The 45,464-nt window shown below is 72.9% G+C and carries 44 protein-coding genes and 1 pseudogene; 29 read left to right on the top strand and 16 right to left on the bottom strand.

Annotated elements, in window-relative coordinates; all coding sequences use genetic code 11:
• Window positions 1–156 precede the first annotated feature (156 nt).
• Window positions 157–1,113, bottom strand: coding sequence for an LLM class F420-dependent oxidoreductase (locus ACZ4SW_RS24210; protein ID WP_468249153.1), 957 nt, complete (start codon window positions 1,111–1,113; stop codon window positions 157–159).
• A gap of 190 nt (window positions 1,114–1,303) precedes the next feature.
• Between ACZ4SW_RS24210 and ACZ4SW_RS24205 the strand changes: the two genes are divergently transcribed.
• The 13 genes from ACZ4SW_RS24205 to ACZ4SW_RS24145 all read left to right on the top strand — a co-directional run bounded on the left by ACZ4SW_RS24205 (window position 1,304) and on the right by ACZ4SW_RS24145 (window position 10,914).
• Window positions 1,304–2,641 (top strand): NAD(P)/FAD-dependent oxidoreductase, encoded by a 1,338-nt coding sequence (locus ACZ4SW_RS24205; RefSeq protein ID WP_468249148.1) that lies wholly within the window; start codon window positions 1,304–1,306, stop codon window positions 2,639–2,641.
• A complete protein-coding gene (locus ACZ4SW_RS24200) occupies window positions 2,638–4,485 on the top strand; it encodes a transketolase (RefSeq protein WP_468249143.1) in 1,848 nt (615 codons plus the stop codon). The genes ACZ4SW_RS24205 and ACZ4SW_RS24200 overlap by 4 nt, the downstream gene beginning before the upstream one ends.
• A gap of 14 nt (window positions 4,486–4,499) precedes the next feature.
• Window positions 4,500–5,420 carry a non-homologous end-joining DNA ligase gene (ligD, locus tag ACZ4SW_RS24195; RefSeq protein WP_468249138.1) on the top strand — a complete coding sequence of 307 codons (921 nt, stop codon included), beginning with the start codon at window positions 4,500–4,502 and terminating at the stop codon, window positions 5,418–5,420.
• 61 nt (window positions 5,421–5,481) lie between these two features.
• Window positions 5,482–5,817: a gas vesicle protein GvpO gene (locus ACZ4SW_RS24190; protein ID WP_468249133.1), complete on the top strand. Its 336-nt coding sequence runs from the start codon at window positions 5,482–5,484 to the stop codon at window positions 5,815–5,817.
• A gap of 45 nt (window positions 5,818–5,862) precedes the next feature.
• Window positions 5,863–6,288, top strand: a complete 426-nt coding sequence (locus tag ACZ4SW_RS24185; RefSeq protein WP_200417989.1) for a gas vesicle structural protein GvpA — start codon at window positions 5,863–5,865, stop codon at window positions 6,286–6,288.
• Window positions 6,285–7,055 carry a GvpL/GvpF family gas vesicle protein gene (locus ACZ4SW_RS24180; RefSeq protein ID WP_468249128.1) on the top strand — a complete coding sequence of 257 codons (771 nt, stop codon included), beginning with the start codon at window positions 6,285–6,287 and terminating at the stop codon, window positions 7,053–7,055. Before ACZ4SW_RS24185 ends, ACZ4SW_RS24180 begins: the two co-directional genes overlap by 4 nt.
• A 33-nt stretch (window positions 7,056–7,088) precedes the next feature.
• The gene (locus ACZ4SW_RS24175) at window positions 7,089–7,346 is read left to right on the top strand and encodes a gas vesicle protein GvpG (protein WP_468249124.1); all 258 of its coding nucleotides are present in this window, start codon (window positions 7,089–7,091) and stop codon (window positions 7,344–7,346) included.
• 1 nt (window position 7,347) lies between these two features.
• The gene (locus ACZ4SW_RS24170; RefSeq protein ID WP_468249119.1) at window positions 7,348–8,046 is read left to right on the top strand and encodes a DNA primase; all 699 of its coding nucleotides are present in this window, start codon (window positions 7,348–7,350) and stop codon (window positions 8,044–8,046) included.
• A complete protein-coding gene (locus ACZ4SW_RS24165; RefSeq protein WP_468249115.1) occupies window positions 8,043–9,320 on the top strand; it encodes an SRPBCC family protein in 1,278 nt (425 codons plus the stop codon). Before ACZ4SW_RS24170 ends, ACZ4SW_RS24165 begins: the two co-directional genes overlap by 4 nt.
• Window positions 9,317–9,643: a gas vesicle protein gene (locus ACZ4SW_RS24160; RefSeq protein WP_468249110.1), complete on the top strand. Its 327-nt coding sequence runs from the start codon at window positions 9,317–9,319 to the stop codon at window positions 9,641–9,643. The genes ACZ4SW_RS24165 and ACZ4SW_RS24160 overlap by 4 nt, the downstream gene beginning before the upstream one ends.
• The gene (locus ACZ4SW_RS24155) at window positions 9,640–10,428 is read left to right on the top strand and encodes a GvpL/GvpF family gas vesicle protein (protein ID WP_468249104.1); all 789 of its coding nucleotides are present in this window, start codon (window positions 9,640–9,642) and stop codon (window positions 10,426–10,428) included. The genes ACZ4SW_RS24160 and ACZ4SW_RS24155 overlap by 4 nt, the downstream gene beginning before the upstream one ends.
• The gene (locus tag ACZ4SW_RS24150) at window positions 10,425–10,619 is read left to right on the top strand and encodes a gas vesicle protein (RefSeq protein WP_468249099.1); all 195 of its coding nucleotides are present in this window, start codon (window positions 10,425–10,427) and stop codon (window positions 10,617–10,619) included. Before ACZ4SW_RS24155 ends, ACZ4SW_RS24150 begins: the two co-directional genes overlap by 4 nt.
• A gap of 1 nt (window position 10,620) precedes the next feature.
• Window positions 10,621–10,914, top strand: coding sequence for a gas vesicle protein K (locus ACZ4SW_RS24145; RefSeq protein ID WP_468249095.1), 294 nt, complete (start codon window positions 10,621–10,623; stop codon window positions 10,912–10,914).
• Window positions 10,915–10,973: 59 nt separating this feature from the next.
• Here the strand turns inward: ACZ4SW_RS24145 and ACZ4SW_RS24140 are convergent, their stop codons facing one another.
• From ACZ4SW_RS24140 to ACZ4SW_RS24130, 3 genes are all read right to left on the bottom strand, one after another.
• Complete coding sequence (locus ACZ4SW_RS24140) at window positions 10,974–11,144, bottom strand: hydrophobic protein (RefSeq protein WP_468249091.1); 171 nt, start codon at window positions 11,142–11,144, stop codon at window positions 10,974–10,976.
• A gap of 41 nt (window positions 11,145–11,185) precedes the next feature.
• A complete protein-coding gene (locus ACZ4SW_RS24135; protein WP_468249086.1) occupies window positions 11,186–12,001 on the bottom strand; it encodes a class I SAM-dependent methyltransferase in 816 nt (271 codons plus the stop codon).
• A gap of 138 nt (window positions 12,002–12,139) precedes the next feature.
• A complete protein-coding gene (locus ACZ4SW_RS24130) occupies window positions 12,140–13,660 on the bottom strand; it encodes a phosphatase PAP2 family protein (protein ID WP_468249080.1) in 1,521 nt (506 codons plus the stop codon).
• Window positions 13,661–14,597: 937 nt separating this feature from the next.
• Between ACZ4SW_RS24130 and ACZ4SW_RS24125 the strand changes: the two genes are divergently transcribed.
• Window positions 14,598–16,217: an ABC-F family ATP-binding cassette domain-containing protein gene (locus tag ACZ4SW_RS24125; protein WP_468249075.1), complete on the top strand. Its 1,620-nt coding sequence runs from the start codon at window positions 14,598–14,600 to the stop codon at window positions 16,215–16,217.
• A gap of 54 nt (window positions 16,218–16,271) precedes the next feature.
• On the opposite strand, the gene ACZ4SW_RS24120 is transcribed toward ACZ4SW_RS24125, so the two are convergent.
• The gene (locus tag ACZ4SW_RS24120; RefSeq protein ID WP_468249071.1) at window positions 16,272–17,378 is read right to left on the bottom strand and encodes a baeRF2 domain-containing protein; all 1,107 of its coding nucleotides are present in this window, start codon (window positions 17,376–17,378) and stop codon (window positions 16,272–16,274) included.
• Here ACZ4SW_RS24120 and ACZ4SW_RS24115 point away from each other — a divergent pair.
• A pseudogene (locus ACZ4SW_RS24115) lies at window positions 17,358–17,724 on the top strand (DUF6158 family protein). The gene ACZ4SW_RS24120 and the pseudogene ACZ4SW_RS24115 overlap by 21 nt on opposite strands.
• An 88-nt stretch (window positions 17,725–17,812) precedes the next feature.
• Here ACZ4SW_RS24115 and ACZ4SW_RS24110 read toward each other — a convergent pair.
• From ACZ4SW_RS24110 to ACZ4SW_RS24090, 5 genes are all read right to left on the bottom strand, one after another.
• A complete protein-coding gene (locus tag ACZ4SW_RS24110) occupies window positions 17,813–18,352 on the bottom strand; it encodes a type 1 glutamine amidotransferase domain-containing protein (protein WP_468249685.1) in 540 nt (179 codons plus the stop codon).
• A 5-nt stretch (window positions 18,353–18,357) separates the two neighbouring features.
• A complete protein-coding gene (locus tag ACZ4SW_RS24105) occupies window positions 18,358–19,056 on the bottom strand; it encodes a diguanylate cyclase (protein ID WP_468249067.1) in 699 nt (232 codons plus the stop codon).
• 22 nt (window positions 19,057–19,078) lie between these two features.
• Window positions 19,079–19,519: a CBS domain-containing protein gene (locus tag ACZ4SW_RS24100; RefSeq protein ID WP_468249063.1), complete on the bottom strand. Its 441-nt coding sequence runs from the start codon at window positions 19,517–19,519 to the stop codon at window positions 19,079–19,081.
• An 88-nt stretch (window positions 19,520–19,607) separates the two neighbouring features.
• Window positions 19,608–20,000, bottom strand: coding sequence for a DUF2795 domain-containing protein (locus tag ACZ4SW_RS24095; protein WP_468249059.1), 393 nt, complete (start codon window positions 19,998–20,000; stop codon window positions 19,608–19,610).
• Window positions 20,001–20,113: 113 nt separating this feature from the next.
• Complete coding sequence (locus ACZ4SW_RS24090; RefSeq protein ID WP_468249056.1) at window positions 20,114–21,913, bottom strand: thiamine pyrophosphate-requiring protein; 1,800 nt, start codon at window positions 21,911–21,913, stop codon at window positions 20,114–20,116.
• Between the two features lie 691 nt (window positions 21,914–22,604).
• Here ACZ4SW_RS24090 and ACZ4SW_RS24085 point away from each other — a divergent pair.
• The gene (locus ACZ4SW_RS24085; RefSeq protein WP_468249051.1) at window positions 22,605–23,399 is read left to right on the top strand and encodes an RNA polymerase sigma factor SigF; all 795 of its coding nucleotides are present in this window, start codon (window positions 22,605–22,607) and stop codon (window positions 23,397–23,399) included.
• Here ACZ4SW_RS24085 and ACZ4SW_RS24080 read toward each other — a convergent pair.
• Window positions 23,396–24,508 (bottom strand): GAF domain-containing protein, encoded by a 1,113-nt coding sequence (locus tag ACZ4SW_RS24080; RefSeq protein ID WP_468249046.1) that lies wholly within the window; start codon window positions 24,506–24,508, stop codon window positions 23,396–23,398. The two genes, ACZ4SW_RS24085 and ACZ4SW_RS24080, sit on opposite strands and share 4 nt — an antisense overlap.
• 120 nt (window positions 24,509–24,628) lie before the next feature.
• On the opposite strand from ACZ4SW_RS24080, the gene ACZ4SW_RS24075 reads away from it, so the two are divergent.
• From ACZ4SW_RS24075 to ACZ4SW_RS24060, 4 genes are all read left to right on the top strand, one after another.
• Window positions 24,629–25,375, top strand: a complete 747-nt coding sequence (locus ACZ4SW_RS24075) for an ANTAR domain-containing response regulator (RefSeq protein ID WP_468249041.1) — start codon at window positions 24,629–24,631, stop codon at window positions 25,373–25,375.
• A gap of 154 nt (window positions 25,376–25,529) precedes the next feature.
• Window positions 25,530–27,008, top strand: a complete 1,479-nt coding sequence (locus ACZ4SW_RS24070) for a hypothetical protein (protein ID WP_468249035.1) — start codon at window positions 25,530–25,532, stop codon at window positions 27,006–27,008.
• Between the two features lie 220 nt (window positions 27,009–27,228).
• Window positions 27,229–28,473: an aminotransferase class I/II-fold pyridoxal phosphate-dependent enzyme gene (locus ACZ4SW_RS24065; protein ID WP_468249032.1), complete on the top strand. Its 1,245-nt coding sequence runs from the start codon at window positions 27,229–27,231 to the stop codon at window positions 28,471–28,473.
• Complete coding sequence (locus ACZ4SW_RS24060) at window positions 28,470–29,552, top strand: MBL fold metallo-hydrolase (protein ID WP_468249027.1); 1,083 nt, start codon at window positions 28,470–28,472, stop codon at window positions 29,550–29,552. The genes ACZ4SW_RS24065 and ACZ4SW_RS24060 overlap by 4 nt, the downstream gene beginning before the upstream one ends.
• A 17-nt stretch (window positions 29,553–29,569) precedes the next feature.
• Here ACZ4SW_RS24060 and ACZ4SW_RS24055 read toward each other — a convergent pair whose 3' ends face one another.
• Complete coding sequence (locus tag ACZ4SW_RS24055) at window positions 29,570–30,193, bottom strand: DedA family protein (RefSeq protein ID WP_468249023.1); 624 nt, start codon at window positions 30,191–30,193, stop codon at window positions 29,570–29,572.
• Window positions 30,193–30,966, bottom strand: a complete 774-nt coding sequence (locus ACZ4SW_RS24050) for an MBL fold metallo-hydrolase (protein ID WP_468249015.1) — start codon at window positions 30,964–30,966, stop codon at window positions 30,193–30,195. Before ACZ4SW_RS24050 ends, ACZ4SW_RS24055 begins: the two co-directional genes overlap by 1 nt.
• An 84-nt stretch (window positions 30,967–31,050) precedes the next feature.
• Between ACZ4SW_RS24050 and ACZ4SW_RS24045 the strand changes: the two genes are divergently transcribed.
• The 5 genes from ACZ4SW_RS24045 to ACZ4SW_RS24025 all read left to right on the top strand — a co-directional run bounded on the left by ACZ4SW_RS24045 (window position 31,051) and on the right by ACZ4SW_RS24025 (window position 39,272).
• A complete protein-coding gene (locus tag ACZ4SW_RS24045) occupies window positions 31,051–31,503 on the top strand; it encodes a hypothetical protein (RefSeq protein ID WP_468249008.1) in 453 nt (150 codons plus the stop codon).
• Between the two features lie 90 nt (window positions 31,504–31,593).
• Window positions 31,594–33,681 (top strand): alkaline phosphatase family protein, encoded by a 2,088-nt coding sequence (locus ACZ4SW_RS24040; RefSeq protein ID WP_468249003.1) that lies wholly within the window; start codon window positions 31,594–31,596, stop codon window positions 33,679–33,681.
• A gap of 111 nt (window positions 33,682–33,792) precedes the next feature.
• Window positions 33,793–34,218 (top strand): OsmC family protein, encoded by a 426-nt coding sequence (locus ACZ4SW_RS24035; protein WP_468248995.1) that lies wholly within the window; start codon window positions 33,793–33,795, stop codon window positions 34,216–34,218.
• Window positions 34,219–34,384: 166 nt separating this feature from the next.
• Entirely contained in the window at window positions 34,385–36,247 is a 1,863-nt protein-coding gene (gene dnaK, locus ACZ4SW_RS24030; protein WP_468248988.1) for a molecular chaperone DnaK, read from the top strand.
• A gap of 301 nt (window positions 36,248–36,548) precedes the next feature.
• On the top strand, window positions 36,549–39,272 hold the full coding sequence (locus ACZ4SW_RS24025) for a SpoIIE family protein phosphatase (RefSeq protein WP_468248981.1): 2,724 nt from the start codon (window positions 36,549–36,551) through the stop codon (window positions 39,270–39,272).
• A gap of 28 nt (window positions 39,273–39,300) precedes the next feature.
• Here ACZ4SW_RS24025 and ACZ4SW_RS24020 read toward each other — a convergent pair whose 3' ends face one another.
• Together ACZ4SW_RS24020 and ACZ4SW_RS24015 are read right to left on the bottom strand one after the other, a co-directional pair.
• The gene (locus tag ACZ4SW_RS24020) at window positions 39,301–40,164 is read right to left on the bottom strand and encodes a helix-turn-helix domain-containing protein (RefSeq protein WP_468248974.1); all 864 of its coding nucleotides are present in this window, start codon (window positions 40,162–40,164) and stop codon (window positions 39,301–39,303) included.
• Between the two features lie 96 nt (window positions 40,165–40,260).
• The gene (locus tag ACZ4SW_RS24015) at window positions 40,261–41,103 is read right to left on the bottom strand and encodes a helix-turn-helix domain-containing protein (protein WP_468248968.1); all 843 of its coding nucleotides are present in this window, start codon (window positions 41,101–41,103) and stop codon (window positions 40,261–40,263) included.
• A 28-nt stretch (window positions 41,104–41,131) separates the two neighbouring features.
• Here ACZ4SW_RS24015 and ACZ4SW_RS24010 point away from each other — a divergent pair, with 28 nt between their 5' ends.
• The 4 genes from ACZ4SW_RS24010 (at window position 41,132) to ACZ4SW_RS23995 (ending at window position 43,815) form a co-directional block, all read left to right on the top strand.
• On the top strand, window positions 41,132–42,196 hold the full coding sequence (locus ACZ4SW_RS24010) for an ADP-ribosylglycohydrolase family protein (RefSeq protein ID WP_468248962.1): 1,065 nt from the start codon (window positions 41,132–41,134) through the stop codon (window positions 42,194–42,196).
• A gap of 112 nt (window positions 42,197–42,308) precedes the next feature.
• Window positions 42,309–42,614, top strand: a complete 306-nt coding sequence (locus ACZ4SW_RS24005) for a 4a-hydroxytetrahydrobiopterin dehydratase (protein WP_468248955.1) — start codon at window positions 42,309–42,311, stop codon at window positions 42,612–42,614.
• Between the two features lie 13 nt (window positions 42,615–42,627).
• Window positions 42,628–43,440: a class I SAM-dependent methyltransferase gene (locus ACZ4SW_RS24000; RefSeq protein WP_468248948.1), complete on the top strand. Its 813-nt coding sequence runs from the start codon at window positions 42,628–42,630 to the stop codon at window positions 43,438–43,440.
• A gap of 126 nt (window positions 43,441–43,566) precedes the next feature.
• On the top strand, window positions 43,567–43,815 hold the full coding sequence (locus ACZ4SW_RS23995) for a hypothetical protein (RefSeq protein ID WP_468248941.1): 249 nt from the start codon (window positions 43,567–43,569) through the stop codon (window positions 43,813–43,815).
• A 135-nt stretch (window positions 43,816–43,950) separates the two neighbouring features.
• Here ACZ4SW_RS23995 and ACZ4SW_RS23990 read toward each other — a convergent pair whose 3' ends face one another.
• Window positions 43,951–45,258 carry a vanadium-dependent haloperoxidase gene (locus ACZ4SW_RS23990; RefSeq protein WP_468248934.1) on the bottom strand — a complete coding sequence of 436 codons (1,308 nt, stop codon included), beginning with the start codon at window positions 45,256–45,258 and terminating at the stop codon, window positions 43,951–43,953.
• Between the last annotated feature and the right edge of the window lie 206 nt (window positions 45,259–45,464).

Raw genomic sequence — 45,464 nt, 5'->3', positions numbered from 1 at the left:
GGCGGTGGTGTGGGGGGGGGGTTCTTTTTCCCGGCGGCGGTTTTCTTAGGGGGGGGAGGGGGGGGGGGGGAGGGGGGGGGGGGGGGGTTTGTTCCTCCCCCCCCCCCCCCCCCACCGTCCATCCCTGTCCATTCCTCCGCGTCCACCCACGGCGTTCTATCGCGGCAACTGCGGCAGCACCTTCGTACGGTAGAAGTCGAAGAAGCCGCGCTGGTCGGGGCCGATCTGGTTGACGTAGACCACGTCGAAGCCCGCGTCCACGAACGCGGAGAGCGCGGACACGTGTTCGTCCACATCGTCGCCGCACACCCTGTTCTCCCGCACCATGTCCTCCGAGACCAGCGGCATGAGCTGCTCGAAGTGCTTGGGCGTCGGCAGCACCTGGCCCATCTCGCCGGGGAGGAGCTCGTTGGACCACAGCTTGCGGACCGTCCGCACGCACTCCTCCCGGTCCGTGCCGTAGCAGACCTTCGTGCCGCCGCTGACCGGCTTGGTGCCGCCCCCGCCCTTGCGGAACTGCGTCACCATCGACTCCTCGGGCATCATCGTGATGTAGCCGTCGCCGATGCGTGCCGCCAGCGCCGTCGCCGCGGGCCCGAAACCGGAGATGTCGATGGGGACCGGCTCGTCGGGGATCGTGTAGAGGCGGGCGTTCTCCACCTTGTAGTGGGTGCCGTAGTGGGTCACCTGCTCTCCGGTGAACAGCCGGCGCATGATCTGGATCGCCTCTTCGAGCATCTCCAGGCGCACCGTCGTGGGGGGCCACGCATCGCCGAGGATGTGCTCGTTCAGCGCCTCGCCCGTGCCCACACCCAGCCGGAACCGCCCGCCGGTCAGCACCGCGCTGGTCGCGGCCGCCTGCGCCACCACCGCCGGGTGGATCCGCACGGTCGGGCAGGTCACCGCGGTCTCGATGGGCAGCGACACCGCCTCGGAGAGCGCACCGATCACCGACCACACGAACGGACTCTGGCCCTGTGCGTCGTTCCACGGGTGGTAGTGGTCCGAGATCCACAGCCGCTGGAATCCGGCCTGCTCGGCCATCCTCGCCTGTTCGATCAGATCCGCCGGGCCGAATTCCTCGCACGAGAGGAAGTAGCCGTACTCGGTCATGGGGGTGAACCTCCGGGGAGGGGGTACCGCGTCGGTCACCGGCCGGGTAACCGTGCGGCACATGTGCGAAACGCCCGCACGGCGGCGTTTGGGTGCCTTGACCCGGGGGACGCGGAAGGTCTCGCACGGGTGGTGCATCCGTGCGTCCGCCAGGCAGACGACGTAGGCGCGAGAACGCCGGAGGCGCATCGTGAGTCGACCCCGCATCCTGATCGTCGGTGCCGGATTCGCCGGGTACCAGACGGCCCGCACCCTGTCCCGGCTGACCCGGCACCGGGCCGACATCACTCTGCTCAACCCGACGGACTACTTTCTGTACCTGCCCCTGCTGCCACAGGTGGCCACGGGCATCCTGGAACCGCGACGGGTCGCCGTCTCGCTCTCCGGCACCCTGCGCCACGTCCGCCTGGTGCTCGGCGAGGCCGACGGCGTCGACCTCGACGCGCGCACCGTGCACTACACCGACCCGGAGGGCAACGGCGGCACCCTCGGCTACGACCGGCTCGTCCTCGCCGTCGGCAGCGTCAACAAGCTGTTGCCGATCCCCGGCGTCTCCGAGCACGCCCACGGCTTCCGGGGCATGCCCGAGGCGCTGTACCTGCGCGACCACGTGACCCGCCAGATCGAGCTGGCCGCCACGTCCGACGACCCCAAGACCTGCGCCGCGCGCTGCACCTTCGTGGTGGTCGGCGCGGGATACACCGGAACCGAAGTCGCCGCCCAGGGCAAGCGGTACACCGACGCGCTGGTGCGCAAGCAGCCGCTGCGCCAGGGCATCAAGCCGCGCTGGATGCTGCTGGACGTCGCACCGCGCGTGCTGCCGGAGATGGACGAGCGGCTCTCCCGCACCGCCGACCGGGTCCTCAGGCGCCGCGGCGTCGACGTGCGGATGGGAACCTCCGTGAAGGAGGCCACGCACGACGGAGTCCTGCTGACCGACGGGGAGTTCGTCGACACCCGCACGCTGGTGTGGTGCGTCGGCGTACGCCCCGACCCGTTCGTGGAGGGCCTCGGCAAGCCCCTGGAGCGCGGCCGGCTGCTCGTCGACCCCTATCTGCAGGTGCCCGGTCACCCCGAGGTGTTCGCCTGCGGCGACGCGGCCGCCGTACCCGACCTGGAGAAACCCGGTCAGTACACGCCGATGACCGCACAGCACGCCTGGCGGCACGGCAAGGTGTGCGCCCGGAACGTGGCCGCCTCCCTCGGGATCGGCTCCCGGCGCGCCTACCGCCACCATGACCTGGGCTTCGTCGTGGACCTCGGCGGGCCGCAGGCCGCCGCCGCCCCGTTCAACATCCCGCTGTCGGGGCCGCTCGCCTCGGCCGTCACGCACGGCTACCACCTCGCCGCGATGCCCGGCAACCGCATCCGGGTCGCCGCCGACTGGCTCCTGGACGCCCTGCTGCCACGCCAGGCCGTCCAGCTCGGTCTGGTGCGCTCGTGGTCCGTGCCGCTGGAGTCGTCCTCGCCCGAGCTGGCCCGCGTGCCGGGCGGCAACAACACGTCCGGCAAGGAGGAACAGACATGAACACCCGTCATCTGCACGAGCTCGCCCAGCAGCTCCGCGTCGACAGCGTCCGTGCCTCCGCCGCGGCCGGGTCCGGGCACCCCACCTCCTCGATGTCCGCGGCGGACCTGATGGCCGTCCTGCTGGCCCACCACCTGCGCTACGACTTCGAACGGCCCGCCCACGCCGGGAACGACCGGCTGATCCTCTCCAAGGGGCATGCCTCACCCCTCCTCTACGCCGCCTACAAGGCCGCCGGCGCGATCAACGAGACCGAGCTGCTCACCTTCCGCAAGCTGGGCAGCCGTCTGGAGGGGCACCCCACGCCGCGCCGGCTGCCCTGGGTGGAGACCGCCACCGGTTCGCTCGGCCAGGGCCTGCCCGTGGGGGTCGGCATCGCGCTCGCCGGGCAGCGCCTCGACCGCACGGGCTACCGGGTGTGGGTGCTGTGCGGCGACAGCGAACTCGCCGAGGGCTCCGTGTGGGAGGCCGCCGAGCACGCCGGACACGAGCACCTCGACAACCTGATCACCATCGTCGACGTCAACCGGCTCGGCCAGCGCGGACCCACCCGCCACGGCCACGACCTGGACGCCTACGCACGCCGCTTCAAGGCCTTCGACTGGCACACCGTCGAGGTCGACGGCCACGACGTCGAGGCGATCGACCGGGCCTTCGCCGAGGCCGAGTCCACCACCGGGCAGCCTACCGCGATCCTCGCCCGCACGCTCAAGGGCAAGGGCGTCACCGCCGTCCAGGACCGCGAGGGCCAGCACGGCAAGCCGCTGCCGGACGCCGACGAGGCGATCGCGGAACTCGGCGGCCTCCGCGACCTCCACGTCGAGGTCCAGGCGCCCCCGGCCGCCCGCATGCTGCACGCCGTGCAGGGCGGCCACCTCGAGCTGCCGCGCTACGACATCGGGGACGAGGTCGCCACCCGCGACGCCTACGGCCAGGCGCTCGCCGCGCTCGGCAACGCCCGCGGCGACGTCGTCGCCCTCGACGGCGAGGTCGGCGACTCCACCCGGTCCGAGTACTTCGGCAAGGAACACCCCGAGCGCTACTTCGAGTGCTACATCGCCGAACAGCTCATGGTCGGCGCCGCCGTCGGCATGGCCGCGCGCGGCTGGGTGCCGTACGCCTCCACGTTCGCCGCGTTCCTCACCCGCGCCCACGACTTCGTGCGCATGGCGTCGATCAGCGGCTCCGGCATCAACCTCGTCGGCTCGCACGCCGGCTGCGCCATCGGCCAGGACGGCCCCTCGCAGATGGGCCTCGAGGACCTCGCGATGTTCCGCTCGGTGCACGACTCGACGGTGCTGTACCCGTGCGACGCCAACCAGACCGCCCGGCTGGTCGCCGCCATGGCCGGCCGTGAGGGCATCCGCTATCTGCGCACCTCGCGCGGGAAGACCCCGGTCGTCTACGGCCCCACCGAGGAGTTCCCGATCGGCGGCAGCAAGGTGCTGCGCGCCTCTGCCGAGGACCGTCTCACCGTCGTCGCCGCCGGGGTCACCGTCCACGAGGCGCTGAAGGCCGCCGACACCCTCGCCGAACAGGGCATCCGGGTACGGGTCATCGACCTGTACTCGGTCAAGCCCGTCGACCGGGAGACACTGCGCGAGGCCGCCGACCGCACCGGCTGCCTGCTCACCGTGGAGGACCACCGGGAGGAGGGCGGCCTCGGCGACGCGGTCCTGGACGCCTTCCTCGACGGGCGGCCCGTACCGCGCCTGGTGCGCCTCGCCGTCCGCACCATGCCGGGCTCGGCGACCCCCGAGGAGCAACTGCACGCCGCGGGCATCGACGCCGAGTCGATCGCCGCCTCGGCACGGCTGCTGGTGGAACACGCCGTGGTGCCGTGACCGGAGGGAGCGACATGAGCAGCACACGGACCGTGCGGGCCGGCCGCCGCACGGTCGAGGTCCACCGGCCGGACAAGGTGCTCTTCCCCGGCGAGGGGGGCGGCAAGGAGTACACCAAGGCCGACCTGGTGGCGTACTACCGCTCCGTCGCCCCCTTCATGCTGCCGCATCTGCGCGGCCGTCCCCTCATGCTGGAACGGCACCCGGACGGCGTGGACGGGCCCCGCTTCATGCAGAAGAACACCCCGGAGCACTACCCGGAGTGGATCCACCGCGTCGAAGTGCCCAAGGAGGGCGGCACCGTCTGCCACACCGTCTGCGACGACACCGCCACCCTCCTCCACCTCGCCGACCAGGCCTGCCTCACCCTGCACCGCTGGCTCTCGCGCGCCGACCGGCTCCAGTCGCCCGACCGCATCGTGTTCGACCTCGACCCGGCGGACGACGACTTCGGCCAGGTACGCGAGGCGGCCCGGCTGGTGGGGGAGCTGCTGGACCAACTGCGGCTGCCGTCCGGGCTGATGACCACCGGCTCGCGGGGCCTGCACGTCGTCGTCCCGGTCGGCGGCGACCACGACTTCGACGAGGCACGGGCCTTCGCGAGGGACATCGCGGACGTCCTCGCCGCCGCCCACCCCCGGCTGCTCACCACCGCCGCCCGCAAGAAGGACCGCGGCGACCGCCTCTACCTCGACGTGCAGCGCAACGCGTACGCCCAGACCGCGGTCGCCCCCTTCACCGTACGGGCCCGGCCGGGCGCCCCGGTCGCCACGCCCCTGTCCTGGGACCAACTGGACGACCCGGACCTGGACGCCCGCCGCTGGACCATCGCCGACGCGGTGGACCAGGCCCGCACCGACCCCTGGGCGCACCTGCCGTCACGGGGCCGTTCCCTCGCCCCCGCCCGGCGGCGGCTCGACGACCTGCGCGGCTGAGGGCCCGGACATCCGAAGGTTTGGCCAATGCCTTTGGGGCCACCCGGTGTTCGAGGTGGCAATGTCGAACACACCACGTACACAGAAACAGAACTCTCCCGAAGACGGCGACCGGGCGGACGGCCGGCCGAGCCCCATGGAGGTGCTGCGCCACGCGCGCGCCCAGTTCACGGAGCTCACCGGACTGACCCCCGAGTCCGTGTCGTCCTTCGAACCCACCGAGGACGGCTGGACGCTCGAGATCGAGGTCCTGGAACTCGCCCGGGTGCCCGACACCATGAGCCTGCTCGCGACCTACCAGGTGGGCGTGTCCGCCGACGGCGAGCTGACCGGGTACCGGCGCGTTCGCCGCTACGAACGCGGGAGGGCCGATCCACGCAGGGGCGGCGGCAGTTAGCCCGCCGCACGCACCGACACACACAGACAAGGAGGACCGGTCGGCATGACCGTTGTCCCGGCACAACAGACTTCCGGAGGCGGCTCCAGCGGCCTGTACGACGTCCTGGAACTCGTCCTCGACCGAGGGCTCGTCATCGACGCGTTCGTCCGTGTCTCCCTCGTCGGCATCGAGATCCTGAAGATCGACGTACGGGTCGTCGTCGCCAGCGTCGACACCTATCTGCGCTTCGCCGAGGCGTGCAACCGGCTCGACCTGGAGGCCGGCCCGCGCAAGGACCCCGGACTGCCCGACCTGGTCGGGGAGATGACCGAGTCCGGCGCGCGCGGCAAGTCCAAGGGGGCGCTGTCCGGCGCCGCCGAGACCATCTCCGACGCCTTCCGGCAGGCCCGCGGGGAGGCCCAGGCCGAACCGAGCCGGCGCACCCGCAAGTCGACGGCCTCGCGCGAGAAGAAGGAGGAGCAGGAGTGAGCACGTACGTCTACGGCATCGCCGCGGCCGACCACCCCTCGCTCCCCGACGGCATGGGCGGGGTCGGCGAACCGGCCCGCACCGTGCGCATCCTGAAGCGCGGCCAACTGGCGGCGATCGTCAGCGACGCGCCCGAAGGGCTGCGCCCCAAGCGCCGTGACCTGCTCGCCCACCAGAACGTCCTGAGCGAGGCGGCAGCGGGCGGTCCCGTCCTGCCCATGCGGTTCGGCAGCCTCGCATCGGACGACGACGCCGTCACCGGCGTCCTCGAAGAGCGCGCCGACCACTACCGGGAACGGCTCGGCACTCTCGACGGCAAGGTCGAGTACAACATCAAGGCCAGCCACAACGAGGAAGCCGTCCTGCACCACGTGATGGCCGAGAACCCCGAGATCCGCTCCCTGGCGGAGGCCAACCGCAAAGCGGGCGGCGGCAGTTACGAGGAGAAGCTCAAGCTCGGCGAGATGGTGGCGGCCGCGGTGCAGAGCCGTGAGACCGAGGACGCCAGGGAGGTCCGGCGCACGCTGGAGCCCGCCGCCGATGCCGTCAGCGTGGGCCCGGAGTCCACCGGCTGGCTCGCCAACGTCTCGTTCCTGGTGGCGCGTGACGCGGCCGACACCTTCCTGGCCGCCGTCGAACAGCTCCGCACGGCCCACCCCCACCTCGACGTGCGCGTCAACGGGCCGCTGCCGCCGTACAGCTTCGTCGAGCCGGGGCCCGCCGAGCCGGCGGGGACCACCGCGGGCATCGACGCCGGCGCTCATTAGCGGGGCCTTCGGCCCGAGCGGAAGGAGGACACCGTGGGACTGATCGGTGAGGTGCTGATGCTGCCGTTCGCCCCCGTGCGCGGCAGCGCCTGGGCCATCAGACAGGTGCTCCGTGAGGCGGAACGGATCTACTACGACCCCGCCGCCGTGAGGGCCGAACTCGCCCGCCTCGAGGAGCGACTGGGGGCGGGCGAGATCACTGAGGAGGAGTTCGACCGGCGCGAGGACGAACTGCTCGACCGGCTGGAGATCGCGCTGCGCTCCGGCGACACCACAGGCAACGGGACGTGACATGAACCGAACCGCACTGGGCCTCGCCGTAGGGGCCGGATACTTTCTGGGACGCACCAAGAAGCTGAAAATGGCGCTCGCGGTCGGCTCCCTGGTGGCGGGCAAGAAGCTCAACCTCAGCCCGCGGACGCTCGCGAACGCGGTGAACCAGCAGCTCATGAACGCTCCGCAGTTCAAGGAGATCGGCGACCAGTTGCGCCGGGAACTGCGAGGCGTCGGCAAGGCCGCCACCGGGGCCATGGTCGAGCGGCAGATGAACGCGCTCGCCGACCGGCTGCACGACCGTACCGCCCGGATGCGCGAGGAGCTGCCCGAGGGCGGCTCCGGCGAGGACCGGGACGAGGACGACGACCGCGCGGCGCGGGACGACGACCGCGATGAGCGGGAGGACGGCAACCGCACCGAACGGGACGGAGGCGACCGCCCGCCGCGCGGCGAGAGCGACCGCGAGAGCCGGCGGGAGGAGCCGTCCGGCAGGAAGGCGGCCAAGAAGGCCCCGGCGAAGAAGACCGCGGCGAAGAAGGCCGCAGCGAAGAAGACCGCAGCGAAGAAGGCCCCGGCGAAGAAGGCCGCGGCGAAGAAGACGGCCCCCGCGAAGAAGGCGGTGGGCGGCTCGGCCGGCGCGGCCCGCAGGACGGCCGCGAAGAAGACCGCCGGCGCCCGCGGCGCGGGTTCCTCGAAGGGCGGTGACGACCGATGACCGACACCCTCGGATCGGCCACCTCCGCGGCCGGCAAGGCCACGGATGCGGCCACGGACAACCCCTTGACGCACCTCGCCCGCGGCGAGGCCGCGGACCGGCTGAAGGCCGAGGCCCAGGAGTACCTGGCCGCGCGGGCCACGAAGCTGCTCACCGGCCTCGGCCGCAAGCTCGGCGAGACCACCGTCAAGCTCAACGACATCGCCGAAGGCAACAGCCCCGGCTTCGCCAAGCTGGCGCTCGACGGCGGCCGCAAGCTGGCCGAGGGCAAGGGACCGCTGCGCTCCGCCCTGGAACTCGGCGCCTCCCGCGCCAAGGACAACGTGAAGGAAGCCGTCGGCAACCTGGGGGGCGGCAAGGGCAGGAAGAAGGGCGGGGGCGGCAAGAAGCCCACCGTCATCATGGAGTCCGTCGACGTCGGCGTGCCGCTGCGCACCGCCTACGACCAGTGGACGCAGTACCAGGACTTCTCCACCTTCGCCAAGGGCGTCAAGAGCGCGAACAGCGCCGACGACACCCACTCCGACTGGCAGGCGAAGATCTTCTGGTCCAACCGCAGCTGGAAGGCGCACACCACCGAGCAGCTCGCCGACCGGCGCATCCAGTGGACGTCGGAGGGCGCCAAGGGCACCGCGAAGGGCGTCGTGACCTTCCACCCCCTGGGCGAGAACCTCACCCGGGTCCTGCTGGTCATGGAGTACTACCCGAGCGGCCTGTTCGAGAAGACCGGCAATCTGTGGCGGGCGCAGGGCCGTCGGGTCAGGCTGGATCTGAAGAACTTCGCCCGGTTCATCACCTTGAAGGGTGAGGCGGAGGACGGCTGGCGCGGTGAGATCCGTGACGGCGAGGTGGTCCGCAGCCACGAGGACGCGGTGGCGGACGAGGAGGCCGAGGAACCTCGCGACGAGGAACCCGGCGACGAGGAACCCCGCGACGAGGACGAGAGCGCCGAGTCGGAGGGCGGAGAGGACGAAGAGGGCGAGAAGCCCTACGCGGACGAGGAGGATCCGGAGGGGTACGCGGAGGAGGAAGAAGAACCCGACGCGGAACCGGAGGAAGGATCCTACGAGGACGCGGACCCGGAGGAAGGATCGTACGAGGACGCGGACCCGGAGGAAGGATCCTACGAGGACGCGGACCCGGAGGAAGGATCCTACGAGGACGCGGACCCGGAGGAAGGATCCTACGAGGACGCGGAAGGGTACGAGGACGCGGAGGGCGACGAGTACGCGGACGAGGAGCCCGGGGACGTCGCGCGCGGGGGCCGTCGATGACGACGCCCGGCCGGTTTCCCGAGCCGTACGGCGCCGGCAGCGGAGCCAACCTCGCCGACATCCTGGAACGCGTCCTCGACAAGGGCGTGGTGATCGCCGGCGACATCCGGATCAACCTGCTCGACATCGAACTGCTCACCATCAAGCTCCGCCTCGTCGTCGCCTCCGTCGACCGGGCGAAGGAGATGGGCATCGACTGGTGGGAGACCGACCCGGCACTCTCCTCCCGCGCCCGAAACGACGAACTGGCCCGGCAGAACGCCGAGTTGCGTGACCGACTGGCCGAACTGGAAGCGGCGCGCGGCGAGAAGGAGGCACCGTGAACGGACTGCGGTACGTGTACGCCGTCTGCCGCCCCTTCAGCGCGGCGCTCGAGGACGGCCCGGCGGGCGTCGCGGGCGTGCCGCCCAGGCAGTTGGCGCACGACGGCCTGGTCGCCGTCGTCAGCACCGTCCCCGAGGCGGACTTCGCCGAGGAGCCGCTCCGTGCCCGCCTGGAGGACCTGGACTGGCTGGCCGCCACCGCCCGCGCCCACCAGGGCGTCGTGGACGCGCTCACCGCCGTCACCACGCCCCTGCCGTTGCGGCTCGCCACGGTGTTCCGGGACGACAGCGACGTCCGCGCGATGCTCCAGGAACGCGCGGCCGACTTCCACCGCGCCCTCGACCGTCTCGACGGACGCGTCGAATGGGGCGTCAAGGTGTACGCGCAGCCGGACCGCACGCAGGAGACCGATGGGGCCGACACGTCTCCCGAGCCGCCGCGGAAACCGGTCTCCGGCCGCGACTATCTGCGGCAGCGCCGGGTGCGCCAACAGGCCCAGGAGGAAATGCGGGAGAACACCGAACGGTTCGCGCTCCGGCTGCACGAGAACCTTTCCGGCTGTGCCGAGGATTTCCGTCTGCACGCCCCGCAGAATCCCGCGCTCTCCGGTTCTTCCGATCGCAACGTGCTCAACGCGGCCTATCTTGTTCCGCGTTCGGAGTCAGAGGCGTTCGTGACAAAAGTGGACCAGGAGAAAAGCGGAATTCCCGGGGTACGGGTGGAACTCACCGGGCCCTGGGCCGCGTACTCGTTCAGCGGGGTCGAAGGAGGGGAGGGGACGTGACCGCCGGCGGACTTCAGCACCGTCAGGTCGCCCTGGTGGACCTGCTCGACCGGCTGCTGGCCGGCGGCGTCGTCCTCACCGGCGACGTCACCCTGCGCATCGCGGATGTCGACCTCGTCCGCATCGACCTCAACGCGCTGATCAGCTCGGTCGGCGCCCAGGTGCCGGCCCCCTGGCCGGAGGAGCCGTGACATGAGCAGCGGACGCAGCGGACGCAACCGACTCGACCTGGAACCCGACACGGTGGAGCGGGACCTGGTCAAACTCGTGCTGACCGTCGTCGAGCTGCTGCGGCAGCTCATGGAGCGGCAGGCCCTGCGCAGGTTCGACACGGGTGAGCTGACCGAGGACCAGGAGGAGCGCATCGGCCTCACCCTGATGCTGCTCGAGGACCGTATGGCCGAGTTGCGGGAGCGCTACGGACTGCGGCCCGAGGACCTGAATCTGGACCTCGGGCCGCTTGGATCGTTGCTTCCGCGGGAGTGATCACCGAAGGATCACGGGAACCGGGTGCCCGGGCGGATCACCGCCCGGGCACCGCCGGTTCACCAGCGATACCATCGGCCCCGTCCGCCGGTCGCTGTGGAGCCGCGCACCAGGAAGCCCAGCAGCCAGACGACCAGCACGGCCAGGGCGATCCACCACAGCGCCTTCACCGCGAATCCGACGCCGAAAAGAACCACGGCCAGCAGGAGAACGAGCAGAATCGGAACCATAGTCACACCTCCTGCCGTTCAAGTTTCCCGAACAGCCGGAATCAGACCTCTTTTCGGCAGAGAATTTCTCCGTGCAGCACCGAGAACCATCCGTCCTCATGCCGCCCCCATTGCCGCCAGGCTGCGGAAACGGTCCTCAGCTCCTCCGTCGTCGCATGACCCCCGTCCGTCGCCCGATCGGCGTACGCCGAGGCGAGCGTACGGTCCGCCCACAGACCGCTCCACCAGGCCCGCTCCTCGGCGGTGGCGAAGGTCCAGGTGCCCGAGGTGGCGGTGACGTCCTTGATGCCCGCCCGCAGCGCCCAGGACTTCAGGCGCCGCCCGGCGTCGGGCTCGCCGCCGTTGGCGCGGGCGACCCGCTCGTACAGGTCCAGCCAGTCGTCCAGTCCGGCAGACGCCGGATACCAGGTCATGGCCCCGTAGTCGGCGTCCCGCGCGGCGATGAAACCACCCGGCCGGGTGACCCGGTGCATCTCGCGCAGCGCCTGTACCGGGTCACCCACGTGCTGGAGCACCTGATGGGCGTGGACCACGCAGAACGTGTCGTCCGGGTACTCCAGCGCGTGCACGTCCGCGACCGCGAAGTCCACGTTGGTGACCCCGCGGGCGTCGGCCGCGGCCCGGGCCCGGTCCAGGATCTCCGGTGCGCGGTCGACGCCGGTGACATGACCGTCGGGAACCAGGGCGGCCAGGTCCGCGGTGATGGTGCCCGGCCCGCAGCCGATGTCGAGGATCCGCATGTGCGGCTTCAGCGAGCCGAGGAGGTACGCCGCGGAGTTGGCGGCGGACCGCCAGGTGTGCGAACGCAGCACGGACTCGTGGTGGCCGTGCGTGTAGACGGCCGTCTCCTTCGGCATGACGATCCTCTTCCCCTCGTACGGACCCCGGCGTCGCCGGGGGCGGTACGCGTCACGGTAGGCCATCGAACCGAATAATGAGATAGCCGTCTTGAAATGTGGAACGCGCGATGTCGTGTGCGATGGACACCGCACCGGTCATTCGTCGGGAAGCGGCCGGTAGACCGTCAGCGCCTCGGGCAGCGTCTCGAGGGTCACCTCGCCCTGGACGGCGGTGACCTCCCCGTCGTAGGCGAGAAGGGTGCCGGGGGCGACCCCGTCCAGGCGCAGTCGCCGGACCCTTACCGCGGCGTGGAACGGCGAGCGCGACAGCGGGCCCGCGAACGCGGCCGCCAGCAGGCGGGCGGCGGGCCGGCGACCGCCGTGCACGACCCGCACGTCGAGCAGCCCGTCGGCCAGGTCGCAACGGCGGCCGGGCACCAGGCCCATGCGGTGGTACGTGCCGTTGCCCGCGAACAGCAGCCACAGCGGGTGGGTGCGGTCGCCGAGGCGTACGGCCAGGGGGTGACGGTCGGCGCGCAGAACGCGCAGCGCGGCGTACACACCGGCGGGCCAGCCGCCGATCCGGGGGGACCAGCGCTCCCGCTCCCGCACCAGCTCGGGGTACACGCCGAGGCTGCAGGTGTTGAGGAAGCAGCCCTGTGTCTCACCCGAGGAGAACCGGCCCACGTCGACCCGGACGGCGTCGCCTCGCGTGAGGGCGCGCACCAGGTCACGCGGATCCTCCACGCCGAGGTCGAGCGCGAAGTGGTTGAGGGTGCCGCCCGGGAGCACCGCGAGCGGGAGGCCGTGGCGCAGGGCGACGCCGGCCGCCGCGTTCACCGTGCCGTCGCCGCCGCACACGCCGAGGACACGGGCGCGGGCGGCGGCCTTCTCCAACTCGGTGCGGACCTCGGGCGGTTCGCACTCCACGGCCTCCGCGCCGGGGAGCGCGTCCGTGAGGGCGCGTACCCGGTCCCAGGTCGCCGCGCCCTTGTTGACGACGACCACGAGGCCCGTGCCGTCGGCCAGGGCGGGCGCGAGGAGTTCCGGCGACGCGGCGGCCTCCGGCGAGCGCCGGCGGCCGGGCGGTGGCAGCAGGTCGCGGGTCGGGACCAGGCCCCGTACGGCGTAGGCGGCGCCCACGCCCAGGGCCGCACCCGCGAGGACGTCGCTCGGGAAGTGGACGCCGGTGTAGACGCGCGAGAGCGCGACGGCGGTGGCGAGCGGCGCGACGGCGGCGCCCCAGCCGCGCGACTCCAGGGCGACACCGGTGGCGAAGGCGGCGGCCGATGCGGAGTGACCGGACGGGAAGGAGGTGGTGATCGGCTGCCGCTTGAGCCGACGCACGGCCGGGACCGGATCGAGGACGGGCCGGGGGCGGCGGACCGAGCGCTTGCCGAGGGTGTTGATGGTGGCGGAGGCGAGCGCGAGGGAGGCGACACCACGGGCGGCCGCGCGGCGGGCGCGGGGGCTGCGGGTGGCCGCGAGGGCGGCACCGGCGGCGAACCACAGCACACCGTGGTTGGCGGCCCGGCTGAGGCGGGGCAGGAGGGGGTCGGCACCGGGCCAGTGGCGGGCGGCGACGGCCTCGAACAGCCGGCAGTCGAGGGCGAGGAGGCGGTTGCGGAGGGGATGGGGGCCGGGTGGCTGGGTGGTGAGATCGACATCAGCGGTCATGGCCTGCGGGTACCCCGACGCAAGGGGTTTCGCCCCCACCACCCCTTCCCGTCCCTCCTTCAGGGGCTTCGCCCCTTCACCCCCGCCGAGGCTCCGCCCCGGATTCCGGTGGGGCTCCGCCCCGGACTCCGGCGGGGATCCGCCCCGGACTCCGGTGGGGCTTCGCCCCGGATTCCGGAGGGGCTCCGCCCCGGACCCCGGTGGGACGCCGCCCCGGATTCCGGCGGGCGGCTGCGTCCCTTGCGCCCTTCGTGGGGGTTCCGTCCTTGCACCCTGTTGGGGCTGCGCCTCTTGGGCCTTTCGGGTGGGCTTGGCTCGTGGGCTCCGGCGGGCGGCTGCGTCCCTTGCACCTTTCGTGGGGGCTTGGTTCCTGGGCTCCGGCGGGCGGCTGCGTCCCTTGCACCATTCGTGGGGGTTCCGTCCTTGCACCCGGCTGGGGCTGCGTGTCCTGCGCCTTTCGTGTGGGCTTGGCTCCTGGGCTCCGGCAGGCGGCTGCGTCCCTTGCGCCCTTCGTGGGGGTTCCGTCCTTGAGCCCGGCTGGGGCTGCGTCTCCTGCGCCTTTCGGGGGCTCTTGGCTCCTGGGCTCCGGCAGGCGGCTGCGCTCCTTGCAGCCTCCGTGGGGGTTCCCTCCCTGAACCCGGCAGGCGGCCGCGTCCCTGTGCTCCGGCCGGCACTGCGTCCCCTGCACCCCTCGTGGGCGTTCCGTCCCTCGAGCCGGCTCGCTGAGTCCGCGCCCAGCCCCCTTCGGGGGTCGGCCCTCGGGGCCTTCCTCAGACGCTGGAGGGGCCGATTCTTCAGCCCGTCCGGCGCTTGAGGACGAGGCCGTAGGCCGACAGCGGGGGGCTGGGGGCGGCAGCCCCCAGGGACGGGAAGGGCAGGGGCGGCGGGGGCGAAAACCCTTTGCCCGGCCCCACCGCACCCGCCCACAATGCGCCCCATGGGACACCTTGAAGCCGCGCACCTCGAGTACCGTCTCCCCGACGGGAGGACCCTGCTCGGCGACGTGTCCTTCCGGGTCGGCGACGGCAGCGTCGTCGCCCTCGTAGGCCCCAACGGCGCAGGCAAGACCACCCTGTTGCGCCTGCTCTCCGGCGAGCTGAAACCCCACGCCGGCACCGTCACCGTCACCGGCGGCCTGGGCGTCATGCGCCAGTTCGTCGGGTCCGTCCGCGACGACACGACGGTGCGCGACCTCCTCGTCTCCGTCGCCCCGCCCCGCATCCGCGAAGCGGCCCGCGCCGTGGACGCCGCCGAGCACGCCATCATGACCGTCGACGACGAGGCCGCCCAGCTCCGCTACGCCCAGGCCCTCGCCGACTGGGGCGAGGCCGGCGGCTACGACGCCGAGACCGTGTGGGACATCTGCACCACCGCCGCCCTCGGCGTCCCGTACGACAGGGCGCAGTGGCGCCAGGTCCGCACCCTGTCCGGCGGCGAGCAGAAACGGCTCGTCCTGGAGGCGCTGCTGCGCGGCGGCGACGAGGTCCTGCTCCTCGACGAGCCCGACAACTACCTCGACGTACCCGGAAAGCGGTGGCTCGAGGAACGGCTGGCCGAGACCCGCAAGACGGTCCTGTTCGTCTCCCACGACCGCGAACTCCTCGCCCGCGCCGCCGAGAAGATCGTCACCGTGGAGCCCGGACCGGCCGGCGCCGACGCCTGGGTGCACGGCGGCGGCTTCACCACGTACCACGAGGCCCGCCGCGAGCGGTTCGCCCGCTTCGAGGAACTGCGCCGCCGCTGGGACGAGAAGCACGCCCAGCTCAAGAAGCTCGTGCTGAACCTCCGTCAGGCGGCCACCGTCAGCCACGAGCTGGCCTCCCGCTACCAGGCCGCGCAGACCCGGCTGAAGAAGTTCGAGGAGGCCGGCCCGCCGCCGGAGCCGCCGCGCGAGCAGAACATCACCATGCGGCTCAAGGGCGGCCGTACGGGCGTCCGCGCCGTCACCTGTCAGGAGCTCGAACTCACCGGGCTCATGCAACCGTTCGACCTCGAGGTCTTCTACGGCGAACGCGTCGCCGTCCTCGGCTCCAACGGCTCCGGCAAGTCGCACTTCCTGCGCCTCCTCGCCGGTGACGACATCGCCCACACCGGGCAGTGGAAGCTCGGTGCCCGGGTCGTCCCGGGCCACTTCGCCCAGACCCACGCCCATCCGGAGCTCCAGGGCCGCACCCTCCTCGACATCCTCTGGAAGGAGCACGCCCAGGACCGCGGCGCCGCCATGTCCCGGCTCCGGCGTTACGAGCTGACGGGCCAGGCCGAGCAGCACTTCGACCGGCTCTCCGGCGGTCAGCAGGCCCGGTTCCAGATCCTGCTGCTGGAACTCCAGGGGGCGACCGCGCTGCTGCTCGACGAGCCGACCGACAACCTCGACCTGGAGTCCGCCGAGGCACTCCAGGAGGGGCTGGACGGCTTCGAGGGCACGGTCCTCGCCGTCACCCACGACCGCTGGTTCGCCCGCTCCTTCGACCGCTACCTCGTCTTCGGCGCCGACGGCCGGGTACGGGAGACATCCGAGCCGGTGTGGGACGAACGCAGAGTGGAGCGCGCCCGCTGAGCGCACGCCGGGGCGCATGCCGCGCGCGTGCCGGGCGTGCGCGGCATGCGCCGTCTACGTCCAGCGCAGCAGCGCGCCCACTCCGCCCACCGGCCCTTCCTGACTTCCGGCGGCCGTCACCGAGACGGCCGCCGCGCCCGTCTCCACCGCGGAACGCAGCAGCGCGTCGTCCGCGCGGGCCGACCAGGCGTGCCGTTCGCCCACCGCCTTCAGGTCCGTACGGCGCACCGCCACCTGGTCCGGGTCCTCGCCGACCCACACCTCACGGCGGGTGTCCGGGCCGTCCGGGTTGATCAGGAGTTCGTCGATACGGTGTTCGCGTGCCGCCTCGACCACCGCCGGCACGCCCTCGACGGCCGCCGTCCGCCCCTCCTCGTCCGGTGCGCGGGCGGCCAGGAAGCGTTCCAGCTCCTGTTCGGCACGGCGCTCCACGTGCTCGGCGCGGATCCGCTCCACCTCCTCGTCCAGCAGCCGGCTGCCCGCACCGTGCGTCGTCTCGGCCACCCGGTCCTGGAGCCGGTGCGGCAGCCGCTCGTGCACGGAGCGCCGTTCGCGCTCCTCGCCGACGAGGACCACCAGGTCGGCGCCGGTCTCCTCCTGGCAGACGGCCAGCGCGTCAGCGATCTCCGCCGCGTTGTGCTCCCAGGTGTTCTCCACCCGAAGCTGGAAGTGGCGTACCGACCAGTCGGCGCTGCCCGTGCGGTGCAGTGGATGCTGCTTCCCGGTCACCGATCCGGCCTGACGGCTGCCCAGGGCCCCGCGCAACTCGAACTCGGCGCCCCTGCGGTCGATGTAGGCCACCACGCACACCGGTTCCTCGTTCGCCAGCTCCAGCAGTGGTGCCGTGTGCGGCAACGTGGCCCACAGCGCGGAGGGGCCCTGCGGCGGCGCGGCCAGCGGCGGATCGAGGACCACCTCGCCCGCCCGGGCGAACAGTGCCCTGCCGTGCGGCTCGGGGGAGCGGGCCAGGTCCTCGACCGCGCTCTGCACGGCCCGGCACGTCGGCTCGTCCGCGCCCTGCCCGGCCAGCTCGCGGTAAAGGGACTGGGCGGTCAGGGAGCGTTCGTGAGGCGTGGACTCCGTATGCCGTGAGGTGTCGACGTATACGGAGGCCCAGGGGCCGGGTTGTTCGTACAGTGGATGGAGAAAGGCGAGATCCATGGCTCCCTCCCGGATGCCGCTCGGGGTATTGCTTTTCCGGGCGGGTACCCGGACCGCACCGACGAACACGACGAGCGGGGTACCACCAATGACCGGAGTCGACCCGGGCCGGCTGACCGACCAGCAGCTCATGAAGGAGCTGGAGACGATCCACCGCACCCGCCACGACACGCTGCTGTACGGATCGAACGACGCGCTGCGCGCGCACAACCACCGGATGGCGCAACTGGAGGGCGAATACCTGCGCCGCCATCCGCGCCGCCTGACCGCGGCCGGCCGCACCCGCGACGGCGCCCGGGAGCGCGGCACCTGTGAAGAAAGCCAGGAAGCCGAACCGACCCGCTGACCGCCCGCGCGAGGAACCGCCCCGCGGCCCCCAGAAGGGCCGCGGGGCGGTTCCTGTCCGGTCGTCCGGTTGCTCTACGGAGTCTCGTTCAGGCGTTCTGGCCGGCGAACTCCGTCACGATCGCCTCGTCGAACGCCTTCAGATCGTCCGGCTTCCGGCTGGTGATCAGCAGGTTGCCGTCGCGGTCGATGTGGACCTGCTCGTCGACCCAGGTGCCGCCCGCGTTGCGGACGTCCGTCTTCAGGCTCGGCCACGACGTCAGGGTGCGGCCCCGTACGACGTCGGCCTCGATCAGCGTCCACGGGCCATGGCAGATCGCCGCGACCGGCCGGCCCTGGTCGAAGAACGCGCGCACGAACCTCACGGCCTGCTCGTCCGTCCGCAGGAAGTCGGGGTTCGCCACTCCGCCCGGCAGCACCAGCCCGTCGAACGAATCGGCCTGCACCTCGCCGACCACCGCGTCCACCGGGAACGTGTCCGCCTTGTCCAGGTGGTTGAACCCCTGCACCTGTCCCGGCTTCGTCGACACCAGGACCGGCTGGTGGCCGGCGTCCCTCACCGCCTGCCAGGGCTCGGTGAGTTCCACCTGCTCCACGCCCTCGGGCGCGGTCAGGAACGCGATACGCATGATGTTCACTGCCCTTTCTCCGCCTGTGTCTGCCCCACGGCTGCCTGCCACACGGCCTCGTCGCCCACCTCCTCCTTCTCCGCCCTCTCGTCCCGCGCCCGGCGCAGTGCGGCCCGGACACAGCGCAGCAGTTCCTCCCCGTAGGGCAGGGCCACGCACGCGCCGATCGCCGCCGCGACACCCACGAGATAGCCGCGGGGCAGCGGCCGGCGACGCCGCACCAGCCGCCAGGCGCGCGCGTCGCCCCGGCCGCCGCGCAGCAGCGACCGCACCTGGTCGGCGTGCAGGCACCCGAGCGCCGCGAGCGCCGCGAACGGCAGCGACTCCAGGAAACTGTGGATGTGCTGCTCCACCGGCGTGACCTCGCGGTCGCTGTCCTCGGCGGTACGCACGTCCCACAGCGCGGTCGCCTCGTGCACCGCGGTCCCGGCCAACTGCACGCACAGCAGCAGCGGGTTGACCTCGTAGCGCAGCGTGAGCGCGATGGGCAGACCCACCTCGGTCATCATCAGCGCGTGGATCAACGACTCCTTCGTGCCGGAGGTGTCCTCGATCCGGGTGCGCCGGTGCATCACCCAGTCGGCGAGGCCCGGCGCGAACCAGAACGGCAGCAGCCCGTACAGCAGGTAGCGGGTCGTCGCGTCGCCGACGTCCACGGTGGTGCCGTACGCGCTGACCCGGTCGGCCCTGTGGCGGCGGCTCATGCGGTCACCCGCCCGGCCGCGCTCACGCCGGCACCCCGCCGCGCCCGCCTCCGGGCTCGGCCTGGCTGATGTCCGCGAGCGCCGAGGACGGGTCCTGCGCGACCGCCAGGTCGCCCAGGCTGACCATGCCCACCGGCCGGCCGCCCTCGACGACCGGCAGCCGGCGTACGGCGTGCCCGCGCATCAGGTCGACGGCCGTCGACACGGGATCGTCGGGGCCGACCACCACCGGGTCGGGGGTGCACACCGCCCGGGCGCTCACGGTCAGCGGGTCGGCACCGTCCGCGACGGCCCGCAGCGTGATGTCACGATCCGTGAGGACGCCGACGACGTGCCCGTCCTCGGCGACCAGGACGTCCCCGATGTCCTCGGCGCGCATCAGCTGCGCCGCCTCCACCAGTGAGGCGTCCGGGAGGACCGCCACGACGCCCTGCGTCATGACCTCCCTGACGAAATGGGCCATGGCCTTGCTGTCCTTTCTGCTTCCCCCCGGCCGGCCGGGGGTGGGTACGTCGGCGGGACGACGCCCGCAGTACCCGCCCACCGGACGCCTATGCGCTCCGTCCGGCCCCTTCGCCGCCCACGATCGCCTCGGCGAGCTCCTGGGCGTTGGCGTAGCGCGACGAACGCGGCAGCCGCTCCAGGGGTGCGACGAGCGTGTCCGGGGCGTGGTGGCGGCGCAGTGCGTCGATCAGTTCGGGCGGGCGGCCGGGGAACGCCGTACGACCCAGGATCCGCGCCAGCTCGAAACGGACATCGGCCACGGACCGCGCGCCGCCCGGAATCACCGGACCGGCCCACACCGCCGGGTCGTCGTCGGCGGTCGGCTCGGGGTCGTGCCACTCCTCGGTCCGCGTCGGGTGGCCGGAGCGCAGCAGCCCCTGGAGTTCGTGCTTCATCTCGTCGTCGCGGTGGACGTTCAGCCGGTCGCTGCCTCGCTGCATGAGTCCCTCCAGATTTCGGGTGGCCCTCGCGTGTACCCGAGGGACGGCGGTCGACACGGCTCTGCGGCAGGTGCTCGTGGCCGCTTCGGCCGTGCCGGCTCTCGTACGGCTCCTCACGACTCCTTGTCGCCGCGTCCGGGCAGGAACTCCTGCACCTTCGCCTTGACCCCCTGGCGGATCATTCCGGCACGGTCCGCGTCGCCCTTCAGGATGGAGGCCGCCGTGGCCTGCATCTGCTCCCAGCTTGCGTGCGGCGGGATCGGCGGCACCGCCGGGTCGGTCAGGAACTCCACGACCGCCGGGCCGTCCGCCTCCAGCCCCGCGCGCCAGCCCGCCTCCACGTCCTCCGGCTTCTCCACCCGGATGCCGGTCAGGCCCAGGGAGCGGGCGAACGCGGCGTACTGCACGTCCGGAATCTCCTGCGACGGCAGGAACGACGGGGCGCCCTCCATCGCACGCATCTCCCACGTCACCTGGTTGAGGTCGTGGTTGTTCCACACGCCCACCACCAGCCGCGGGTCCTCCCAGCGGTCCTTGTACTTCGCCGCCGTGATCATCTCGGCGAGGCCGTTCATCTGCATCGCGCCGTCACCGACCAGCGCGATCACCGGCCGGTCGGGGTGGGCGAACTTCGCGCCGATCGCGTAGGGGACCCCGCTGCCCATCGTCGCCAGCGTCCCCGACAGCGACCCGCGCATGCCGGGCCGCATCGTCAGATGCCGTGCGTACCAGTTGGCCACCGAACCCGAGTCGGAGGTGATGATCGCGTTGTGCGGCAGCATCGGGTCCAGGGCCCGGGCCACGTACTCCGGGTTGATCGGGTCCGCGGACAGCTCCGCGCGCTTCTGCATCACCTCGTGCCAGCGGGTCACGTTCGCGCACACGGTGTCGAACCACTCGCGGCCGCGGTCCTTGTCCAGCAGCGGGATCAGGCGCTGCAGGGTCGCCCTGGCGTCGCCGACGAGGTTCACCTCGTACGGGTAGCGCATGCCGATCATGTGCGGGTCGATGTCGATCTGCACGGCCCGCGCCTTGCCGAAGTCCGGCATGAACTGCGTGTACGGGAACGACGACCCGATGGTGAGCAGGGTGTCGCAGTCGCGCATCAGCTCGTACGACGGACGGGTGCCCAGCAGCCCGATCGAGCCGGTGACGTAGGGCAGCTCGTCGCTGAGCACGTCCTTGCCGAGCAGCGCCTTCGCCACACCCGCGCCCAGCAGCTCGGCGATCTGCTGCACCTCGGTCACCGCGCCCGCCGCGCCCTGGCCGATCAGGATGGCCACCTTGTCGCCGGCGTTGAGGACCTCCGCGGCCCGCTCCAGGGACTCCTGCGAGGGGACCGCCGTCCACGCGCTGCGGCCGAGGCTCGAGGGGACCATCTTGAACTCGTGCGTCGGCGGCGAGTAGTCCAGCTCCTGCACGTCACCGGGGAAGATCACCGCCGTGGGGGCGCGGCGCGCGTACGCGGTGCGGATCGCGCGGTCGAGGACGTTCGGAAGCTGCTCGGGGACCATCACGGTCTCCACGAAGTCCGAGGCGACGTCCTTGAAGAGGGTGTGCAGGTCGACTTCCTGCTGGTACGAGCCGCCCATCGCGGTGCGGTGCGTCTGGCCGACCAGCGCGAGCACCGGCACATGGTCGAGCTTGGCGTCGTACAGGCCGTTGAGCAGGTGGATGGCACCGGGTCCCGAGGTGGCCGCGCACACACCGAGACGGCCGCTGAACTTGGCGTAGCCGACCGCCTCGAACGCTGCCATCTCCTCGTGCCGCGCCTGCAGGAACCGTGGCCGGTCCTCGGCGCGACCCCAGGCGGCGAGCAGCCCGTTGATGCCGTCGCCGGGGTAGCCGAAGACTTGCTCCACGCCCCACTCGCGCAAGCGCGCCAGAACGTGGTCGGCGACCTTGGTGGCCATCGGGGACCTCCCGTTTGAAGAAAGGGGCGTACGGATCGCACCTGTCGAGTCACCCGGCCGCTGCGGGGAAAACCTGCCGCCGGAACGCATCGGCCCGGGCCGCGGGAGGCGGACGGGGCACCCGCGGTGACACTTCCGGCCCGGGCGCCCGGCGCACTGCCCGCGCACGGTCCGCGGCGCCGCCCCCGCCGAGCGGTGCACCGGTCGCCCTCCGCACGCCGGGCGCCGCAGCCGGGCCGGGCCCCGCAAGCGGCTGGGCGGGCGCTGCCGAGGGGCCCGCGGACGTCGGCCGACGTCCACGCCGGGCGGCGCACCGCGGGATGAGCCGCACGGGCCGGGGCGGCGCCGGGCGCCCGGTCCGCGGCGCCGACCGGCAGGGCTCTCGCGGTACCGGCCGGCCGCGCCTCGCGTTCCGCGCCGCCCGCGGAGCCGCCGCGGGCGGCGGGCGCAGGTCGGCTTCCGCGCGGTGCGGGGCACGGGGCGCGCGGAAGCCGGCCAAGGACTTCGGAAAGACCGGTGTTTGCGGCGAATGCGCCCGGGCAGGCGCGACTCAGTGCTTCGGACAGGAGGCACGTCCGTGGGAGCGGTGAATCACGCCCCGGGTGTGTCCTGTCGCACCCGCTTCCCCCTCCCACGGTGACCGTCCACCCAGGCACCCAGCAAGGCACCAGCAAGGGAGTTGCGACGCACCATGCAGAACCGAGCTAGCGTGAAGCACCACCCCCACGACGACGCCCCCGACACCACGGAGGCCTTCCGCAGGCTCGCCTCGCTCCCCCCGGGCCCTGAGCGTGACGCGCTTCGCGACGAGATCGTCGAGGCCTGGCTGCCCATGGCCGAACGGCTGGCAGGCCGGTTCCGCAGCCGCGGCGAGAGCTTCGAGGACCTGCGCCAGGTCGCGTTCCTCGGCCTGGTCAAGGCCGTGGACCGCTACGACCCCGAGCGCGGGCACGCCTTCGAGAGCTATGCCGTCCCCACCGTCACCGGGGAGATCAAGCGGCACTTCCGCGACCACATGTGGACCCTGCACGTACCGCGCCGCGTCCAGGACCTGCGCAACCGCGTCCGCTTCGCCGTCCAGGACCTCTCCCAGACGATCTCCGGGCGCAGGCCCACCGTCGCCGAGATCGCCGAGCACGCCAGGATGAGCGAGGAGGACGTGCTGGTCGGCCTCGAGGCCCTGGAGAGCTTCACGGCGCTCTCCCTGGACGCCGAACTGCCCGGCAGCGAGGACGGGTACTCGCTCGGCGACTCGCTGGGCTCCCTCGACCCCGCGCTCGACACGGTCGTCGACCGCGAGGCCGTCAAGCCCCGCATCCAGGCCCTCCCGGAACGCGAACGCGCCATCCTGTACATGCGGTTCTTCGACGACATGACCCAGAGCAGCATCGCCGAGCGCCTCGGCATCTCCCAGATGCACGTCTCCCGCCTGATCAGCCGCTGCTGCTCCCGGCTGCGCGAGCAGGTGATGCGGGACGCCGTCTAACCGACGCCCCGCACCGCCAGCGCGATATGACGGGACATCATGTCCATGGCCTGCGCCTCCGCCATCGAGAACGCCGGCCGGGCCCCGCTGCGGAACAGCGTGAGCACTCCGCGCACGGTGACCCCGTCGGTGAGCGGCACGCACAGCAGGGACGTCACGTCCGCGCGGACCAGGACCGGGGCACCGGTGGCGTCACGGCCGAAGGCATCCGGGTCGTCCGGCCGCACCCGCAGGACCGCGGACCCGCCGCGCGCCGCCTCGACGACCAGGGGGCACTCGGCGGGGTCCTGCGCGACCAGCGCGTCCACGTCCTCGCCGAGCGGTCCCAGGACCGTCGTACGGGTCAGGTGTCCGTCTCCCGCGTCCGCCACCACCCAGTCCGCGAACCGGCCGTGCAGCACCCGGGCCGCCCGCTCCAGGGCGGCCCCGGCCGGCGCGGTCAGCAGGGCCGTGGTCATGGCGTCCAGCAGGTCCATCAGCGCCGCGTGCCGGGTGGTCTCGGTCAGGTTCGGGATGCCCCGGGCCGGTGTCTGCTCGTCGGCCGGCACCCGGGTGTCCGCGGGCTGCAGCGCCACCATGACCGCCGTGCGCGGCTCCCCACTCGGCCGCACCGCGACCAGCGTCGCCCGTACCGGCGCCGTCGCGTGCTGCGGCAGACGTACCGTCATGCTGCGGTCGCCCTCGCCGCGTGCCACCGCCGCCGTCTGCGAACGGAACGCGGCCCGGTCGGCGTGCGCCAGCAGCCCGGTCAGCGGGCGGCCCGTCGCATAGCCCGCGCGGACCCCGGTGAAGGAAAGGGCCGCGAAGTTCAGCCGCCGCACCACCGTCTCGCGGTCCACCAGCGCGACCGGCACCGGGAGCCGCTGGAAGAGGGTCTTGAGCAGTTGCTGCTCCTGTCGCTCCGCGGAGCCGGCGGGGGCGGCCCCGGCGCCCGTGGACAGCCGCTGGAACCACGGCCACAACTGCCCGGCGACATGGTCCAGTTCGAAGATCGCCGCGTCGAGCACCGAGGACAGATCGCCCGCGGGTATGGAACGGGCGGCCTTGAGCTCCGCCACCCGGCGGACGAAATCCGCCAGCTCTTCACCGAATTCCTCCGTCTGCGCCATGCGATGAACCTAACCCGGACGCAGTACCTCCCGGGGTCTCGCACACAGAACCGGCCACGTCGTCGCCGACGCCGTTTTCCGCCCTGGTGAGCGGGCAGCCGCCCGAAGAGGAGGTGAAGGATGCCCGAGACCGGACAATTCGGTTACCACCGGGAGCGTCACCACCTGGCGGCCGGGTCACCCGAGGCCGCCCTCCCGGCCCGTCGGCTGTCGGAACTCGTCGAACAGGTCGCCCGGTGCACCCCCGACTGCTGCGGCGTCAGCACCTCGGTCGTCGAAGGCGGACTCGAGAGCGGTGCTGACCGGCCCGCCGCCGTCACCCACCCCGATCTCGCCCCGCTCGTCACGGTCCAGCTCCGCGGCGGCGACGGGCCGATCCCCGCCGCTCTGGAGTCGGGGCAGCCCGTCGGCGCCGCCGACCTGCTGCACGACGAGCGCTGGCCGGAGTACCGCGCCCTCGCCCTGGACGCCGGCGTACGGTCCAGCGTCACGATCCCCTTCCGGCAGTCCGGGCTGGCCGTGACGCTCAGCCTCTACAGCTTCCGGCCCGGAACCCTGAAGGGCGCCCCGCACGGCCCCGCCAGGGTGCTCGGCGACCTCGCCGTGGGCTGTCTGGTGCGCGACCGCTCCTACCGTGCCGCCCTCACGGAACTCGACCAGCTCGGCAACGCCCTGCGCTCCCGGCCCGTCGTCGACCAGGCGTGCGGGATCGTGATGCACGTCCTCGGCTGCGACGCCGAGACGGCCTTCCACGTCCTGCGCCGCATCTCCCAGGGCGCCAACCGCAAACTCGCCGACGTCGCCGCCGGCGTCGTGGACAGGCGGGGCCGCGGCCTGGAACGCGAACTGGTCTCGCTGGCCGGCTGATCTCCGCGGCACGGCCCGCCCGTCACCCGCACGGCGGTGCGGGTCGCGCGAATGGGGCACGGCCGCGCGCGCGTCACGGCCGGGCGGGCTGTCATGGGGGTGCGGGGGCACGGCTCCCGTGCCCCGGAGGAACCCGGCCGAAGGAGCCCGCCTCATGCGCTGCAGTGCCCGAGTCCTGTCCGCCGCCGCTGTGGCCGGCGCCGCCCTGGGTGCCGTTGCCCCGTCCGCGTCCGCCGATTCGTCCGCCGACGTCACCCCACGTTCCGTCCCGCCCGGCGGCACGGTCACCGTCTCGGTGTCCTGCGACGCGTCGGCCGGCGCCCGCCTGCCCGACGCCATCGAGGGCGCCTCCCAGGCCTTCGAGGGGGGCAGGGTCCGGCTGCACCGGGTCCACCGCGACGACGACGATGACGACCGGATGGAACACCGGGACCGCGTCCACTACAGCGGCACGGCCCGCATTCCGGTCGGCGGGAGCGTGGACGTCATCGCCGACATGGCCGGCCGCGACGCGGAGTGGGGCGTCGACGGACGGTGCCCGGGGGGCCGGGGCGGCCGTGAGAGGGCGTGGACCGTCTCGTTCACCGTGTGCAGAGGAGGCCACGGCCACCACGACGACGACGGCGATGACGACGACGGCGACGCCACGCAGGGCGGAAGGCGGCAGGAGGACGGCGACTCCCAGCAGTCGGGGAGGAAGCAGCAGGGAGACGGTCAGGGCAGGCAGCAGGGGGACGGTCAGTCGAAGCAGCAGGGTGACGGTCAGGGCAGACAGCAGGGGGACGGTCAGTCGAAGCAGCAGGCCGAAGGCCAGGGGAGGCAGCAGGGCGACGGGTCGTCCCAGGTGTCCGGAAAGCAGCAGGGCGACACTCAGGGCAGGCAGCAGAGTGACGGTCAGTCCCAGCAGTCGAGCAGGCAACAGGACGACGGCGACTCCCAGCCGTCGGGGAAGAAGCAGCAGGGAGACGGTCAGGGCAGGCAGCAGGGGGACGGTCAGTCGAAGCAGCAGGGTGACGGTCAGTCTCAGGCGTTCGGGAAGCAGCAGGGGGAGGGTCAGGCCAGGCAGCAGGGTGATGGCCAGTCCAAGCAGCAGGGGGACGGTCAGTCCCAGGTGTCCGGGAAGCAGCAGGGAGACGGTCAGTCCCAGGCATCCGGGAAGCAGCAGAGCGACGGCCAGGGTAGGCAGCAGAGCGATGGCCAGGGCAGGCAGCAGGGCGACGGCCAGTCCAAGCAGCAGGGCGACGGTCAGTCCCAGGTGTCCGGGAAGCAGCAGGGTGATGGCCAGGGCAGGCAGCAGGGCGACGGCCAGGGCAGGCAGCAGGGTGATGGCCAGTCGAAGCAGCAGGGCGACGGGCAGTCCCAGGTGTCCGGGAAGCAGCAGGGTGACGGCCAGGGCAGGCAGCAAGGTGACGGCCAGTCCAAGCAGGCCGGCGGCGGCAAGCAGCAGGACGGCCAGGAGAAGCAGAACGAGGTACGGCCTCCCGTCGGCGCCCAGCACGGCGTGCACGCAGGAGCAGGCGGCGCCTTCAACGACTCCGTGCCCACCCTCGTGGCCGGCGGCCTCCTGATCGCGGGCGCGCTCGGTGCCGCCGTCCACCGGGTCTGGCGGCGCGGACGGTCCGGCCACGCCTGAACCCGCCCCGCGCGATCCGAACACCTGACCTTGTGATCCGGGCAACCGGGCGGGCCGCCCATGACCGGCCCGGACCCGGGGTACTCAGAGCCCGAGGGCGTCTTCGACACCGTAGAGGAACGGGAGTACGAGAGCGGCGGCGGCAACGGGTCGAGGGCGTGGAGCGAGCCGGGGCACCGGGGGACCGGCGACGGCACCAGGGACTGCGCGGAGGCGACGCATGCGGCGGACGGATCCGGAGGGGCACGGCCCCGTCCGTTACGGACCGCCCCTTCCCCAGCAGGGGCTGCCCCTCCTGCCGGGCCTCTCGGCGGCGCTCGCCGAGGCCGCCGACCACGACGGCTCCGGCCCCTCCCGGTTGCCCGCCCTCTTCGACGCCGCCTGCGGCTACTTCGCCCGGCGCGGACTGCCCGCCGAGCCCGACGACATCGCCGCCGCCCCGGGCGCCCCCGCGCTCTTCGTCGCCGTCACGGCCGCGCTCGGCGGCGACGTACTCGTCCCACGGCCCTGCCCCGCCTGGTGGGTGCCCCAGGTCCGGGCGCTGGGACGGTCCGTCTTCCATGTGCCGACACCCATGGAGTGCGGCGGCGTCCCCGACCCGTACGCCCTCCTGGAGACCGTCCGCCGGATCCGCGCCGAGGGCGGCGACCCACGCCTCCTCGTGCTCGCCGTCGCCGACGACCCGACCGCCACCGTCGCCCCGCCCGAACTCGTGCACGAGACCGTCGAGGCCGCCGCCGGCGAGGGGCTGCACCTGGTCAGCGACGAGACCTGGCGCGACACCCTGCACCGGCCGCACGACACCGTGCTGCTCAGCCCCGCCGAGATGCTGCCGGACCGGGTCACCGTCGTCACCGACCTCGCCGGGCCCTTCCTGCCGCCGGGCTGGCCCGCGGCGATCGCCCGCTTCCCGGCCACCGCCGACGGCGCCGGACTGCGGGCCCGCGCGCTGGACGTGCTCACCGCCCTCGGGGCCCGGATCGCCGACCCGGTCGCCGCCGCGGCCGCGTACGCCCTCGGCGAGCCCGCCGACGTCACCCAGCGCCTCACCGCCGGCACCGCGCTGCACGCGCGCGTGGCCGACGCCGCACGCCGGGCCGTCGTCGCGGCGGGCGCCCTCGCCCTTCCCCCGCAGGCCGGGCGCCACCTGTACGCCGACCTCGAGCCGCTGCGCTCCGCGCTCGACGCGCGCGGCGTCGGCGACGCGCAGGAACTCGAGGACCTCCTCACCGCCCGGCTCGGCATGCCCGCGCCCGGCGGCCACCGCTTCGGGGACGACCTCGCGGCGCTCCGCGTCCGTCTGTCCACCGGACCCCTCCTCGGCGCGACCGCCGCGGAACAGGCGCAGTGCCTCACCTCACCGGAGCCGTTGGAACTGCCACACCTGCAACGCGCGTTGGCCCATGTGGGATCGGTCTTCGACGATCTCCGCGACGACGCTCAGCGATGGGAGCCTCCTCGATGACGCAGCAGTCCGAGTCGACCACGAGCAGCGTTGCGGCACACCGGGACACCGGTGAGCCCGCGACCACGCCCACGCCCCTGCTGAGCCGGGACCCCGCACCGCTGGCGGCGCCGCCGCTCGCAGCGCCCCGCCCGCTCGGTGAGCGCCGTATCTGGCCGCGCTCCTTCGTGGACCGGCTGACCACGCCCCTGCCCGGCCTCAAGGCGCTCGCCCGCTTCGCCCGCGAGGGCGCCGTGCGGCCCGGTCCCGAGGGGCTGAAGGACATTCCCCTGCTGCCGTACGAGCCGGGCCCGCTGCCCCGGGTGGACGCGCGCACGGTCGCCGTCTCCTGGGCCGGGCACGCCAGTTGGGTGGTGCGCATCGGCGGGCTGACCGTTCTCACCGACCCCGTCTGGTCGCGACGGATCCTCGGCACACCCACCAGGATCACGCCCGTCGGCATCGACTGGGACGCGCTGCGCCGCGTCGACGCCGTCGTCATCAGCCACAACCACTACGACCACCTCGACGCCCCGACGCTGCGCCGCCTCCCGCGCGACACCCCGATGCTCGTACCGGCCGGGCTCGCCGCGTGGTTCCGCCGCCGGCGGTTCACGTGCGTGACCGAGCTGGACTGGTGGGAGGCGGCCGAGGTCGAGGGCGTCCGGTTCGACTTCGTGCCCGCCCACCACTGGTCCAAGCGCACCCTGACCGACACCTGCCGTTCGCTGTGGGGCGGCTGGGTGCTGACGGCGCCCGACGGACAGCGGGTGTACTTCGCGGGCGACACCGGGTACGGGCACTGGTTCGAGCGGATCGGGCAGCGCTACCCGGGGATCGACCTCGCCCTGATGCCGATCGGCGCGTACGACCCGCGGTGGTGGCTCAGCGACGTCCACTGCGACCCGGAGGAGGCGGTCCGGGCGACGCTCGACCTGGGCGCACGGAGAATGGCACCCATGCACTGGGCCACGTTCGTGCTGTCGGCGGAGCCGGTCCTGGAACCGCTGACCCGGGTACGGGCGGCCTGGGAGAAGGCCGGACTGGCCCGCGAGGACCTGTGGGACCTGCCGGTGGGGGCGTCACGGGTACTGGAGTGAGCCGAGCCGGCCCCGGCTCACGAGGTGGCGGCCCTGCGCATCCGGCGCCACAGGCCGGGAGCCACGCTGATCACGACCGTCAGCACGATCGCCGCCACCACACCCTCCCACGGCTGGGGGAACAGCGAGCCGCCGAGGATGCCGACGAGCTGGTACGTCCCGGTCCAGGCGAGGCACGCCGGGGCGTCGCCGCGGGCGAAGTCCCGCAGCGGCATACGGGCCAGCAGGCAGGCCAGCATCACCGGGACACGGCCCGCGGGGACCAGCCGGGAGAGGGTGAGCACCGCGATGCCGTGCTCGTTCAGCTTCTCCTGGGCCTGGGCGAGCCGGTCCTCGGGGGCGCGGTCGCGGAGGTTCTCCAGCCAGCGGGAACCGTTCTTCGACCGCATGCCGCGCTGCCCGAGCCAGTACAGCGCGATGTCCCCGAGGAAGGCCGCGAGCGCCGCGACGACGAAGACCAGCGCGAGCGAGAAGGGCGCGGTCCGGTGGAAGGCCACGACCGCCGCGGAACTGACCAGCGCCCCTGTCGGCACCACCGGCACCAGCGCCCCGATCAGCACCAGCAGGAACAGGGACGGGTAACCGACGGCCTGCTGGGTGGACTCCGTGGGCACCAGGGTGGTCGTGGCGGCGAGGTGCATCACCGGGCGACCTCCGGACGGGCACTCTCACCGTGGGACAGCAGGTGCACCCGGACGTCCGGGGCGTACCGCGCGGCGAGCCGGGCGAACTCCGCGCCCGGCGCGTGGAACTCGTGAGGGCGCACGGCGTCCATCCCGATCGGCCAGTACGTGCCGTAGTGCACCGGCACCGCGCTGCGCGGCGCCAGCCGGGCCAGTGCCTGCGCCGCGCGCCCCGCGTCCAGGTGCCCCTCCCCGAGGTACGGCCCCCAGCCGCCGACCGGCAGCAGCGCCACGTCGACCGGCCCGACCTCCTCGGCCATCGACGGGAACAGACCGGTGTCACCGGCGAAGTACGTCCGTGCCCGTCCCTCGACGACGAAGCCGAGCGCGGGGGAGCGGTGCGGTCCCACCGGCAGCCGGCGCCCGTCGTGCCGCGCGCGCACCACCCGTACGACCAGGTCACCGACCCGTACCCGGTCCCCGGGCGCCACCTCCGTGAGCCGCAGACGGCCCAGCCGGCGCAGTCCCGGCACCTGGTCCGCCGCCCCGCGCGGCACCAGCACCCGGGTGCCCGGAGCCAGCCGGGCCAGCGACGGCACGTGCAGGTGGTCGGCGTGCAGATGTGACACGAGCGTCACGTCCGCGACCGCCGCCTCGGGCGGCGGCGGGGCACCGCGGCGCCGCCGCAGATGTGCGAGACGGCGCGCGAACAGCGGATCGGTGAGCACCCGTACACCGGAGTCCTCGACCGTGCAGGTGGCGTGACCCCACCACGTGACCTCCACCGGCACCCCATTGCCTCCTTCGCGCGACTCCCCCCGAGCCTACGGGCAGGAGTAGGGTCTGCGGCGAAACCCTGAGGTGAGGGGGGACCCATGGGAGAAGCGCACGGCACCTCCGGCGCGCGCGACGCCCGCGGCCGGCCGGGCACGGTCCGGGTCGCGGCGATCGCCAGCCTGACGCCGCTCGAGGAGCTGGACGCGGACCCCTTCCTCGTCGACTCCCGGAGCCAGCACGCGATGTGCGCACGCTGGGCGGCGGAGCGCGGATACGTGGTGACGCGGGAGCTCCTCGTCCGTGGCCTGCGCCCCGACCACTGCGCGCTGTGGACGGATGTGGACGCGGGCCTGGTCGACCTGTTCGTCGCCCCCAGCCGCCGCGTCCTGGAGCGGGCCCTGACCTCGGTGGACGAGTTCGCCGCGGAGTGCGCCCGGCGAGGCGTCCGCGTCGAGACGGTCGGCCGGGCGGAGCCCTCGTACGACGCCGGGATGAAGGCCCGGATCCACCGGCGCCTCTCCCTGCCGACGGCGGGTTACGACGGCCGCTGACCGGGGGCTCCCGGCGGCGTGACAAGGCGTTGTGACAAGGTGGGGGCGCATCCGAGAGGGCGGCAGAGCCATGACATGAGGTGAGCTGGCGTGGGGCACGGGCGTTGGCGGAAGCTGCTCAGCGGCGTGGGACGCAGTATCACCGTGTGGGCCGCCTCCACCGCCACCATGCTCGTCCTCGCCGCCGTCCTGCCCGACTTCCGGCTGGAGTCCCCCGGCGGCGACAGCGCGACCCGCATAGCCGTCACGGCGGCCGCCGGTGCCGGTGCCTTCGGTCTGCTGTCGTCCCTCGTGTGGCCCGTACTGGTGCGGCTCCTGCTGCTCGTCCCCGCACTCGTCCTCGGCCTGCTCGTCTTCTTCCTCAACGGCTCCCTCCTGCTGGTCGCCCTCCGCATCACCCCTTCCGGTGACGCCGAGGCGGCCCCCGAGACCGCCGTCCTCGTCGCCGCCGCGATGTCGGCCGTCGCCTCGGCCACCGGCGCCGCCCTCGCCGTCCGGGACGACGACGCGTACCGCAGAAGGCTCCACCGGCTCGCCGCCCGCCGCCGCAGACGCGACGAGGACGACTTGGGCCGCGTCACCCCCGGCGCCGTCTTCGTGCAGCTCGACGGCGTCGGACACGATGTGCTGCGGGCGGCCGTCGACCGGGGCCTGATGCCGACCGTCGCGTCCTGGCTGGGCCCGCGCGAGGGGCGCGGCCCCAGCCACCGGCTCACCGCCTGGCGCACCGACTGGTCCAGCCAGACCGGCGCCAGCCAGCTCGGCATCCTGCACGGCTCCAACCACGACGTCCCCGCCTTCCGCTGGTACGAGAAGGAGACCCGCGAGGTCGTCGTGTGCAACCGCCCGACGAGCGCCGCCGAGCTCCAGCGCCGCGCCATCGAGCGGACCGGCGACGACGGCCTGCTCGCCGTCGACGGCGCGAGCCGCGGCAACCTGTTCAGCGGCGGCGCCGACCAGCTCGCCCTGGTGCTGTCCGTGTCCGCCCGGCGAGGCAGGGAGAACCGCTCCCGTGCCGGCTACTTCGCGTACTTCAGCGATCCCGCGAACGCCGTCCGCACCGCCATGTCGTTCGCGGCCGAGGTGGCCCGCGAGATCGGCCAGTCCACCCGGGCCCGCGTCCGCAGGCAGCGGCCCCGGGTCGGCCGCGGCGGTCTCTACCCCTTCGTGCGCGCCTTCGCCACCGTCGTCGAACGGGACGTGGTCGTCGCCGCGGTGATCGGCGACATGCTCGCCGGACGCAGCGCCGTCTACGCGGACCTGGTGGCCTACGACGAAGTGGCCCACCACTCGGGGCCGCACAGCCGCGACGCCGAGAAGGTCCTGCGCCGCCTCGACCGCTCCCTCGCACTGATCGCGCAGGTCGCCGAGCACGCCCCGCGCCCGTACCGGATCGTCGTCCTGTCCGACCACGGGCAGAGCCCCGGCGAGACCTTCCGCACGCGGTACGGGCTCAGCCTCGCCGACCTGGTGCGGGCCGGGTGCGGGCTGCCCGTGCCACGGAAGGTGGTGGGGACCCACAGCGGGGCCGAGGCGCGTGCCGCCGTACGGGCCGCGCTGCGCCGGCCCGTCGAGGAGAAGGCCGAGCACCACAGGGCCGCCCGCCGCCACTCGGAGCCCGTCGTGCTCGCCTCCGGGAACCTCGGGCTCGTCTCCTTCCCCGACGTGCCGCACCGGATGAGCAAGGAGGAGATCGACCGCCGCCACCCGGCGCTGCTGTCGACGCTCGCCAACCATCCCGGCGTCGGTTTCGTCCTGGTCCGCAGCGAGGAGCACGGCGGGGTGGTGCTCGGCGCGTTCGGCGCCGAGATCCCGGTGGACCGGCTCGCCGACGAGACCGGCCCGCTCGCCGGCTTCGGGCCGGGTGCCGCCGACGCCGTGCGCCGCACGCACTCCTTCCCGCACGCCGCCGACATCATGGTCAACTCCTGGTACGACCCGGCCGAGGGGGAGGTCCTGGCGTTCGAGGAGCAGATCGGCTCGCACGGCGGGCTCGGCGGCGCCCAGGGTCGGCCCTTCCTGCTGTGGCCGGTGGAGCTGTCCGACCCGGTCGGGGAGGGCACCGAACTCGTCGGCGCGGAGCAGGTCCACCGGGTCTTCCGCCGTTGGCTCGGCGAGTGCGACGGCCCCCAAGTGCCGCTGCCCGCCGCCGAGGAGGCGGACGAACGCGCCGCCTGACGACAGGACGGTGCCGACGCGGCGGGGAACTGGGTCCGTACGGCTCAGGTGTGATCGGATGGGAGCGACGGAACCCCCGGCAAGGGGACCCCATCGAAAGAAGGAAGAACCGTGGCAACCACGCGCACCGCTCACACCGTCTGGGAAGGCAACCTGCTCGAGGGCAACGGCGTCGTCACCTTCGACTCCTCCGGCATCGCCCAGCAGCCGGTCACGTGGGCCTCGCGCTCCCAGGACGCGAACGGAAAGACCAGCCCCGAGGAGCTGATCGCCGCCGCCCACTCCAGCTGCTTCTCCATGGCGCTGTCGCACGGCCTGGCCGGCGCCGGCACCCCGCCCACCAAGCTCGAGACGAAGGCGGACGTCACCTTCCAGCCGGGTGAGGGCATCACGGGCATCCACCTCACCGTCGAGGGCACCGTCCCCGGCATCGACAACGACGCGTTCGTCGCCGCCGCCGAGGATGCCAAGAAGAACTGCCCGGTCAGCCAGGCCCTGTCCGGTACGACGATCACGCTGGACGCCAAGCTCGCCTGACGCCGAACGTCCCGACAGGTGCCGCGCTTTCCCGCCGAGGGGGCGCGGCACCGCCGTTTGCGGGTACCCGGCATCGCATCGGGAGCCCCCCGTCGAGCGCATTGACATGGGGCCACTCAAGTTTTGTGATGGAGTGCGGGAAGCGCCCGGGCGGAAGGGGACGGCGATGACACGTGCGGTCGGGATCGATCTGGGGACGACGAACTCGGTGGTGGCCGTCCTGGAGGGCGGTGAGCCCACCGTCATCGCCAACGCCGAAGGGGCGCGGACCACGCCGTCGGTCGTGGCCTTCGCCAAGAACGGCGAGGTGCTCGTCGGCGAGGTCGCCAAGCGGCAGGCGGTGACGAACGTCGAGCGCACCGCGCGCTCGGTGAAGCGGCACATGGGCGACGCGCACTGGCGTTTCCCCGAGCACGGGTCCGTGGACGGCACCCGCTTGAGGGCACAGGAGCTGTCCGCGCGCGTCCTGCAGAAGCTGAAGCGGGACGCCGAGGCGTATCTGGGCGAGGACGTCACGGACGCCGTGATCACCGTGCCCGCGTACTTCGACGATTCCCAGCGGCAGGCCACCAAGGAGGCCGGGGAGATCGCGGGGCTGAAGGTCCTGCGGATCATCAACGAGCCGACGGCGGCGGCCCTCGCGTACGGGCTCGACCGCGGCGAGGAGCAGACCGTCCTCGTCTTCGACCTCGGCGGCGGCACCTTCGACGTCTCCCTGCTGGAGATCGGCGACGGCGTGATCGAGGTCAAGGCCACCAACGGCGACACCCACCTGGGCGGCGACGACTGGGACCAGCGGGTCGTCGACCATCTGGTGAAGCGGTTCAAGGGCCAGTACGGCATCGATCTCGGCGCCGACAAGATGGCGCTGCAACGGCTGCGGGAGGCCGCGGAGAAGGCCAAGATCGAGCTGTCCAGCTCCACCGAGACCACCGTCAACCTGCCCTACATCACCGCCACCGCCGAGGGGCCGCTGCACCTGGAGGAGAGGCTGACACGCGCGCAGTTCCAGGAACTGACGGCCGATCTGCTGGACCGCTGCCGGACGCCCTTCCACCAGGCGGTCCGGGACGCCGGCGTGGAGCTCTCCGCGGTCGACCACGTGATCCTCGTCGGCGGGTCCACGCGCATGCCGGCGGTCACCGACCTGGTGCGGGAACTCACCGGCAAGGACCCGCACAAGGGCGTCAACCCGGACGAGGTCGTGGCCGTCGGCGCGGCCCTCCAGGCCGGAGTCCTGCGCGGCGACGTCAAGGACGTGCTGCTGCTCGACGTGACCCCGCTGTCCCTCGGCATCGAGACCAAGGGCGGCATCATGACCAAGCTGATCGAACGCAACACGACCATTCCGACCCGTCGTTCCGAGATCTTCTCCACCGCGGAGGACAACCAGCCGTCGGTCGGCGTCCAGGTCTACCAGGGCGAGCGCGAGATCGCCGCGTACAACAAGAAGCTCGGCGTCTTCGACCTGACCGGGTTGCCGCCGGCGCCGCGCGGGGTGCCGCAGATCGAGGTGACCTTCGACATCGACGCCAACGGGATCATGCACGTCTCCGCGAAGGACCTGGCGACGGGCCGGGAACAGAAGATGACGGTGACCGGCGGATCGGCGCTGCCCAAGGACGAGATCGACCGGATGATGCGGGACGCGGAACAGTACGCCGAGGAGGACCGCAGGCGCCGGGAGGCGGCGGAGACGCGGAACCAGGCGGAGCAGCTCGTCTACCAGACCGAGACGTTCCTGCGGGAGAACGACGAGCGGGTGCCGGCGGACACCAAGGGCGAGGTGACGGCGGCGGTCACCGAGCTGAAGGACCTGCTCAAGGAGGGCGCCGACACGGCGGCCCTGCGGGGCGGCGTGGACAAGCTCGCCACGGCCGGCCAGAAGATGGGCCAGGCGATGTACGCCCAGTCCCAGCAGACGCCCACGGAAGGCACCGGGCAGCACACGGCGCCGCAGGACGAAGAGGGCGTGGTGGACGCCGAGGTCGTCGACGAGGACAGGGACACCAAGGGCGGCGCGGCCTGACCCCGTCGCCGGGGACCGCGTCGCGGCCGGGCTGCCGTTCCGGCTCCGGTGACGGGTGTGGGGATTTCGCGCGGAGAAAGGGCTGATCCAGCGACGGCCGAGCCGCCCGGAGTGGCGCCCGGAATCGGGTGTTTCCGCAGGTCAAGACAGTTCCAGAGGGCTGCGTCGGCGTACTGCGGGCGAGCCGCCCGGCCGCCGGGCGGCGCCTTAGGATCCGGCGTGAACCTGCCGGCCCGGCGGACCGCACCGAACGCTGTGCTAGAAATGTCGCATGGCGAGCGGAAACGCTCGATTTAGGCGCATGCCAATGCGGTCCTTGATCGGCAGGAGTCCACGGAGCGTCGCCGGGCAGGTGTTCGTCCTGCAAGTGGCGCTGGTCGTGCTGCTCGTCGTCTGCGCCGTCATCGCCCTCGTACTGCAGTCGCAGCGGGACACCAACGCCGAGGCAAAGCGCCGCTCCATAGCCGTCGCGCAGACCTTCGCGCACTCTCCGGGCGTCGTGCAGGCCCTGCAGACCCCCGACCCCACCAAGGTGCTCCAGCCGCTCACGGAGAAGGCGCGCAGATCCGCCGGTGTCGACTTCATCGTCGTCATGAACACCAAGGGCATCCGCTACACCCACCCCCTGCCGAGCCGGATCGGCAAGCGGTTCGTCGGCACCATCGGCCCGTCGCTCGCGGGGAAGGTCTACACCGAGAGCGTCCACGGCCCGCTCGGCGAGGAGGAACAGGCCACCGTTCCCATAGACAACTCCAGCGGCAAGGTGGTGGCCCTGGTCTCCGCCGGTCTGAAGGTCAAGAACGTCACCAACGAGGTGGACCGGCAACTCCCCATCATCTTCGGCGCCGGGGCCGGCGCGCTGGTGGTGACCACCGGCGGCACGGCACTGGTCGGCAGGCGGCTGCGACGGCAGACCCACAGCCTGGCCCCCGACGAGATGACCCGTATGTACGAGCACCACGACGCGGTACTGCACTCGGTGCGCGAAGGAGTGCTCATCATCGGAGGCGACGGGCGGCTGCTCCTCGCCAACGACGAGGCCAGACGGCTGCTGTCGCTCCCCCTGGACGCCGAGGGACAGCGCGTGTCGGAGCTCGCGGTCCTCGACGCCGCGACGGTGGCGCTGCTCGTCTCCGGGCGCGAGGCGACCGACGAGGTGATCTTCGCCGGGGAGCGGCTGCTCGCGGTCAACCAGCGGCCCACGGACCGTGACGGAGGTCCCAAGGGCACCGTGGTGACCCTGCGCGACTCCACCGAGCTGCAGGCGGTGTCCGGCAGGGCGGAGGTCGCGCGCGAGCGGCTGAAACTCCTCTACGACGCCGGACTGGGCGTCGGCACCACGCTCGACGTGGTCCGCACCGCCGACGAGCTGGCCCAGGTCGCCGTGCCCCGCTTCGCCGACTTCGTCACCGTGGACCTGGCCGACGCCGTGCTGCGCGGCGAGGAGCCCGGGCCCACGGCCACGGACCTGCGGCGCACCGCCGTGCGCGGCATCCGGGACGATCACCCGCTCTACGAGAGGGGCCGCCTGTTCGACTTCGTGCCCTCCACGCCCCAGGCGCGCGGCTACGGCACGGGCCGCGCCGAGCTGGTGACCGACCTGGCGACCGCCACGGGCTGGCACGCGCAGGACCCCGAGCGCACCAAGGAGATCATCGGCTACGGCATCCACTCCCTCATCGCCGCCCCGATCCAGGCCCGCGGCGTGGTGCTCGGCATGGCCAACTTCTGGCGCGCCGCCCAGCAGAAGCCCTTCGACGAGGAGGACCTGTCGCTCGCGGAGGAGCTGGTGGCCCGGGCCGCGGTCAGCATCGACAACGCCCGCCGGTACACACGCGAGCACACCCTGGCGGTCACCCTGCAGCGGAGCCTGCTGCCGAGGGCCGTGCCCGAGCAGAGCGCCCTCGAGGTCTGCTACCGCTACATCCCCGCCCAGTCGGGCGTCAGCGGAGACTGGTTCGACGTGATACCGCTGCCGGGCAGCCGGGTGGCGCTGGCCGTCGGCGACGTGGTCGGCCACGGGCTGCACGCCGCCGCGACCATGGGGCGGCTGCGGACCGCGGTGCACAACTTCTCCGCCCTCGACCTGCCGCCCGACGAGCTGCTGAGCCATCTCGACGACCTTGTCGGCCGCATCGACCAGGACGAGGCGGGCACCGAGACGGCCGCCGGCATCGTGGGCGCCACCTGCCTCTACGCCATCTACGACCCCGTCACGTGCCGTGTCGCCATGGCACGCGCCGGGCACCTGGCACCCGCCCTGGTCCACCCCGACGGAGACGTCACCTTCCCCGACCTGCCCGCCGGACCGCCGCTCGGCCTGGGCAGCATGCCCTTCCAGACGGCCGAGCTGGACCTCCCCGAGGGCACCCAGATCGTCCTCTACACCGACGGCCTCATCGAGGACCGCACCCGCGACCTCGACGTGGGCATGGAGCTGCTGGGCGACGCCCTCGCCGGTCACCCGGGCCGCCCGCCCGAGGACAGCTGCCAGGCCGTGCTGGACCAGTTGCTGCCCGGACGGCCCAAGGACGACGTCGCTCTGCTCATCGCCCGCACCCGGGCGCTGCCGGCCGACCGGATCGCCGAGTGGGACGTGCCGCCCGACCCGTCCGCCGTGTCCGGGATGCGGGTCGCCCTGTCCCGCAAGCTCGACGAGTGGGGCCTCACCGAACTCGGCTTCGGCACGGAACTCGTCCTGAGCGAACTCGTCACCAACGCCATCCGCTACGGCTCCCCGCCGATCCATGTGCGACTGATCCACGACGACAGGGCGCTGATCTGCGAGGTCGCCGACGGCAGCAGCACCTCACCGCACCTGCGCTACGCGGCGACGACCGACGAGGGAGGCCGGGGCCTGTTCCTGGTGTCGCGGATGACCGAGCGCTGGGGCACCCGGTACACGCCCCAGGGCAAGGTGATCTGGGCCGAACAGGCGCTCCCCGGCACCACCGGAGCACCCGCGAGGACGCCCGACTCGGACGCGGACCTTCTCGACATGTGGGCGGAGGACGACCTGCCGTGACCGGCCTGGCGGGCGGGGCGGCGCCGGGTCAGAACCTGTCGCGGTACTGCCGCAGGATCTCCCGCGTGCGCGCGACCGTGGCCGCCCTCGCCGACATGTGGTCCAGGACTTCCAGGTGCATGGCCACCTCGATGCGCGAGTCGAGGTAGAGGGCGCCGGTCAGGTACTCGCTGTACACCATGTCGGGCAGCTCCGGCTCCGCGAAGCGGAACAGCACGAACGGCGTGTACGTCCCCGGGTGCGGCCCGGAGGCGTACTCCGCCACCTGCAACGTGATCGCGGGGTTCTCGGACACCTCCAGGAGGCGGTCGAGCTGGTCGCGCATCACCTGGGCGCGGATGCTGACCGGGCGCCGCAGCACCGTCTCGTCCATGATCACCCACAGGTGGGGCGGGTCCTCGCGGGCGAGCAGCTTCTGCCGGGCCAGCCGCAGCGCCACATACCGTTCGACGTCCCGGGGCCGGACCTGCCCGACGGTGCCCCCCTCCAGCACGGCACGCGCGTAGTCCTCGGTCTGCAGCAGCCCGGGCACGAAGTGCGGCTCGTAGGACCGGATGATGCGGGCCGCACCCTCCAGGCTGACGTGCAGGCTGAACCAGTCCGGCAGCACGTCGTGGTACCGCTGCCACCAGCCGGGTCGGTTGGCCTCCTCGGCGAGCCGCACGAAGGAGGCGATCTCCTCCTCGGGCACGCCGTACGTCGTCAGCAGCACCTGCACGTACGGGATCTTCAACGCGACCTCGGCGGTCTCCATGCGCCGCACGGTCGCCGGGGCGACCCGCAGCACCTTCGCCGCCTCCTCGCGCTTCAGCCCGGCGGCCTCCCGCAACTCCTGCATCCGCCGCCCGAGCACCACCTGCCCGACGGTCGGCGCAGGCCGCCGCTCACTCACGCCACGCCTCCCCTCCGCGCCGAAGTACCCGAGCAGTGTGGCACGTCCGGGCGGAACTCTCAGGGGGCCGAGGGGACGCCTGCGCCCGACGAGCCGTCAGGTACCCCGTGACTGAAGGTACTTCACCGTCGCCGGGTCCGCCGGCAGGAACGTCTCGATGGCCAGTTCCGCGACCGTCACGTCCATCGGCGTGTTGAAGGTGGAGATGGACGACACGAAGGACAGCACCCGGCCGTCGTGCTCGATCCGCATCGGCAGCGCGAAGTACGGGACCTCCTCGGCGTCCTCGCCCGGTCCGGGTGCCGACTCCGCCCGGTCCGGGACCGGGTACGCCGCCACCTCCTCGTACAGCGCACGCAGGGCCGGCGAGCGCTGCAGTGCGATCTGCCGCTCCATCTGCGCGAGCAGGTGGCCGCGCCACTCGGCCAGGTTGCGGATGCGCGGCGCCAGCCCCTCCGGATGCAGCGTGAGGCGCATCGCGTTCAACGGCGGGGTGAGCAGGTGGTCCGGGACGCCCTCCAGGAACATCGCGATGCCCCGGTTCGCCGCCACCACCCCGTACGTCGCGTCCACCACCAGCGCCGGATACGGCTCGTAGCCCTGCAACAGCCGCTCCACCCCCGCCCGCAGCGCCTGCATCGACGGGTCGTCCAGCGGCGTCTCCGGATAGTGCGGGGCGTAACCCGCGGCCAGCAGCAGGGCGTTGCGTTCCCGCACCGGCACGTCCAGATGCTCGGCGAGCCGCAGCACCATCTCCTCGCTGGGCCGCGAGCGGCCCGTCTCGACGAAGCTGATGTGCCGCGCCGACGAGCCCGCCCGCAGCGCCAACTCGAGCTGACTGACCCGCCGCCGCTCCCGCCAGCCGCGCAGCAGCGGACCGATCCCCTGCTCGGAGGGGGCGGGTGAGGGGGTGGGGGGTGAGGACACGACAATGGTCATACACAGGACCGTAGTCGAGGAGTGATGCATGTACGAGCGGCTGAACCCGTCCTGGGAGGCCACCGCCGTCTACCGGGCCCGGGTGCGCGGCTCCCTCCTCGGGGGCGCGATCGGCGACGCCCTCGGCTACCCGATCGAGTTCTCCTCCCTGGACCGCATCCGTGCCGCGCACGGCCCCGACGGCGTCACCGGTCCGGTATCCGACGGACAGGGCACCGTGGGCCGCGTCACCGACGACACCCAGATGACCCTGTTCACCGTGGAGGGCCTTCGGCAGGCGCACCAGCGGGAGCGGCACAAGGGCATCGGCGGCGGCTGGGCCCGGCTGGTACGGGACGCGTACGGACGCTGGCTCGACACCCAGCGCCTGCCCGGCCCGCCCGCCGGCGCCGTCGGCCTGGCCGCACAGGAGTGGCTGTACGCGCGCCGCGCCCCCGGCAACGCCTGCCTCTCCGGCCTCGCCCAGGACTTCGTGCCCGACCCCGGCGCCGAGCTGGGCAGCCCCGGGCCGGTCAACTCCGACTCCAAGGGCTGCGGCGCGGTCATGCGCTCGGCGCCCTTCGGCCTGGCCCGGGTGCCCGGCGACACGGCGTTCCTGATGGCCGCGCTGTGCGCCCAGACCACCCACGGCCACCCCACCGGTTACTACTCCGCGGGCGCCTTCGCCGCGATCGTCGCACACCTGGTGGAGGGCGACTCCCTGGAGGGCGCCGTACTGCGCGCCCTGCGCCTCCTCGCCCGTCACCCCGGCCACGAGGAGACCACGGCCGCCCTGCGCGCCGCCCTCGACCTGGCCGCCGAGGGCTCACCGACCGCGGAGAAGGTGCAGACACTCGGCGGTGGCTGGATCGGCGAGGAGGCCCTGGCCATCGCCGTGTACTGCGCCCTGGCCGAGCCCGACGTCCGCGCCGCGCTGCTGCTGTCCGTCAACCACTCCGGCGACAGCGACTCCACCGGCGCCCTCTGCGGCAACCTCCTCGGCGCCCACCACGGCGACCACGGGCTGCCGCAGGAGTGGCTGGAGCGAGTCGAGGGACGTGCCGAGATCGCCGTTCTGTCGGACGACTTCGCGGCGGAGTGCGTGCGGCGCTGAGAACCCGCGGCACATCGGCTCCGAGGGCACGGCCACGCGTACGGGGCCGCACGGAGGGGATGTGACAGGGTGGGGCCACCCTCGCGTCGCGCCGTACGGAAGGAGCCAGGTCATGCCCGTCGAACCACTGTCGCAGAAGGAGATCGAGGACCGGCTGGCGGAACTGCCCGGCTGGTCCCTCGAAGGCGACCGGATCACCCGCTCCTACCGGCTCGGCTCGCACTTCGCGGCGACCGCGATGGTCGTGCACATCTCCCAGGTGCAGGAGGAGCTGAACCACCACTCCGACCTCACCCTCGGCTACAACACCGTCTCCCTGACCGTGAACACGCACAGCGTCGGCGGCGCCGTCACCGACCTCGACTTCGAACTGGCCCGCCGCGTGGAGGAGCTGGCCCCCGGACACGGCGCGCACTGAGCGGTCGCCGCACGTGCTGGACTACGAGAAGGAGGCCGCGGAGTACGACCGCCTGCGCGGCGGCGAACCCCGGGCCGCAGCGGCGGCCGACGCGGTGCTCGCACTGATACCCGAGGGGGCCGGCCGACTGCTCGACGTGGCCTGCGGCACGGGCATCGTCACCAGGCGGCTGGCGGCCGCCCGGCCCGGGATGCGGATCGTGGGCGTGGACCTGGCGTACGAGATGGCGTGCCGGGCCGCCGCCCGGCTGCCCGGCGCCGTGGTCCTCGCCGACAGCCGCCGACTGCCGTTCGCGGACGGGGTGTTCGACGCGGTCACCAGCGTGTGGCTGCTGCATCTCCTGGCCGGCCCCGAGGCGGTACGCGCCGTGCTGGCCGAGTGCGCCCGGGTACTGCGGCCGGGCGGCCTCTACGTCACCACCGTCGACAAGGCCGCCTCCCACGACGTGGGCAGCGACATCGACGCGGTCCTGGCCCGGCGCCCGCGCCGCCCCGCGGACGACACCGCCGACGCGGTCGCGGCGCACGCCGCCGCCTGCGGCCTGGTCCCGGCCGGAGAAGCCCGCTTCACCGGGGCCGGCCAGGGCCGCAGCCCCCGCCGCACCCTGGCGGACCTGCGCCGCGGCTGGTTCGTCACCCTGGCCCCCGGCGATCCGCTCACCGAACGGATCGCCGGCGACCTCGCGGCACTCCCGGACCAGGACCTGCCCCGTCCCGACCCGGTGTTCACCCTGCGGGCGTTCCGCAAGGGCCGCTGCCTCACCGCGCCGACGGTGTCCGAGCCGGCCGGACGTCACGACGATCCCGGTGCGGGCCGCGGCGACTGAGCACGCGGGCGGCGCCGGCCTCACCACTGCGGGCGCCGGGAGCCGGGCCGCGTGAGGCGCTCTACCCCGGGCACGGGTCACGATCTACCGTGGACGGGGACACGTCACCGCACTTGAGGGGGGACCGTGGTAACGACCGCGAAGGACCTGATCCGCACGGCGAAGGACAAGGTGGACCAAGCAGCCGGCAAGAGCGCCCATCCCGACGCCATCGCCCTGGCGCAAGCAGCCGTCAACCTGGCCGTGGCCCAGAGCAACGTCGAACTCGCCCAGGCCCTCACCACCTTCACCGAAGCGGCCGGCAAGAACAGCGGCACCGTCAAGGAAGCGGTGGCCGCGCTGACCGCCAAGGTCGGCGACCTCGCCAAACGCTGAGCATCGACGGTGAAGGCCCCGGCGGATGACCGGGGCCTTCGTCACGCTGACGTTCCTCTGCTCGGTGGTCTGCCCGGGCGTCGCACCGTGCCCCGGCCGCTGCGAGGGGCGCGCCGGTACGTCACGCGCCCCGGATCAGCGCTGCGGGCGCAGCGGTTGGAAGTAGTGGGTCACCGCCCAGCCGCCGATCCGCCGCCCGGCCTGGTCCCCGGCCACGTCCGCCGAGCGGAAGTGGATTCCGGCCCACACACGCGCGTCGATCATGTCCTGGTCGAGCTGGTCGGCGTATTCGTAGTGCCGCGTGGTGCCGGTGATCTCGGAGGGGATGTTCAGGTCCAGACGTGTGGTGCCGAGGATTCCGCTGAGGGTCCGGGTCACCGCGCCGGTGACCGTGGTGTGGCCGCTGAGGTAGTCCGGGTGCGGTGGAGTGACGAGCAGCGGCTGCCACTGCGGGTCCGCCTGGGTCGCGTGGTTGCCGTCGGTGTCGGCCAGTTGGACGGCGGTGATGGGCCGCCAGCGTCCGTAGTGGAGCTTGGCGTCCCAGGCGGTGATGACCGCGTCGGTCGCCGACGTGTCCACCGCGGCGAACATGCGCGCCGTCTCGGCGATGCCGAGGTGGTGCCGCTCGGTGTAGTCCCTGAGCGCCGCCTGGATCTGGGTGACCAGACTGCCTCCGAAGAACAGGGCCGTCTCGGTCTGGAGCGGGGTGCGGGGCGAGCCGGTCTTCGCCCCCATGCGCTTCACCTCGTTGAGGTCCTGGGCATAGCGCGCCGAGGGCAGGGTGGGCGGCGGGCCGGGACGGAACTGGGCCGGGGACAGGAGCAGCATCGGGCGCAGCCTGCCGAGCCAGGGGTCGATGAAGGGCTGGTACCCCGGCGGGGTGGGCCGCCAGACGCCGGGCCCGGGCGGCGTGGTGAACTGCACGGGCGCGTACCGGCCGTCGCCTTGGCGCAGGGCGATGACGTGGTCGGCGGCGCGCTCTCCGAAGTCCACGCCCTGCGTCTTCGCGGTGCCGTCCGGGATCCGGGCGAGCCAGTCGGCGTAGGCGGCGTCGAGCCCGGCCCGGGAGGCGGGGAAGTAGGTGAGCAGGACCCGGTGCGCCGCAGCCACGGCCGCCGCCTCGGGCGACGCGGTGGAGGGGCCGCGTTCCCGCCACTGGTACGGGGCGTAGTCGCCCTGGATGCCGACCACGGCGTTGTAGACGGCGGCCGAGACGAACCCGTGCCAGACGACCGCCTGCCCCGACGGACGCGTGGGGCCGACGCCGGCGGCGATGGTGTCGGCGGCGATGACGTTCCATGCGCGGATCGCCGCGGGGTCCGCCGAAGGGACCGCGCGGCGGGCGGCGGTGGCCGGGGAGCCGGTCAGGACGGTGACGACGAGAAGCAGGAGGGAGGTGACGGCGCCGAGGGCGGCGGACCTGCCGGAACGAGGGGCTTCCATGTCCGGCATAACCGTCCGAGGCGCGGATGGTCACGCCATGGGTGGGGGGGGGGGGGGGGGGGGGGGAGAGGAGGGAGGGGGAGGGGGGGGGGGGGGGGGGGGGGGGGGGGGGGGGGGGGGGGGGAGGGGGTTGGGGGGGGAGGTATGCGGTTCCACGCACAGCGCCTCCCGCTGCTCGTCGTAGACCACGACCCACTCCTCGCTGC

Source organism: Streptomyces sp. NPDC028331 (assembly GCF_055565775.1).
This window is presented reverse-complemented; position numbering and strand designations above follow the sequence as displayed.

Excerpts from the sequence above, each read along its gene's own strand:
- ACZ4SW_RS24015 (WP_468248968.1), bottom strand. The coding sequence starts at position 41,103 with ATGACCATTGTCGTGTCCTCACCCCCCACCCCCTCACCCGCCCCCTCC.
- ACZ4SW_RS24090 (WP_468249056.1), bottom strand. The coding sequence starts at position 21,913 with ATGGCCACCAAGGTCGCCGACCACGTTCTGGCGCGCTTGCGCGAGTGG.
- ACZ4SW_RS24210 (WP_468249153.1), bottom strand. The coding sequence starts at position 1,113 with ATGACCGAGTACGGCTACTTCCTCTCGTGCGAGGAATTCGGCCCGGCG.
- ACZ4SW_RS24065 (WP_468249032.1), top strand. The coding sequence starts at position 27,229 with ATGCGGCGGACGGATCCGGAGGGGCACGGCCCCGTCCGTTACGGACCG.
- ACZ4SW_RS24110 (WP_468249685.1), bottom strand. The coding sequence starts at position 18,352 with ATGCGTATCGCGTTCCTGACCGCGCCCGAGGGCGTGGAGCAGGTGGAA.
- ACZ4SW_RS24005 (WP_468248955.1), top strand. The coding sequence starts at position 42,309 with ATGCCCGTCGAACCACTGTCGCAGAAGGAGATCGAGGACCGGCTGGCG.
- ACZ4SW_RS24145 (WP_468249095.1), top strand. The coding sequence starts at position 10,621 with ATGAGCAGCGGACGCAGCGGACGCAACCGACTCGACCTGGAACCCGAC.
- ACZ4SW_RS24080 (WP_468249046.1), bottom strand. The coding sequence starts at position 24,508 with ATGGCGCAGACGGAGGAATTCGGTGAAGAGCTGGCGGATTTCGTCCGC.
- ACZ4SW_RS24095 (WP_468249059.1), bottom strand. The coding sequence starts at position 20,000 with ATGCAGCGAGGCAGCGACCGGCTGAACGTCCACCGCGACGACGAGATG.
- ACZ4SW_RS24025 (WP_468248981.1), top strand. The coding sequence starts at position 36,549 with ATGCCAATGCGGTCCTTGATCGGCAGGAGTCCACGGAGCGTCGCCGGG.
- ACZ4SW_RS24075 (WP_468249041.1), top strand. The coding sequence starts at position 24,629 with ATGCCCGAGACCGGACAATTCGGTTACCACCGGGAGCGTCACCACCTG.
- ligD (WP_468249138.1), top strand. The coding sequence starts at position 4,500 with ATGAGCAGCACACGGACCGTGCGGGCCGGCCGCCGCACGGTCGAGGTC.
- ACZ4SW_RS24125 (WP_468249075.1), top strand. The coding sequence starts at position 14,598 with ATGGGACACCTTGAAGCCGCGCACCTCGAGTACCGTCTCCCCGACGGG.
- ACZ4SW_RS24160 (WP_468249110.1), top strand. The coding sequence starts at position 9,317 with ATGACGACGCCCGGCCGGTTTCCCGAGCCGTACGGCGCCGGCAGCGGA.
- ACZ4SW_RS23990 (WP_468248934.1), bottom strand. The coding sequence starts at position 45,258 with ATGGAAGCCCCTCGTTCCGGCAGGTCCGCCGCCCTCGGCGCCGTCACC.
- ACZ4SW_RS24130 (WP_468249080.1), bottom strand. The coding sequence starts at position 13,660 with ATGACCGCTGATGTCGATCTCACCACCCAGCCACCCGGCCCCCATCCC.
- ACZ4SW_RS24060 (WP_468249027.1), top strand. The coding sequence starts at position 28,470 with ATGACGCAGCAGTCCGAGTCGACCACGAGCAGCGTTGCGGCACACCGG.
- ACZ4SW_RS24045 (WP_468249008.1), top strand. The coding sequence starts at position 31,051 with ATGGGAGAAGCGCACGGCACCTCCGGCGCGCGCGACGCCCGCGGCCGG.
- ACZ4SW_RS24200 (WP_468249143.1), top strand. The coding sequence starts at position 2,638 with ATGAACACCCGTCATCTGCACGAGCTCGCCCAGCAGCTCCGCGTCGAC.
- ACZ4SW_RS24100 (WP_468249063.1), bottom strand. The coding sequence starts at position 19,519 with ATGGCCCATTTCGTCAGGGAGGTCATGACGCAGGGCGTCGTGGCGGTC.
- ACZ4SW_RS24010 (WP_468248962.1), top strand. The coding sequence starts at position 41,132 with ATGTACGAGCGGCTGAACCCGTCCTGGGAGGCCACCGCCGTCTACCGG.
- ACZ4SW_RS24085 (WP_468249051.1), top strand. The coding sequence starts at position 22,605 with ATGCAGAACCGAGCTAGCGTGAAGCACCACCCCCACGACGACGCCCCC.
- ACZ4SW_RS24105 (WP_468249067.1), bottom strand. The coding sequence starts at position 19,056 with ATGAGCCGCCGCCACAGGGCCGACCGGGTCAGCGCGTACGGCACCACC.
- ACZ4SW_RS24165 (WP_468249115.1), top strand. The coding sequence starts at position 8,043 with ATGACCGACACCCTCGGATCGGCCACCTCCGCGGCCGGCAAGGCCACG.
- ACZ4SW_RS24135 (WP_468249086.1), bottom strand. The coding sequence starts at position 12,001 with ATGCCGAAGGAGACGGCCGTCTACACGCACGGCCACCACGAGTCCGTG.
- ACZ4SW_RS24055 (WP_468249023.1), bottom strand. The coding sequence starts at position 30,193 with ATGCACCTCGCCGCCACGACCACCCTGGTGCCCACGGAGTCCACCCAG.
- ACZ4SW_RS24120 (WP_468249071.1), bottom strand. The coding sequence starts at position 17,378 with ATGGATCTCGCCTTTCTCCATCCACTGTACGAACAACCCGGCCCCTGG.
- dnaK (WP_468248988.1), top strand. The coding sequence starts at position 34,385 with ATGACACGTGCGGTCGGGATCGATCTGGGGACGACGAACTCGGTGGTG.
- ACZ4SW_RS24070 (WP_468249035.1), top strand. The coding sequence starts at position 25,530 with ATGCGCTGCAGTGCCCGAGTCCTGTCCGCCGCCGCTGTGGCCGGCGCC.
- ACZ4SW_RS24185 (WP_200417989.1), top strand. The coding sequence starts at position 5,863 with ATGACCGTTGTCCCGGCACAACAGACTTCCGGAGGCGGCTCCAGCGGC.
- ACZ4SW_RS24170 (WP_468249119.1), top strand. The coding sequence starts at position 7,348 with ATGAACCGAACCGCACTGGGCCTCGCCGTAGGGGCCGGATACTTTCTG.
- ACZ4SW_RS24190 (WP_468249133.1), top strand. The coding sequence starts at position 5,482 with ATGTCGAACACACCACGTACACAGAAACAGAACTCTCCCGAAGACGGC.
- ACZ4SW_RS24140 (WP_468249091.1), bottom strand. The coding sequence starts at position 11,144 with ATGGTTCCGATTCTGCTCGTTCTCCTGCTGGCCGTGGTTCTTTTCGGC.